This window comes from Streptomyces sp. NPDC002911, assembly GCF_053591835.1.
The window spans coordinates 56,198-97,365 of the sequence record NZ_JBSFUO010000022.1; the positions used below are offsets into that span (position 1 = coordinate 56,198).

The following is a 41,168-nucleotide window of genomic DNA, read 5'->3' on the forward strand; positions in this document are numbered from 1 at the left end:
GGGCGATGCGAGGTTACGTGGCACCGCCTCCCCTCCGTACCCTGTCGTCCCAAGGAACGGGGCGAGGACACACGTGGAACACGCGCAGGGAACGGACGCGGGAATCGTACTGGCCGGGCGTTACCGGCTGGGTGACGTCCTGGGCCGCGGCGGTATGGGCAAGGTGTGGCGCGCACATGATGAGGTGCTCCACCGGACCGTCGCGGTCAAGGAGCTGACGGCCGGGCTGTACGTCGCCGAGGCGGACCGGGCCGTGCTGCACGCCCGCACGCAGAAGGAGGCGCGCGCGGCGGCCCGGATCACGCACTCCGGGGTCGTCACCGTGCATGACGTCATCGAGTACGACAACCGCCCATGGATCGTCATGCAGTACGTCGACGGGCCCTCGCTCGCCGACGCGACGAAGGAGTCGGGCGAGGTGGAGCCGCGCGAGGCGGCCAGGATCGGGCTCCAGGTGCTGAGCGCCCTGCGGGCGGCGCACGGCGCCGGTGTCCTGCACCGGGACGTGAAGCCGGGTAACGTCCTGCTCGCCAGGGACGGCCGGGTCCTGCTGACCGACTTCGGGATCGCCGCGATCGAGGGCGACTCCACCATCACCAGGACAGGTGAACTGGTGGGTTCCATCGATTATCTGGCACCCGAGCGGGTGCGCGGCGGCGACCCGGGCCCCGCGTCCGACCTCTGGTCGCTGGGGGCCACGCTCTACACGGCCGTCGAGGGGACTTCGCCCTTCCGCCGTACGTCCCCGATCTCCACCATGCAGGCCGTCGTCGCGGAGGAACCGCCGCCGTCGCTGCGCGGCGGCGCGCTGGCGCCCGTGATCACCGCGCTGCTGCGCAAGGACCCCGCGGACCGTCCGACGGCCGAGGAGGCCGAGCGCATGCTGCTGGACGCGATGGAGGGGCGTAAGCCCCGTGCCGCGCAGGCGCACGTGCCGACGCAGCGGGTGTCCGAGGACGACCTGCGCACCTTCTCCACCCCGGACGGTTCCACCGCCCACCTGCCCCTGCCGCCCGTGCCCCCGCACACCTCGGCGCCCATCACCCGGCGCAGCCGGGGCCGGTGGCGCACCGCCCTGCTGGTCGTCGCGGCGGCCGCCCTCATCGGCGGCGCGGCGGGCCTGGTCGTGATGAAGGCGGGGGGCGGCAGCGGAGGCGCGGCGGACCGGAGTACCACCGGCCCGGCGCAGGTGCCTACCGCCTCCGCCTCCGCCGCCGATGCCCCGGCCGGGGAAGGGGGCGAGAAGGGGGACGAGCCCGTCCTGAACGAGATACCCGACGGCTGGAACCGGGTCGACGACCCCGAGGGCTTCAGCCTCGCCGTCCCCGACGGCTGGGAGCGGCAGGTGAACAGCGGCCAGATCGACTACACCCCCGACAACGGCGCGCACCGCATCCGGATCAGCCTCGATCCGCTGCCCGACTTCGCCCACTCGTACGCGCACATGCAGAGCATCGAGAAGGACCTGGCCGCGCGTCTGCCGGACTACCGGCGTCTGACGCTGGAGGAGAACGTCTTCCGCGACCGCCCCGGATCCCGCTGGGAGTTCACCTGGGTCGAGTCCAAGGACCACCCGGGCCCGCGCCACGGCATCGACCAGATGTACTTCGCCGAGACGGGCGGCCCGGAGTACGCGCTCTACCTGACGGGGCCGGACGGGGACCGCGACGAGACCCGGCAGCTGTTCGAGACGATGCTGCGCAGCTGGGAACCGCCGGAGCAGACGGGCTGAGGTGTGATCCCGGGGAGGGCGAAGGAAATCCGCGCCGAGGTGGCCGAGCGGCTGAAGATTCACTATTCCTGACGCCCGATCCAACAGGGGCGGTGCATCGCCCCTGATCAGCGCTTATACAGCCAGTGATCACTGGCTGTATGACCGGGCGCGGCAGGAGTCTCTGGCGGGGTCTGTGAAAACCTGTTACCCACGGGTACCCAAAGTGGGCGGGTGGACATACTCTCGCCCTCATGACGGACTCGCAGGCCTCCACGACCACCTCCGCCGCCTCCGGCACCCGCGTCGGCACCAATCCGGTGGCCGCCTCCCCGGCGGGCGCGCGTACCGCCGCCGACGTGGTCACCCCAGAGGTGATCGCCCAGCTGACCCGTGACGTCGTCGGCTCCGGCCGCACGGCCAACCACAGCCCCTTCACCGGGGAGAAGCTGGCCGACCTGCCCGAGTCCACCCCCGAGGACGTGGAAGCGGCCTTCGAGCGCGCCCGCGCCGCCCAGCCGTCCTGGGCCGCGACCCCCGTCCGGGCCAGGGCCGCCGTGCTGCTTCGCTTCCACGACCTGGTCCTGCAGCGCCAGTCCGAGGTCCTCGATCTCATCCAGCTGGAGACGGGCAAGGCCCGGCTGCACGCCCACGAGGAGGTGCAGGCCGTCGCCGTCGCGGCCCGGCACTACGGGCGCAAGGCCGCCTCCTACCTCAGGCCGAAGCGGCACACCGGGGCGATCCCGACCCTCACCAAGGTCACCGAACTGCGCCAGCCACGCGGGGTCATCGGTCAGATCGCCCCCTGGAACTACCCGCTCGAACTGTCCGTCGGCGACGCGTTGCCCGCGTTCGTGTCCGGCAACGCCGTCGTGATGAAGCCTGACACGGAGACCGCGCTGACTGCCCTGTGGGCCCGCGACCTCCTCGTCGAGGCGGGTCTGCCCGCCGAGGTGTTCCGAGTGGTCCTGGGCGAGGGCCCCGTCGTCGGCCCCGAGATCGTCAGCCGCGCCGACTACGTCTCCTTCACCGGCTCCACCCGCACCGGCCGTGAGGTCGCCCAGGGCGCAGCTGCCCGGCTCGTCGGCGTATCCCTCGAGCTCGGCGGCAAGAACGCCATGCTCGTCCTGGAGGACGCGGATGTGGAGAAGGCCGCCGCGGGCGCCGTCCGCGCCTGCTTCTCCTCGGCGGGGCAGCTCTGCATCTCCATCGAGCGGCTGTACGTCCACGAGTCGGTCGCCGACGACTTCGTGGAACGCTTCGCCGCCCGTACGAAGGCCATGCGGCTCGGTAATGCCCTCGCGTACGGCGCCGACATGGGCTCCCTCGTCGGCGAGCGGCAGCTGGAGACCGTCAGCCGGCATGTGGCCGAAGCGGTGGAGAAGGGCGCCACGCTCGTCGCGGGCGGTGTCGCCCGCCCCGACATCGGCCCGCTCTTCTACGAGCCGACCATCCTCGACGGCGTCGAGGCGCCCATGGCCGTCTGCGGCGAGGAGACCTTCGGCCCGGTCGTCTCGATCTACCGCTTCAGCGACGACGACGAGGCCGTCTCCCTCGCCAACGCCACCCCGTACGGCCTCAACTCCAGCGTATGGACGAAGAACTCCGGGCGCGGCCACCGCGTGGCCGCGCGGCTGCGGACCGGCACCGTCAACATCAACGAGGGGTACGCACCCGCGTACGGCAGCGTCCAGTCGCCCATGGGAGGCATGAAGGACTCCGGCCTCGGCCGGCGGCACGGCTCCGAGGGCATCCTGAAGTACACCGAAGCGCAGACGGTCGCCCAGCAGCGGCTGATCCCCCTCGCCCCGGCCTTCGGGATGGACGACGAGAAGTACGCCGCCTTCATGAGCCGCAGCCTCAAGGCGATGAAGGCCTTCCGGCTGCGCTGAGCTGCCCCCTCAGCGACCACCTATCTGTCCTTTTCGTACCGAGGAGAGCCATGTCCCAGGACAGCCCTGCCCAGAATCAGGCCGGCCCGTCCGCTCCGGCGGCGGACGACGACGCGTACGACTACGACGTCCTCGTCGTCGGCTCGGGCTTCGGCGGCGCGGTCTCGGCCCTGCGGCTGAGTGAGAAGGGGTACCGGGTCGGCGTCCTGGAAGCGGGCCGCCGCTTCACGCGCGCGACCCTGCCCAAGAACTCCTGGGACATCAAGAACTATCTGTGGGCCCCGGCGCTCGGCCTGTTCGGAATCCAGCGGGTGCATCTGCTGGGCAAGGTGATGGTGCTGGCAGGCGCGGGTGTCGGCGGAGGTTCCCTCAACTACGCCAACACGCTGTACGTGCCGCCCACGTCGTTCTTCGAGGACCGCCAATGGGCCGGCATCACCGACTGGAAGGACGAGCTCGCGCCGTACTACGACCAGGCGAAGCGGATGCTCGGAGTACGACTCAACCCGACCGTGACCCCGGCGGATGTCCACCTCAAGGCCGTGGCCGAGACCATGGGCGTCGGCGACTCCTTCCATCTCGCACCGGTCGGCGTCTTCTTCGGCGACGGCCAGGACGCCGACGGCGCGGCGCGCACGAAGCCCGGCGGGGAGGCGGCCGACCCCTACTTCGGCGGCGCGGGCCCCGCCCGCAAGGCCTGCTCCCAGTGCGGCGAATGCATGACGGGCTGCCGTCACGGCGCGAAGAACACCCTCAACGAGAACTACCTCTACCTGGCCGAGAAGGCCGGTGCCGTCATCCACCCGATGACGTCCGTCGTCGCGGTCACGGACGGCCCGGACGGCGGCTACCACGTGTCGACCGTGCCCACGCACCGGCGTCGCAAGGCGGCACCGTCCGTGCTGCGCGCCCGGAAGGTGGTCATCGCCGCAGGTACCTACGGCACGCAGACCCTGCTGCACACGATGAAGGACGAAGGGCTGCTGCCCCGGCTGTCGTCCCGGCTCGGTGAGCTGACCCGCACCAACTCCGAAGGTCTCGTGGGGGCGCAGACCAGCGACCGCCGCTACCGCAGGAAGCACGGCACCGCCAAGGCCGACTTCACCCAGGGTGTCGCCATCACCTCGTCGATCCACCCCGACGAGAACACCCATATCGAGCCGGTGCGTTACGGCAAGGGCTCCAACGCGATGGGGGCACTGACCATCCTCCAGGTGCCCTACAGCACCCACCGGGTGCTGAGCTGGTTCGGCAACGTGGCCAGGCACCCGTGGCTCCTGATGCGCTCGCTGTCCAACCGGCGGTGGTCGGAACGGACCATCATCGGTCTCGTCATGCAGTCGCTGGACAACTCCCTGGTCGCGTACCGCAAGCCAAGCGGCGTCGGCAAGGGCCTGCTCACCGCCCGACAGGGCCACGGGGCGCCCAACCCGACGCAGATCGCGGAGGCGACCCGAGGTGCGACGCTGCTCGCCCAGGAGATCAACGGCTTCGCCGGATCGAACGTCGGTGAGCTGATGGGCACCCCGCTCACCGCGCACTTCCTCGGTGGCTGCCCGATCGGAGCGAGCGCGGAGGAGGGCGTCGTCGATCCGTACCACCGGCTGTACGGGCACCCGGGCATCTCCGTCGTCGACGGATCCGCGGTCTCCGCCAACCTCGGTGTCAACCCGTCGTTGACCATCACGGCGCAGGCGGAGCGCGCGATGTCCTTCTGGCCCAACAAGGGTGAGACGGACCCGCGACCGGCGCAGGACACGGCGTACGAGCGGCTGGCCGCGGTCGAGCCGAAGACGCCCGCCGTGCCGGAGGAGGCGTTCGGCGCCCTGAAGCTGCCGTTTCTGGGCATACCGGTGGTGCCACCGAAGACGGTCGCGTCCGAGTCCTGAGCCGGGCGACGCGGAGGGGCTGCACCCCCCTCCGAGTGCAGCCCCTCCACGTACTGCTGACGACGCCTTACGCGGCGGCGCCGGCGTTCTTGCGGCGTCGCACGAGGAACATCGCGCCGGCACCCAGCACCACGGCCGCGCCGCCCGCGAGGGCGATCACCGATGTGCTGGAGGACGAACCGGTCTCGGCGAGGCTGCCGGTGACCTCGGTGGTGTCGACGGCCGGCTTCGTGTCGGGCACGGGTACCTTGCCGCCCTCCTGGGGCTTCGTGCCGTCCTCGTCACCGGCCTTGACGATCTGGAACTTGTACGCGACGTCCGTGAAGCACGGGCCGGCCTCGATGTCCTCGCCGAAGACGAGCCCGCCGCCGAGACTGAAGCCCGCGCCTACCGGGGCGCTCGCCCGCACCTTGATGCGCAGGTCGATGTCGACCTCGTAACCGGGCTTGATCTCGTCGGTCCGGCCGACGTAACCGGACGACGTGTCCCCGTCCTCCAGGTCTTCCCAGGTGCCCTCCGCCTCGTCGAGAGCCTGGAGCCGGACCTGCTTGGTGGTGAAGAGCTGCGCGCCCGCCTTGTCGGCGGCGGCACCCGCGAAGAACGCGACGTTCTTCACAGTGGTCTTCGAGTCGTTGTAGACGTTGAAGGTGAACCGGTCCCAGCCGCCGCCCCGGACGATCTTGCCGGAGAGGCCGTTGATGGAGAGCTCCAGCGGACGGGGCTCGCACTCGCCGAGCTCCACGTCCCCCTCGTCCTCCTCGTCCTCGGACTCCGGAGCGCTGGGCGTGGGCGTGGCGGACGCCGTCTCGGACTCCCCGGCGGTCGGGGTCGGGGAGGTCGTTCCGAGCGTGGTGCCCTCGGACGACTCCGTGGCCTCCGGAGCGACCGTCGCGGACGGTGAGGCGGACTCGGTGTTCTCAGGGTCGGCCGTCGGGGACGGCGTCTGGCTCTGCGTCTCGCTCGGCGTCCCGCTCGGCGTGGGCGAGGCACTCTCGGTCGTCGTGGTCGCGGGGTCCGCGAACGCGGACGGCGCCGAGAGCAGGACGACCGGGCTTATGACGGCGGTGGCGGCAGCAAGTGCCAGGGTGCGGCGGAGCTTCATCTGGGGCCTCAGCGGGTCCGTGGCACCGCGTGGGCCGCGGTACCTGAAAGGAATGAACGGGCCTGCCGCTGTGGGGACGGTACGAGCCGTTGTATTCGCCATGCATGACCCGTGAAGACACGTGACGGTTGTCCCCGACTTCACAGAATCTTTATGTGGCGCCCGCCACACCCCTGGGCCGGCCGCGCCGGGTGAGCGTGTCTGTCGGGCGCCGCGCCCCTCAGCTCCGGGGGCCTCGTGCACGAAGGTCCGAAGGCGGCCGGTCCCGGGCGTCCCCGGGACCGGCCGCACATGGGGTGACCGTTCCGCTGTCCCCTGCGGACCGGTCACACACGCCGGGTCGTGGTCCCACGACGCACCTGCGGTACGTCACACGTCCCGGCGTGGCCACGCGTGGATTCCTGCCGCTGCCGCCCCTGGCTGGCGCGGACACCAGGACCAACGAAGCCGTCCGTGGGCCGGTCATCCGCCGTACGGGTGAGGCCGGGCCCGAACGCGGGTACGGCCGTACAGCCTTCCCGTACGTCACACCCGGCCGCGGCAGAGTTCCAGCAGCGTCATGGCCAGGGCCGTGCCCGGCTTGCCCAGCGCATCGCCGTAGTGGCTGAGGACGTCCATCTCCCGGGAGAGGTTCACCCGGCGCCCCCCGGACGTGATCCTCGCCTCCTGGATGACCGCCGAGACGGCCATCCGTTCCTGGACAAGGCCGATGATCCGGTCGTCCAGCGCGTCGATGCGCGTCCGGGCGTCGCCGATCAGGGAGGCGGCCTCGTCGGTGTGCGCGCCGGTCCGCTCGGCGGCGGTCTTCGTGGGAGCGGTGCTGTTCATCAGTGACTCCTGAGGAGGTGCGGCCCCCGGAGCGACAGGCCCGGAACGCCAGAGCGCCCCGGGCCTGTCGGCCCGGGGCGCCTGGAACGTTGCTTGTCAGTTGCTCAAGCAGCACGACCATGGCAGCCGGCGGGCCGGGTGCCATAGGTAAAGACGAAGGTCGTGTGCTGACGCATGGGGGCAAGTATGGACCCCGTCCCGGGCCCGGGTCCACGCCGGGCCCGGATGGTGAGACGGGAGCCCGGCGGGGCGATGCTCCACGGCCGGTAGAATTGGGAGGACCGACCCCCTCTCCACCGCCGGAAGGCCGCCCCGTGCCCGCAGCACCCCCCGCCGCCCCCGACACCACGACCGACGTCGTCCTGGTTGTCGACTTCGGCGCCCAGTACGCCCAGCTCATCGCCCGACGCGTCCGTGAGGCCCGGGTCTACAGCGAGATCGTCCCGTCCACGATGCCGGTGGCCGAGATGCTGGCCAAGAACCCCCGGGCGATCATCCTGTCCGGCGGTCCGTCCTCGGTGTACGCGGAGGGTGCGCCCAGCCTCGACCGTTCGCTGTTCGAGGCCGGGGTCCCGGTCTTCGGCATGTGTTACGGCTTCCAGCTGATGGCCACCACGCTCGGTGGCACGGTCGACGACAACGGCGCCCGCGAGTACGGCCGCACCTCGCTCGCCGTCTCCAAGGCCGGCTCCACCCTCTTCGAGGGCACGCCCACCGAACAGCAGGTCTGGATGTCGCACGGCGACGCCTGCTCCGCCGCCCCCGAGGGTTTCACCGTCACCGCGTCCACGGACGTCGTACCGGTCGCCGCCTTCGAGAACGACGAGAAGAAGCTCTACGGCGTCCAGTACCACCCGGAGGTCCTGCACTCCACGCACGGCCAGCAGGTCCTGGAGCACTTCCTCTACCGCGGCGCGGGCATCGAGCCGACCTGGACGACCACCAACGTCGTCGAGGAGCAGATCGCCCTGATCCGCGAGCAGGTCGGCACCAAGCGCGCCATCTGCGGTCTCTCCGGCGGCGTGGACTCCGCGGTCGCCGCGGCCCTCGTGCAGAAGGCCATCGGCTCCCAGCTCACCTGCGTGTACGTCGACCACGGTCTGATGCGCAAGGGCGAGACCGAGCAGGTCGAGAAGGACTTCGTGGCCGCGACCGGCGCGAAGCTGAAGGTCGTCGACGCGGAGAAGCGCTTCCTCGACGCCCTGGCCGGCGTGTCCGACCCGGAGCAGAAGCGGAAGATCATCGGCCGCGAGTTCATCCGCGTCTTCGAGCAGGCCCAGCTGGAGATCCTCCAGGAGGACGGCCCGGAGGTCGCCTTCCTCGTCCAGGGCACGCTCTACCCGGACGTCGTCGAGTCCGGCGGCGGCACCGGCACCGCCAACATCAAGTCCCACCACAACGTGGGCGGCCTCCCCGACGACATCGAGTTCCAGCTCGTCGAGCCGCTGCGCCAGCTGTTCAAGGACGAGGTCCGGATGGTCGGCCAGGAGCTCGGCCTGCCGGAGGAGATCGTCCAGCGCCAGCCGTTCCCCGGCCCCGGCCTCGGCATCCGGATCGTCGGAGAGGTCACCAAGGAGCGGCTCGACCTGCTGCGCGACGCCGACGCCATCGCCCGCGAGGAGCTGACCGCGGCCGGCCTGGACCGCGACATCTGGCAGTGCCCGGTGGTCCTGCTGGCGGACGTCCGCAGCGTCGGCGTCCAGGGCGACGGCCGGACCTACGGCCACCCGATCGTGCTGCGCCCGGTGTCCTCCGAGGACGCCATGACGGCTGACTGGTCGCGCCTGCCGTACGAGACGCTGGCGAAGATCTCCACCCGCATCACCAACGAGGTCGCCGACGTCAACCGCGTCGTCCTCGACGTGACGAGCAAGCCGCCGGGGACGATCGAGTGGGAGTAACTCTCCCCGCAGGGTCAACGCTGCTGCCGTCGCTCATTCGTCCGGGCGGCGGCATCGGCGTACCCGCCGGATATCGCGGGACAGTTCCCCGGCGGGCTGGAGAGGCGAGACTTCCCATGGGGGCAATCATGAGTGCCGCACCCGAGCCCCGACTCGACGCGTAGAAAATTCATGGTCGGTGGTGGCCTGTCGTGCCAGACTTCGGGGCATGTCTGCCGAAGAAGTCCGCGCCCTCCTGTCCGCCCCTGGCAACGACGCGCTCACCTGGAACACCCCGCTGTCCGAGGAGCACGCCGCCCAGCTGATCGCCGCCTGCGCACCCGCCCCCGGGGCACGGATCGCCGACTTCGGCAGCGGCTGGGGCGAGCTGCTGACGCGCCTGGTCGAAGCGGCGCCCGGGTCCACCGGGGACGGCATCGAGACCGACCCGGAAGCCGTCGCGCGAGGGCTTCGGCTGGCAGGGGAGCGCGGGCTCACCGACCGGGTGCGGTTCCACGAGGTGCCGGCCGCCGAGTACCCGGGGGACGGCTACGACCTGGCCGTCTGCATCGGCGCCTCGCACGCCTGGCCCGGAGGCGCTCCGGAGGCGCTGACATCCCTGCGTGCCGCCGTACGGCCCGGGGGCCGGGTGCTGTTCGGGGAGGGCTTCTGGGAGCGCGAGCCCTCGCCCGCCGCGCTGGAAGGCCTCGGCGCGGAACCGGACGACTTCGGCCCGCTCCTGGGTCTGATCCGGCAGGCGGAGGCGGCAGGGCTCCGGCCGCTCCAGGTGACCGTGGCCGACCAGCGCGAGTGGGACCTCTTCGAGTCCGCCGCCAACATCGGCCGGGGCGAGCGCTGGGCACTGGCCCACCCCGGGCACCGGCTGCACGCCCCGGTGACCGAGGCCGTCGACGCCCGCCGCACCGGTTACTACGGCGGATACCGCGGAACGCTGGGCCTCGCCTACCTCGTGCTCAGCGCCTGACAATCGCACATCTGTACAGCAGTCGCCCCCGAGCCGCCCCGATGCGGGACGGACGTGCCCCGTACGGCACAATTCGCAGAAATCAGAGGCGAGTTGGTTCTACCGGGGTGGGAAAGGGCGGCGTTCTCCGTGGCGTTGGACGAGGCTAGGGCGAAAAGTGCGCACGGCGGTGGCTGTACGTGCGGCGACTGCCCGCACGGAGCACGCGAAGGACACCGGCGCGCGGTGGAGGCATTCCTCACCAAGCGGGACGAACTCGCCTCCGGGCAGGGGCTGCCCACCGGCGTCGCCCAGTCCGTGTCCGCCTCCCGGCAGTGGGTGTCGGACGAGCTGACCGAATCGGCCCGCACCGTCGCCGAACGCAGCCGTGAGGCCGGTGACGCCTGGCTCCACACGCTCTGGGTGCGCACCCTCGTGGTCGTCTGGGGCGGCGTCGCCCTGCTCGTCATCGGCGAGGCCGTCACCGCCATCGGTGCCGGCTGGTCCACGGCCCGCACCGCGGGCCTGATCGCCGCACTCGTCACGGCGGGCCTGCTGACCGGCGCCGCCCGTGTCCACCGGGCCCGCGGCGGCCTCCTCGCCCCGCTGATCGGGGAGGACAACCGGCTCTCCACCTCGCGCACCGTCGCCGCCTCCTGGGTGCTGCTCGCCGTCTTCGCGGTGCTCGTCCTCGCGCTGCAACTGGCCGGGGCGTCCGACCACGCCGACCGCGACGCCCTGATCGAGGGCCTGGACCTGGTCCGCTCGGCCGGCGTGCTGACCGTGCTCGCGCTGGTGTGCGCCGTCGCCGTCGTCGTACGCCGGGTGGTGACCGTGCGCGTGCTGGGCCAGCGACTGCAGAAGCTGCGCGCCGACCGCCCGCGGGCCGCGGATCTGCTGACCGACGACTCCGGGCGCGGCAGCTTCACCGATGTGCAGTACGTGCTGGTCAGCGCCGTCGCCGTGCTGTTCGCCGCGGTCCGCCTGGCCCGCCGCCCCGAGCAACTGCCGGATCTGCCGTGGGGCCTGGCGGTCCTGGTGGCCGTCTCGACGGCGACGTACTTCGCCGGGAAGTACGCGGAGGGGGGCCGGCCGGTCATCCTCTCGGTCGTCCGCGCCCGGGAGGCCGGGGATCTGGACGCCCCGATCCGTACCGGCGACGACATCGAGATCCGCGGCGCCGGCTTCGTCCCGCCCGGCGCGGGCAGCCCCGACCGGCTGGCACGGGTGGTCGTGAGAATCGGTCCGGTGCATGTGCACGTACCCCTGATCCCGGTCACCGGAGGCTTCGCCAATCCGGCGGACACGGTGCTCACCGTGCCTGTACCCGTCGAGGTCGAACCCGGATCCGTGGAGGTACAGGTCGTCACGGCGGCGGGCGTGGAGACGAGTTCCTGCCTCATCGATGTCACGGACTGACCCGCATCCCTGGTGAGCGGCACCGAACCGGCGTACGTATGGTCTGTTGACGGGCCGACGGAAGGCGGGCAGTGATGCATGGGTACAGGGGCGGTTCCTACGGGCTGGACGAGCCGAGAAGTCTCCGGGACCGCGCACGGCAGTACGCGCTCCTTCCCCTACGGATCTTCCTCGGCGTCACGTTCGTCTACGCGGGGCTCGACAAGCTGACCGACAGCGCGTTCCTGTCGGCGAGTGGCACCGGCTCCATCGGCGAGATGATGAACGCCGTACGCGACGGTGCGGCGATCCCGGGCCTCGTCGACCTGGCCCTGAAGAGCCCCGAAGGCTTCGGCTACGCCATCGCGATCGGCGAGCTCCTCGTCGGCCTCGGCACCCTGGTCGGCCTGTGGGCGCGGCTCGCGGCCCTCGGCGGGGCGCTGATCTCGCTGAGCCTGTGGCTGACCGTGAGCTGGCAGACCGAGCCGTACTACTACGGCAACGATCTCCCGTACATGTTTTGCTGGGTACCGCTTGTGCTGGCCGGTGCGCCCTGCTGGTCGCTGGACGCCTTGCGGGGAAGCCGGCGGGGCGGTCGGATCTAGGCGCGGCACGGTCGCCACCGGACAGGGGGCTGAGAAGGGCGTTCTCGAGGTCGCCGGAGTGGGCATCGAAGCCGCACGTGGGAGTGCTCCTGCTCCGAAGGTGAATGCCCCGCCCGGGAGGCGCGGTTGGGTGCCCGCTGCCCTCAAGGGGCAGTGCCCTGAGGCAACTTCCCGGACGCCGCTGGAGGGATCCCAGGCATCATGCACCCGCCGCCTGCCGTCCGAAGGCCCTGCGGCCCCCTCGCTCGCGCAACCGTTCGGCACCGACAGGTGTCTTGGATGTTGAAGGACCGTTCCTCCAGAGGAAGCCATCCATTCACTCGCGCTCCGCAGAGGTCTCCATGCTGATTTCCCCCCACATCCGCCGCACCTCCTGTACCGCTGTCGCCGCGCTGAGCGCTGTCGGCCTGATCGCGCTGGGTGCGACGCCTGCCGTCGCCGAGGAAGCCGCAGCCGATCTGGCCGTAGGAAACATCGCTCCGATCGAGGGCGTGAAGCCGGGCAGCAGCTTCGACCAGCCGGTCACCGTCGTCAACAAGGGTGCCAAGGCCGCCGACGAGGCGTGGGTCTTCTACTCCGTCACCCGGGGACTCGACTACGCGGAGATACCGTCCAACTGCCAAGCACATCAGGTCCCCTCCTACGACGAGATGACCGCCAAGTCGAACGTGGTGTGCGGGTTCGACCAGGCGCTGGAGCCCGGTGTCGCCTACACGCCCGAGAAGCCCCTCTCGATCAGGGCGCTGGACCGCGCGCTCGACGACGACCTGCGCGTGAGCGTCTGGGACACCGAACCAGGGCTGGACGATGCCGCCACGCCGCCGGTGGCCGGGACCGCGCCGGCGGTGGAGCTGGTGGAGCATCCGACCGGGGGCGAGGCCACCGAGGACGCCGTCGACGTGCCGGTCTCCTCCGTCAACACGGCCGACTACCAGGTGACGGGCGCCGACCTGAAGGGCCGCGTCGGCGACACGGTGACGCTGAAGGCGAACTTCACCAACGCCGGGCCCGCCTGGACATTGACCAGGGAGGGGGACCCGCTCCTCAAGGTCCTGATCACGCCCCCCGCCGGAACGTCGGTCGTCAAGCCCCACGGGTACTGCGAGGCCGAGGGCGAGGCGTATGTCTGCGGCACCAGTCAGAGGTGGGTCAACGAGGGCGAGGGTGAGACCTACACCTTCCAGCTGAAGATCGACAAGAAGGTGGACGGCGCCAAGGGTTCGGTGGCACTCAGCACCGAGGCGCGGCCGTTCGACCCCGACAAGGCCAACGACGGGGCCGACATCACGCTGGATGTGACGGACGGCGGATCGACCGGCTCGACAGGAACGACGGGAACGACGGGAACGACGGGCTCGACGGGAACGACCGGCTCGACGGACAGCACGGGCGGCAGCTCGGCCGGTGGGACCGACGGCGGATCCTCCTCGACGGGTGCCAACTCCTCCACGACCGGAGGTAACGGCTCCTCCACGACCGGAGGTGACGGCTCGACGACGACAGGCGGCAACCTGGCAGCCACCGGCTCCTCCTCGACGACGCTGTCGCTCGCGGGCGCGGCTGCCGCAGCGGTGGTCCTGGGCGCGGGCTCCGTCCTCGTCGTGCGCCGCCGCCGGGCCCAGGGCCTGGGCTGACGTTCACCCGTCGATGCTCCACGCCGCCCGCATCCGCCCGCCCGGCGGGCGGGCGGCGTGGTCCTCTCCGAGTTGAACCGGATGATCTCGCTGCCCGCACCGGTGGGCTCGAGGTGGGTGGTCGTGATGTGCTCCCTCCGCCGACGACCTGCCGCGTACGGACAGCCGACGGCGGTCACAGAGCCTTGGTGGAACCGCCGCGCGACGGCTCCGGCGCAGCCGGGTTCTCCGCCGCCGCCCCTCGGGCGTCACGGTGCCGCCGCAGCCGGTAGCTCACCCAGGTCACCGTCGCCGCCAGCCACAGGCCGCCGAGGAGCACGGGGGCGACGAACGTCCACGGCACGATCCAGGCTCCCGCCGCGTCCGCTGCGTAGCCGCCCGCCAGGGTCAGCATGACGAGGCCCGCCAGCGCGCGGCCCGGCCGGAACTCATGACGCGCCACGGGTGACCTCCAGCTGTCCGATGCCGATTCGCATGCCCAGCTCGACGGTGCCGGCGGGCTTGCTGTTCTCAGCGGGCCGGATGGTCTGTCGTGTCCGCCGGTCGGGGGCGATGTCCACGTCCTCGCGTTGGTCGGACGGGAACTGGATGTCGCCGAGGCCCGCTTCGGCGTCCACCTTCACCGTCACGCCCTCCGGTACGACGACGAGCGCGCGGCCCGCCCCGACCTCGATACGTGTACGCAGGGTGCCGCCCTTCGGGACGATGACCCGGGACAGGTCGAGCTTCGCGTCCCCGGCGCCCAGCTTGTACTGCGGCTGGACCGATGTGACCGAGGCGGGGCGCCATTCCTTACGGACCCAGTCGGTGCCGATGTTCCCCGGGACGGCGGAAGCTCCCGCCAGCAGCCCCGCCGTGATCACGGCCAGCAGGATCGTGCCGAAGCCGGTCCTGCCGAGGACGGAGGCGACCAGCAGGCCGAGGCCGAACACCCCGAGTGCCGCGGTGAGGCCGATCTGCAGGCTCGTCCCCAGCGGATGGGTGTCCCAGCTCAGCCCCGTGCCCAGGCCGCCCGCGATCAGGGCGAGCAGGAAGACGAGGCCGCCGATCGGCCGCGGGCCCCGGGGGCCCGGTGCGCGGTAGGGCGGGCGGTACGGGGCGTCCGCCGTCGGCTTGCGACTGCCGGCCTCCGCCGCCTCGGGCGCCGCGTCCGCGGGGCCCCACAGGTAGCCCGTTCCCGGCGGGCCGGTCGTGCCGTCCTTGACGATCGGGTCCCGCCACCAGGACGGGCTGCCCGGCGTGGGCGGCGCCTTCACCTCGGGTGGCGCCCCGTGGCCGGCGGTGTGCGCCGTGCTTCCCGGGGTGTGCGCCGTCGTGCCCGGCGCGCGGTGGGGCGGGTGGTACGGGGCCGTCCTGCGGTGCTGCGTCCAGACCGACAAGCCGATGACGGTCAACGACAGCATCGCGGCGAAGGCGAGCATCCCGCCGTTGTGCAGCATCGACAGCAGCAGCCCGCAGCCCACCAGGGACAGCAGCAGGGCGATCAGAGAGGCGCCCTCGACCCGGCCGGACAGCAGTCGGCGCGCCTCGTTCTCGTCCTCGCCCTCCACAGGGAGCAACAGCCATGCGAAGCCGTAGAAGATCAGGCCGATGCCGCCCGTCACCGCGAGGACGCCGAGCACGATCCGGAAGATCACCGGGTCCACGTCGCAGTACCGGCCGAGCCCGCCGCACACACCGGCCACGACTTTCTGCCGCGGGCTGCGCCGCAGCCGCGGCGCCGGCTCGGGGGGCGGCGTGACGCGGGGGGAGGCGTCCTGGGGAACGGTCATGGCTCCATGGTGACGGTCCGTACGCCCTCGCGGGACCCGCGACGACCCTGGCCGATCCCTGATATCGCGCCCCGGAGACCCTGGGGGCCGTCGGCAGATCCGAGCCCCGTAGGACCGCGCCCGTGCGTCCTCGTCCTCAGGGTCGTGTCCGGGCAGACCCTGATGCCACGGCCGACCGGAACGTGTGACGATCGGTGCATGCCAGGAGCCACGACCAGAGCCACGAGCTCGCACGCCCCGGACCCGGAGGAGCCGACGCCGCGCAAGCTGTACCGCAGCGCCGACGGACGGATGCTCGGCGGCGTCGCGCGCGGGCTCGCGGGGCATCTGGGGCTGCCCGTCGCCTGGGTCCGGTTCGTCTTCCTCGGCCTGTTCTTCGCGGACGGTCTCGGCGCCCTTCTCTACGCCGTGTTCTGGATCGTCGTACCGCTCGGCGTCGGCGGAGTCGGAGGGGTGGAGACACCGCGGTCCTTCTTCGAGACCGCCCCGGACGGCCGGCGCAGGCTCCGCAAGCCGGACCAGGGGCAGGTGTTCGCCCTGGTCGCACTGCTCATCGGCGCCGTGATCTTCGTCGGCAGTGTCGACATGGGCAGTGAGGCCGACCGTTACGTCTGGCCGGCGCTGCTGATCGGCGCCGGCTCGGTCCTGGTGTGGCGCCAGGCAGACAACGCGCGCCGCGCCCGCTGGATGGAGGCCGGCCGCCACCGCCGGGTGCTGCACCTGGCCCGCGGGCTGGCCGGTGTCGCGCTCGTCGGCCTCGGCCTCGCCGCCTTCATGGTGGTGCGGGGCTCGGCGGCCCAGCTCGGCACGGCGCTGACCGCCGCCATCGCCGTACTCACCGGCATCGCGCTGCTCGCGGGCCCCTATCTCGTACGGATGACGCAGGACCTCTCCGAGGAACGCCTGATGCGCATCCGGGCGCAGGAGCGTGCCGAGGTCGCCGCCCATGTCCACGACTCCGTCCTGCACACGCTCACGCTGATCCAGCGCAACGCGGACGACGGCGGTGAGGTCCGCAGGCTCGCCCGTGCCCAGGAGCGCGAGCTGCGCAACTGGCTGTACAACCCGGAGGGCACCGGCAAGGAGGAGGCCGAGGAACCGACGGCCCTCGCCGAGGCCGTCAAGCGCGCCGCCGCCGAGGTCGAGGACAAACACGGCGTCCCGCTGGAGGTCGTCGTCGTCGGCGACTGCCCGCTCGACGAGAAACTGGCGGCGCAGATGCAGGCCGCACGCGAGGCGATGGTCAACGCCGCCAAGTACGGTGGCGAGGGCGGCGCCGTCCAGGTGTACGCGGAGGTCGAGGGCCGCACGGTCTTCGTCTCCGTACGGGACCGGGGGCCGGGCTTCGACCTGGACGCCGTCCCGGACGACAGGATGGGCGTACGGGAATCGATCATCGGCCGGATGCAGCGCAACGGCGGTACGGCGCGGCTGCGTTCGGTGCCCGGCGGGGGCACGGAAGTCGAGCTGGAGATGGAGAGGGCGAGCTCATGACCGAGAACACCGAAGTGACCGGGGGGCCGGAGCGCCGCGTACGGGTCGTGCTCGTCGACGACCACCGGATGTTCCGTACCGGGGTCCAGGCGGAGATCGGCCGGACCGAGGAGACCGGGGTCGAGGTCGTCGGCGAGGCCGCCGACGTCGACCAGGCGGTCACGGTGATCACCGCGACCCGCCCCGAGGTCGTTCTCCTCGACGTCCACCTCCCGGGAGGCGGCGGTGTCGAGGTGCTGCGGCGCTGCGCCCCGATGATGGGCGCGGTCGAGAACCCGGTGCGCTTCCTGGCGCTGTCCGTCTCGGACGCCGCCGAGGACGTCATCGGGGTCATCCGCGGCGGCGCCCGCGGCTACGTCACCAAGACCATCACCGGTGCCGATCTGGTCGACTCCGTCTTCCGGGTCCAGGACGGCGACGCGGTGTTCTCGCCGCGGCTGGCCGGTTTCGTCCTGGACGCCTTCGCCTCGACGGACGCCCCGCCGGCCGACGAGGACATGGACCGGCTGACGCAGCGCGAGCGCGAGGTTCTGCGGCTGATCGCCCGGGGTTACGCGTACAAGGAGATCGCCAAGCAGCTGTTCATCTCGGTGAAGACGGTCGAGTCCCATGTCTCGGCCGTGCTGCGCAAGCTTCAGCTCTCCAACCGCCACGAGCTGACCCGGTGGGCGACGGCGCGGCGGCTGGTCTGAGCCGTGGGTAGGCGCGTACACGATCACACCGTTAATCTGTGCGCGACGAGAGGAGGACGGCATGCTGCTGGGTTTTCGCACGGCGAACGTCCGGTCGCTGCGTGACGAGCAGGAGCTGTCCTTCGTCGTACCGTCCGGTGAGAATTCCGACGTTGCGCGGGCTGTCGAGTTGTCCGACGGGAAACAACTCCAGGTCTATCCGTTGCTGGGCATCTTCGGCGCGAACGCGTCCGGCAAATCCAATGTGATCTTCGCCCTGAAGAAGATGCGCGAAGCCGTGCTCAGTTCGTACGGCGAGTGGACGTCCTACCAGGGGATCCCGCGCGATGTGTTCGCACTGGACCCCAAGGCCGAGGCCGAAAGCTCCTTCTACGAGGCCGACTTCGTGCTCGATGACGGGGTCCGCTGGACCTACGGTTTCGAACTGGGCTCGCAGCGCGTGGAGTCCGAGTGGCTGCACGCCTACCCCAAGGGCCGACGCCAGGTGTGGTTCGACCGTGACGCGAGCCGGGAGAAGGTCTTCGACTTCCCCGGCGACCGGCTTTATGACCGCGCCCTGCTCGCCCGGATGACCCGGCCCGACGCGCTCCTGCTGTCCCGGGCGGCCAACGACAACCACCAGCAGCTCACCCGGATCTTCGACTGGTTCAAGCGGAACCTCTGGGACATCACCCCGGAGACCGAGATCGCACAGCGCGAGGCCTTCACCGCCCGCAGACTGCTGGACGAGCGGTCCAGGGAGCGGATCGAGGAGCTGTTGCGCGTCGCGGATCTCGGCATCAGTGGAGCCGAGGTCGAGCAGCGGCCCGGCCAGGCGCCGCTGGTCAGGCTCCTGCACGGTGGTGGAAGCGAAGAGCCCGTACCGTTCGACTGGAAGCGCGAGTCGTTCGGTACCCGCTCCTGGTTCGCTCTCATCGGCCCGCTCCTGCTCGCCCTGGACGAGGGTGCGGTGTTGTTGATCGACGAACTCGACGCCAGCCTGCATCCCCGTTTCGCGGCGGAGGTCGTACGGCTCTTCCAGGCACCGTGGGCCAACACCAAGGGCGCCCAGCTCGTCTTCACCTCCCATGACCCGTCGCTTCTGAGCGCGCCCAGGGGAGGCCGACAGCTTGAACCCGGCCAGATCTGGCTCACGCAGAAGGACCGGGACGGTGCCACGGAGATCTACCCGCTGAGCGATGTGGAACCGGGCGAGGACGAGGACCTCACGGACTCCTACCTCGCGGGAGCGTTCGGCGGCGTACCGAAACTCTCGGCGGGGCAGATCGGGCGGAAACTGCAGCCGCAAGCGCTCGGCGGCGGAACGCCGCCAGGCGTACGCCCACAAGGTGGTCGCCGCGATCGCACCGGACTTCCTGGAGGAGCTGGCGGCTGCGGACCGGGTGAAGGCGGACCTGGACGCCCAGGTGAAGGCGGCCCTCGATGCGGAGGCCGCACTGGCGGAGGCGAGGGCGGCGGCCGAGGCGGGCGACGATGACACGGAGATCGACCCGGAGCTGGCAAAGGCGGTGCTCGCTCCGAAGGTCCTGGCGAAGCTGAAGCGGGACCGGACAGCGGCCGGCAAGGCGGTTACAGAGCTGGAGGACGACTTCTGGCCGATTGCGGCGGGGACTGACGGCAGACGCGGAGCGGGACGTGTCAATCCCCTCGGGCTGTGGAGATCTTTCAAGCGGCCAGCTCCACGGTGGGGTCGGCCTGGTGGTCTCGTTCGTAGTCGATCGGGCTGTGGTACCCGCATACGCTGTGTAGCCGTCGGTTGTTGCAGAAGCCGGTGATCCAGGTCGCGATTCTCAGCCGGGCCTCGGTGCGGGTGGCGAAGGTGTGCCGGTGGACGTACTCGACCTTGAGCACGCTGTTGAACGCCTCGCTGACGGCGTTGTCGAAACACGACCCGACGCGGCCCATGGACTGGGTCACGCCCAGGCGGCGACAGGACCTGCGAAAGCGCCGGGAGACGTATTCGCTGCCGCGGTCGCTGTGAAAGATCACGCCCCTGACGTCGCCGCCGCGGGTGGCCGTGGCCATGTTCAGGGAGGCGACGACGAGATCGGCGTCGTGACGGGCGCCCATCGCATAGCCGGGCAATCGACGCGAGAACAGGTCGATGACGGTGGCCAGGTAGAGCTTGCCCTCACCGGTGGTGATCTCGGTCATGTCGCCGCACCACACCTGGTCCGGAGCGTCCGCGGTGAAGTCACGGCGCACGAAGTCCGGGGCCGCCGGCCGTTTGCCGGGCCGGGTCAGCCCACGCCGGTGGCGGACCTCCCGCCCGACCAGGCCGAGTTCGGCCATGAGGCGGGCCACGGTGTTCACCGAGACCCGCCATCCCGCGCGGACCAGGAGGAGCCAGACCATCGGGGAACCGTAGGTGCCGCCGGAGCCCTCGAAGATCCCCGTGATCGCGTCGGCCAGCTGTCCCCGCCGGACCTCACGCGCGGTGGTGGGCTTGTGGCGCCACTCGTAGAACCAGGACTCCGACACTTCCAGGATCTGGCAGGCCAGACGGTGCGGGACGCGGTGCTCGGTCCTCTGGTTACCGATGAACGCGGCCAGGGCGGCCGGGTCCGTCTCGGTCACTTAACCCAGAGGACCATGCATCGCTTGAGGACATCACGCTCCATCTCCAGCTCGCGTATCCGCTTGTTCTTCTCCGACATCTCCCGCCGTAGCCGCTCCAGCTCGGCGCGCTCGGCCTCGCGCATCCGGCCGCCCGGCGCGGGCTCCGCCGGCCGGTCGGACGACGCCGACCCGTTGCGCCGCCACCGCGACACCCAGCTGTGCAGCGTGCCGGAGTGGACGCCGAGCTCCTCGGCGACCTCCGGGATCGGCCTGCCCGTCTCGATCACGATGCGTACAGACCCTCACGAAACTCAGGCGTGTACGTCCGCTGCTCGGAACGCATGAACCCCAACGTCCCCTGCAATCACAGACTCCACGCTACGAGGGGAGGGACACAGCCCGGATTGTGGCGCACCGTGAACGGCCCCACCCGATAATGGTCCGGGGAGCGGAGGGTGTTCGTACGCGCGTCATGCTGAATGGCTGTGTCCATGAGCCCGGGAGCCTATGCGACGCGGGTCGCTCCGGCGAAAGGCATTTCGGAGATCGGCGCGATACGTACGGGGGCTCCCGGGCGCGGTGCGTGGATCATCCGGCCGCCGCCGATGTAGAGCCCGACGTGGGTGACCCCGGGGTAGAAGAACACCAGGTCGCCCGGGGCGAGTTCGGACCGGGAGACGCGTCGGCCCGTGTTGATCTGCGTGTACGTCGTGCGGGGCAGGGACACACCCGCGTCCCGCCAGGCGGCCTGGGTGAGGCCGGAGCAGTCGAAGGAGGCGGGCCCGGTGGCGCCCCAGACGTACGGCTTGCCGAGTGCCCCGTACGCGAAGGCGACGGCCTGCGCCGCACGGGCGTTGGGGGCGGCCACGCCGCCGCGCGGGACGGCGCTGCCGCCGTGCGTGGCGTCGGCCGAGCGCGCGTACGCGGCGCGTTGGCCGGCGGTGAGGGTGGCCAGGAGTTTCCGGGCGTCGGCGAGCTTGGTGCGGACCGCGTCCTTGTGCTTCTTCAGCTCGGCCCGGCGGGAGGTGAGGACCGCGAGCTCGTCCTGGGCCCGGGCGCGCAGCTGGGCGATGTCGCTGATCTGGCGGCGCACGCCGTTGAGCGCGCCGGCCTGGCGGTCGCTCGCCCGGTCCTCGTAGGAGGCGCGCTCCAGGTACTCGTCCGGGTCGGAGGAGAGGGCCAGCCGGACGGCGGGATCGATGCCCGCGCTCCGGTACTGCGCGGTGGCGTACGAACCGAGAGCGTCGCGGGCGGTGTTGAGGCGCTCGGTCCTGCGTGCCGCCTCGTCGCGCAGGGTGTCGAGGGACCTCTCGGAGGCGGCCGTCCTCTCCTTCACGCCGTTGTACTTCTCGGTGGCCACCTCGGCGTCGTGGTACAGCCGGTCGACCTCGGCCTCGACCTGGGCCGTGGTGAGCTGGGGATCGGCCTGAGCGGCGCCCTCGAGGGCCGTCGCGGTCGCCGCCCCCGCCAGGGCGAGGGAGGCCGCGGTGCGGGCAGCAGGCCCGTTGAACAGGCGCTGCCTGGGCTTGCGGTGAGCGGCTTTCCGATCGGCGGCCACGGGGTGGTGCGTCCTTCCGTTCGACTGCCCACCGGGGGGTACCGGCGGGCCCGCAGGGGGCCGGCGGCGGACCGTCACAGAGGAGCGGCCCGCCGCCGGATTCCTGGCGGGGCGACCGGGGGCGCCGCCCGGTACGGGGGCGGAGGTGCAGAGCCGGTCCTTTGGGAGGGAGGCTAAACCCGACGCATGAGGAAGAGGTGTAATGACAATTATTGCCCGCATGTACCGTTTCGTTTCCCTCGATTGACCGGAAAAATCAACTGGAGTCCGGCAATTCGCGCAGAGTCGCGGTGCACTCATCGGTAAGTCGCACCTGGCCGGAGAATGGTGATAGGGCCGCGGTTAGGCTGCGGTCATGGACGTACTCATCAATGTCTTCGTGGCCCTGCACATCATCGGAATCGCCTCCCTGCTGGGCGGCTTCCTGACCCAGATGAAGGCCATGGGGGCGGGCACGGCGCGGTTCGTCCCGGCCATGCTGCACGGCGCGCTGACCATGCTCGTCACGGGTGTCGCGCTGGTCGGGCTCAACCAGGCCGACGACCAGAGCGTGAACAACATCAAGATCGGCATCAAGCTGCTGGTCCTGATCGTGATTCTGGCGCTCGTCTATGTGAAGCGGGACGAGGAGAAGGCGGGCAAGGGCGCGTTCGCCGCGGTCGGCGGGCTGACGGTCGCCAACATCTTCATCGCCACGCTCTGGACCTGAGCGGACGAGTGCGACGGGCAAGGGGGCGGCCCGTCGGCCGCCCCCTTCTTCGCGTAGCGTCCTGGGTCAGGCCGGGCGCACGCTGCCGTAGATCGGCATGAAGTAGATCGACTCCTCGCGGACGTCGGCCCCCGGCTTCGGTGCGTGGATCATCATGCCGTCGCCCTTGTAGATGCCGACGTGGCTGATGTCGTCGTAGAAGAAGACCAGGTCCCCCGGCTGCAGATCCGCGGTGGCCACCCGGGTGCCGATCTCGACCTGGTCCCAGGTGGTACGCGGCAGGTCGACGCCCGCATCCTTCCAGGCGGCCTGGGTCAGGCCGGAGCAGTCGTACGAGGACGGACCCGTCGCCCCCCAGACGTACGGCTTGCCGATCTGGGCGGCGGCGAAGGCCAGGACCTTCTCGGCCTTCGAGGCGTAGCCGCTGTCGGAGCCCGTGCCGCCGGTCCCGGTGCCCGTGCCGGGCTCCTCCCGCGTGGCTTCCTCCTCGGCGGCCTGCTCGGCCTCCTCCTTCGCGGCGGCCTGCTGCCGGGCCAGCTCCTCGGCCTTGCGCTCGGCCTCGGCTTCCTTCCTGCGCTCCAGCTCCGCGAGCCGCGCCTTCTCCTCGGCGGTCAGCTTCGACAACAGCGAGCGTGCCTCGGAGAGCTTCGTCTGCACCTGCTGCTTGCTGGTGCGCAGAGTGGCCTGCGACTCGGTGAGCGTCTCCAGGCTCTTCGTCGCCTCGACGCGCTTCGCCGCCGCCTCCTTCTGCTGCGTACGGAAGTCGGCGACCGCCTTCTGCTGTCGGCTGGTCATCCGGGACATCAGCTGGTCCTGGTCGAAATACGACTGCGGGTCGTCCGCGAGGAAGAACGTCGCGGTCGGGGCGATCGAGCCGCTGCGGTACTGCGCGGCCGCGTAGTTGCCCAGCTCCCGGCGCGTCTCGTTGAGCTTGTCGGCCCGCTTCGCCGCGGCTTCCAGCAGCCCGTCGACCTCGGAGCGCTGCTCGGCCGACGCGGTCTTCGCCTTGTTGTACTGCTGCGTCGCGGTGCCGGCCTGCCGGTAGAGGGCGTCGACCTTCTTCTGCACTTCCTCGATGCTGGGCTTGGGCTCGGCGGGGGCGGCCGTCGCGCTCTGCGTGGAGAGCAGGGTGGCGGAGGCGAGCGCCGCCGTCGTGAGACCGACGGCGGGGGTGGTGCGCACACGGGTGCGGGGCTTGCGATGCGACGCCAAGGCCGGCATCTCCTTCCGTGGACCGCCTACCGGGTTAGTGATGGGGGTCCCCCCAGGCCGTTCAGGCACTGGGGGAGGGTTCGGGCGGAACGGAAGGCTGCCCTACGGTCCGGTGGAGACGGGCCGATTCACCCCGGTGCTGCGTGTGGGTCCCCGGTTCCGCCACCCTTCGGGGGAGTACGGATTCGGCGGGGGTGCCCGTGCGGCGCGGTTCGCCTCAAGGGGGTACGGGGCACCCGTCGCAGCACGCTAGCCAACCCGCGGTGTCCCTGTGAAGGTTGATGTTCGATATGCCCGATACATTTTCGTGACCTTTTCCGGGCGGTGGTCCATATGGCCGGAACGGCGCCCGAATTCTCACGCACCGTGGGTGATCCGTTTCGGTACGCGCACGAGCCCTGGGCCCTTGTCGCCGATCCGGCCCGGGCTGTCGGTGCGGCCGCCTAGACTCGTGAAGCGATGAGCAGCCTCTTTGACGACAGTTTCCTGACCGGCCTCCAGCAAGCGGAGGAAGGCCCCCCGCCGCCCCCTGAGGAGCACGCGCCCGACGCGGTGCCTGAGGGCCTCTTCGAGGACGTCTTCGACGCGCCTCCGCCGCCGCGTGACGCCTATTACCGCGACGGCGCCCCGCGCCCCGTCATCGACCCCGCCGCGCTGCTCGACGGGCTGAACACCGAGCAGCGCGCCGCCGTCGTGCACGCCGGGTCCCCGCTGCTCATCGTCGCAGGGGCCGGCTCGGGCAAGACCAGGGTCCTCACCTACCGGATCGCCCATCTCCTGGCCGAGCGCGGGGTGCACCCGGGGCAGATTCTCGCGATCACGTTCACCAACAAGGCCGCCGGCGAGATGAAGGAGCGTGTCGAGGACCTCGTCGGCCCGCGCGCCAACGCCATGTGGGTCATGACGTTCCACAGCGCCTGCGTGCGGATTCTGCGCCGCGAGTCCAAGCGCCTGGGCCTCACCTCGTCGTTCTCGATCTACGACGCCGCCGACTCCAAGCGGCTGATGGCTCTGGTCTGCCGCGATCTGGATCTCGACCCGAAGCGCTACCCGCCCAAGTCGTTCACGGCGAAGGTCTCGAACCTGAAGAACGAGCTGATCGACGAGGAGACCTTCGCGGGGCAGGCGGCCGACGGATTCGAGAAGACGCTGGCGCAGGCCTACGCGCTGTACCAGGCACGGCTCCGCGAGGCCAACGCCCTGGACTTCGACGACATCATCATGACGACGGTCCACCTGCTCCAGGCGTTCCCCGACGTCGCCGAGCACTACCGCCGCCGCTTCCGGCACGTCATGGTCGACGAGTACCAGGACACCAACCACGCGCAGTACACCCTCGTGCGCGAGCTGGTGGGTCCGTCAGGCGAGGCCGACGCCCCGGGCGAGCTGTGCGTCGTCGGTGACGCGGACCAGTCGATCTACGCCTTCCGCGGCGCGACCATCCGTAACATCCTCCAGTTCGAGGAGGACTATCCGGACGCGACGACGATCATGCTGGAGCAGAACTACCGCTCCACGCAGACGATCCTCTCCGCGGCCAACGCCGTCATCGAGCGCAACGAGAGCCGTCGCCCCAAGAACCTCTGGACGAACGCGGGCGCCGGCACCCGGATCGCGGGCTATGTCGCGGACACCGAGCACGACGAGGCGCAGTTCGTCGCCGACGAGATCGACCGGCTGACGGACGCCGGGGACGCTAAAGCCGGCGATGTCGCCGTCTTCTACCGCACGAACGCCCAGTCCCGTGTCTTCGAAGAGATCTTCATCCGCGTCGGACTGCCCTACAAGGTTGTCGGCGGAGTGCGCTTCTACGAGCGTAAGGAGGTAAGGGACGTCCTGGCCTACCTCCGGGTCCTCTCCAACCCCGAGGACACCGTCCCGCTGCGCCGCATCCTCAACGTGCCCAAGCGGGGCATCGGCGACCGGGCCGAGGCGATGATCGACGCCCTGTCGATGCGCGAGAAGATCTCCTTCCCGCAGGCGCTGCGCCGCGTCGACGAGGCGTACGGCATGGCGGCCCGCTCGGCCAATGCCGTGAAGCGGTTCAACACGCTCATGGAGGAGCTCCGCACGATCGTGGAGTCCGGTGCGGGACCGGCCGTCGTGCTGGAAGCGGTCATGGAGCGGACCGGCTACCTCGCCGAGCTCCAGGCCTCCACCGACCCGCAGGACGAGACCCGTATCGAGAACCTGCAGGAGCTCGCCGCCGTGGCGCTCGAATTCGAGCAGGAGCGTGCGGAGCAGGAGGGCTCGGGAACGCTCGCCGAGTTCCTGGAGAAGGTCGCGCTCGTCGCCGACGCCGACCAGATCCCCGACGAGGACGAGGACGGCTCCGGTGTCGTCACGCTGATGACGCTGCACACAGCCAAGGGTCTGGAATTCCCGGTGGTGTTCCTGACGGGCATGGAGGACGGCGTCTTCCCGCACATGCGCGCGCTGGGACAGGTCAAGGAGCTGGAGGAGGAGCGCCGACTCGCCTATGTGGGCATCACGCGGGCCCGCGAGCGTCTGTATCTGACCCGGGCGGCGATGCGGAGTGCGTGGGGCCAGCCCTCGTACAACCCGCCGTCGCGGTTCCTGGAGGAGATCCCGGACCAGCACCTGGACTGGAAGCGCAAGGGACCGATGGCCGCTTCGGCGGGACCGACGTCCGGCATCACGTCGTCGCTGTCCTCGTCGCGCTCGAAGTCCGGGCCCTCGGGATTCGCGACCCGGCGCACCTCCGACAAGCCGGTGGTCACCCTGGTGGCAGGCGACCGGGTCACGCACGACCAGTTCGGCCTGGGCACGGTGACGGCGGTAGAGGGGTTCGGCGACCAGGCGAAGGCGACGGTCGACTTCGGCGACGAGCGGCCCAAGAAGCTGCTGCTGCGCTACGCGCCGGTCGAGAAGCTCTGACCCGGGCGGCCGGCACACGGGGGGCAGCGACCCCGCCTCCCGTGCGCCGGCCGGTGCCGGTCGGCCTCAGTTCGGGCTGACGCCGTGGCTGTTGAACCACGGCGTCGGATCGATCGCCGAGCCGCCACCGGGCCGTACTTCGAAGTGCAGGTGCGGGCCGGTGGAGTTGCCGGAGTTCCCCGAGTAGGCGATCACATCTCCGGCCTTGACCGAGCCGGAGCGGATCTTGGTGGTGCTGAGGTGGCAGTACCACGTCTCGGTGCCGTCGGCAGCGGTGACGATGGCCATGTTCCCGTAGGCGCTGTTCCACTGGGTGCGGACGGTGCCGTCGGTCGCCGCCATCACGGGAGTGCCGTAGGACACGGGGAAGTCGATGCCCGTGTGCATGGACATCCAGTTCACACCGGCCTGGCCGTAGGAAGCGCTGAGGCCGTGCTGCGCCACGGGCAGGACGAACTTGGGGCGAGCGGCCTCGCGGCGCGCGGCCTCCTCTTCACGCTTCTTCTTCTCGATGGCCTGACGTTCCTTCAGGTCGATGCGCTCCTGAGTGCGGCTGGCACGGTCTGCGAAGTTCGCGGCGTCGGCGCTGAGGTTGGCGAGCTGGGTGTCCAGCTTGCTGTTGGCCACCGCCGGCTTGACCGTCTCGGCGGCCGCCATGGACGCGGTGTCGTCCTTCGTCTCCTCGGCTCCGCCGACGCCGCTCACCGAGGCGGCGGCGATGCCCGCGACACTCATGACACAGGCGGAGGGGACGGCGACGGTGAGGAGAGCGGAACGCTTCGCGGGGGTGCGGCGCCGGCCCCGGCTACCGCCGCGCGGGGCGGCGGAACGGCTCACCGGGCGCGCCGCGGAGGCGGATTCCGCAGTGGCGTCGGCGACGTCCGGCACGGGCTCCGGGCCGTCGGCCCCGGGAACCTCGTCGTACACGGCTGTGTACATGTCCGTCTGCGCGTGCTCTGTCCCGGCGTTTCCGGCGTGGTCGTGGGAGCCGGGGGAGTCGTGGAGGTCGTGGGAGCCGATGCCGTCGTGGGAGGCGAACTCGGCTGTTGTGTAGGGGTCGTAGGACGCCGGCTGGTGTTCGTACGAGGCATGCGACGTCTGTTCGGGTGCGTACGCCGCGTTCTCGGGCGTGGCGCCGATGTTCCAGGCGGTGGCGTCGTACGTGCCGGTGTCGGCGGCCGCGTAACTTTCGTGCCCCATCGTCCCGAAGGCGGGAGCGGCGTAGGTGCCGGTCGTATAGGCCGTAGTGTCGAACGTGGTGGTGGGGAACGCGCCGGTGTCGCCCGTCGCCCACTGGTCGGCCTGGCCGGTGTGGTCCCAGCCTGAGGTGTCCCACTGGCCCGTCGCGTCCGGGGCGGCGGCCTGGGCCGGGATTCCGGCCTCCGGCATCCAGGTGGCGGCCGTGTCGTAGCCCTGGGGAACCTGCGGATGGGCCTGGCCGGCGCCATAGGCGTCGTACGGGGCCTGCTGATGCGCTCCGGTGTCCCACTGACCACTGTCGTAACCGCTGTAACCGCTGTAGCCGCCGTCGTACCCCGGGGCGTAACCGCCGCCGTACGTCGTCTCGGGGCTGCCGTGCTCCTGGCCGGACAGGGTGCCGAAGAGCGGGTCGGTGTCGAAGCTGCCGGTGGGGCTGTCGTGTCCGGCATACCCGGCGTGGGGGTGCTGGTCGTTCACCAACTTCTCTCTCGCCTCGGCAGCAGGACCTGTTCCGGGGTCCGGTGGGGGGATCCCAGGGTGAGTAGTGGCCGCGACTGTACCCGGCGGTAGACGGGGACGACAATCTTCGGCGGCCTTCAGCCCTTCAGGAAACGGGCAATCGGCCGCCTTTCGGTGGAGCGAGAAGACAGGCTTGGCTTTATGTTCGAAATTAGTTCTATTCTGCAGGGGTGTGCGGGGGGTGCAGAGGCAAGTCCGAGACCAAAAATCGGGCCGCAAACGAGACCGGAAATCAGGCGACGGAGGCGGATCCCTGAGTGCCGATGGCCGCACCGTCGGACTCGAGCGCCTGCCGGATCGCGGAAGCGACCGCGGGGTGCACCGGAAGAGCGAGATGGCCGATACCGGTGACGCGCACATTCACCGCGTCGAGGTCGGGGTGGTCGACGCAGGCCGTCTCGACCGGGATCATCACCCGGTCCAGCTCGCTCCAGAAGCTGACGAACCGTGTCCGGCAGCCCGGCGCGGGGCGGCGCAGCTCCTCGATCAGATCGGAGCCGCTGCGCATCTGGCGGACGATGGGGTGTGCGCGCGCCAGAGGGGCGGCGGCGGTGCCGCCGTGCGGCGTGCCGAGGGTGACGAGCGTGCGTACCCGGCGGTCCCCGCCGAGCCGCTGCACGTAGTACCGCGCGATCAGGCCGCCGAGGCTGTGGCCGACGATGTCGATCTCGCGGTGCCTCGTGCGGGCGCAGATCTCCTCGACATGGCGGTCGAGCAGCTCGGCCGCGGTGCGGATGTCGCACGTCAGGGGCGAGTAGTTGAGCGACTCCAGGTGGTCCCAGCCGTGCCGGGCCAGGGAGCGGCGGAGCAGGACGAAGACGGAGCGGTTGTCGGCGAAGCCGTGCAGAAGGACGACCGGCGGGCGGTCGTCCGCCGTGGTCGGCAGTGCGGTGGTCGTGTACGCCGGGCGGGTGATCCCACCGGGGTCGGCGTCAGGCCCGGCGCCGGTGCCGTGCGGGGGCGTGGGGGCCCGGCGCTCCGGCGTGAGCCCGGACGGGTAGATGAGCACATGCCCGGCGAGGATGAGCAGCTCCAGCGCGGTGGCTCTGATCAGCGTCGACGACAGCCAGGCGGGGCGCGGGCACGGCCTGCGCAGCAGTAGGGGTAGGAACAGCAGGATTTTCATGGCCGACCTCCTGCGCCGACATGCGGGGGAGGCGGCTCCCTGCCCCGTACGCCCTCACGGGGTGCCGCTGCGGAGGCGACCGGCGGCCTGATGCGACCGGGGGCCGAGTCACCGTGCCGTGCGGCTGACGGCGCGGTGATACGGCGACCTCGTTACGGCTCCCCTGGCGGCACTCCCCGCGCGGCCGGTGGCCGCCCGGTGCTGGGAACGACGCCGGCGAACACGTCCCATGTGTGATTTCCCCCTCCCGGTCCGCCGTGAAACAACACGGTGCGGGATGCTATGGATAACGTTCGTTCACATCACCGGCCCTCCGGGCACGGGAGACGCATGTGGAGGCATTGATGGGTGTGACCGGTCCGATCCGTGTGGTGGTGGCCAAGCCGGGCCTAGACGGCCATGACCGCGGGGCCAAGGTGATCGCGCGGGCGCTGCGCGACGCGGGCATGGAGGTCATCTACACGGGGCTCCATCAGACTCCCGAGCAGATCGTGGACACGGCGATCCAGGAGGACGCCGACGCCATCGGTCTCTCGATCCTCTCCGGTGCGCACAACACGCTCTTCGCCAAGGTCATCGAACTGTTGAAGGAGCGCGACGCGGAGGACATCAAGGTGTTCGGCGGCGGCATCATCCCCGAGGCGGACATCGCTCCGCTGAAGGAGCGGGGCGTAGCGGAGATCTTCACCCCGGGTGCGACGACGTCCTCGATCGTCGACTGGGTGAACGCGCACGTGCGCCAGGCCGCGGAGGCCTGAGCCCGCCCGGGCCCCGCTCCCTGCCTCTGCCGGCCGATCTGTGGTCAGGCCGGCTTCCGTCCGGGTCGGCCAGTGCCGTCCGTGTCGTCCGTGTCGTCCGTGCCGTCCTGGGCCAGCAGCTCCGCGTCCATGGCGGCGCGCAGACGCAGGGTGGAGACCAGCCGTTGGAACGCCTCCGACCAGTAGCCACCCGCACCCGGTGAAGCGCCTTCCGGCTCGTCCGGTGTGGTGGTGAGCACGGCGAGCCGGTCCGCCTCGGCGGGGTTCAGGCAGCGCTCGGCGAGGCCCATCACCCCGCTGAAGCTCCAGGGGTAGCTCCCCGCGTCCCGGGCGATGTCCAGTGCGTCGACCACCGACCGGCCGAGCGGCCTGTCCCATGGCACGGAGCAGACGCCGAGCAGCTGGAAGGCATCGGACAGGCCGTGCGCGGCTATGAAGCCGGCGACCCAGAGCGCCCGTTCGGGAGGAGGCAGGGTGGCGAGGAGCTGTGACCGCTCCGCCAGTGACGCCGTCCCGTGGCTGTTCGCCGGGGGTGTGGAGGGGGCGCTGAGCAGGGCCCGCGCCCAGTCGGGATCCCGCTGCCGCACTGCGGCCCGGCACCAGGCGGCGTGCAGCTCACCGGCCCAGCCGTCGGCGACCGGCAGTGTCACGAGCTCCTGGGCCGTCCGGCCGCCGAACCTCTCCTGCCAGGCACCGAGCGGGGTCGCCTCCACCAACTGGCTCAGCCACCACGACCGTTCGCCGCGCCCCGAGGGTGGTACCGGCACCACGCCGTCGCGCTGCATCGAGGCGTCGCACTCGTGAGGCGCCTCCACGGCGATGGATACGGCGCCCCCCGTACGGTCGGGGTTCACGCAGGACGTGGCGCGGGCCGCCATCCGCCGGGCGAGCGCCGAACCGGGCAGTGCCGACAGCAGCTCGGCCGCCGTGGAGCGGACATTGGGGCTGCGGTCCGCCAGAGCCTTTTCCAAGAACGCCTCGTCGGCCTCGGAGAGGCCGGACCGCAGGGAGTCGAGGAACATCAGCCGGTCCTCGGCCCGCTCCGTGGACCACGTGGTGGCGAGCAGGACCCGGGCCGCGTCGGGATCCTGTCCCCGCACGGCTCCGAGCAGCGCGACCCGCTCGGCGAAAAGACCCTCCTCCCAGAGCCGGCGCACGGCCTCCGGGTCCGCTGTTTCCGGCTGCCGCGCACCGCGCGAAGAGGTGCGCAGTGCGAACTTCCACTCCGGATTCAGCGCGGCCAGCCAGAGCCCGCGCGGCCCGGCGAAGGCGAGTACGTGCGGACGCAGATCCGTACGCGCTCTCGCCGCGTCCAGCAGTGCGGGCAGCAGCTCCCCCGGCGCCCGGTATCCGTGGGCACCCGCGGAGACCAGCCACTGGGGGATGAGCTCGGTGAGATCGGGAGCCGCTCCCCGGCGTCCGCCGCTGGGGGGCGCCGAGCGGCCGGCGAGCAACTGGGCGAGCCGGCGGCGGGCCGCGGCAGGCAGCGGTGGGCGGGGATCGGCGGGTGCGGGCTCGGGCAGGGCGGCCCCGGTGGCCGGCCGCAGAGCTGCCCGGCGCCGCACGGTGTGCACCGCCGCAGTGTCGAGCAGTGCCGCAGGGCCGACCACGGAGCCGCCGTCCGCCCGGAGCGGGCGCCGGTCGGTGCCGAGCAGCGCCGAGGTGACGAGGTCTTCCCACGGCGCGCTCACGGGTGCGTCGGTCGTGGTGACGTCGGTGGGCATCGGGTCCCTTCCATCGGTCCGGGAAGCGCGGGTCGAAAGAGCGGCGGGTCGAGAAGCGGCGGGTCCGGAAAACGGCGGGCCGAGAGGGCGCGGCGGGGCGACGACGTGGTGCTTCAGGCGAGCGCCACGGCCGCGCTCGCCCCGACGTCGTCGGGGGCCTCGGTGCACCAGGCCGCGAGCGGATCGAAACCCCGGTGCCCGCACTCGCCGAACACCGTCAGGGGCCCGCCGCCGGAGAGCGCCACGAGCTTCCACAGGCCCGGCCGGGACAGCGCCGAGGGTGCGACCGGCAGGGCGGAACCGTCCGCCGCGCCGACCAACTGCCAGCCGTCCCCGGACGGCGCGGGTATGACATCGCGCAGCGTGACCGGCCAGGAGTCGAGCCAGGGGTCGTCCCGCAGCGCGCGGCCGTACGCGGCGAGGGCATCGGCCGTCGTGCCGCCGGGCGGGGGTGCGGCCGTGACCTCAGGCTCGCCGAACTGCGCCCCCAGCTCGGCCCGTAGTCTCCCGCCGCCCGGGTACGTCGTCACTTCGGCGTCGATCACCGTGCCCACCGGTAGTGCCTGGGCGGGGGCGCGCCCCGGCGCCCCGTAGGACAGCAGCAGGGCAGGGCGCCCCGACTCCCTGCCGTACAGCCAGATGCGGCGGGTGACGATCCGGCCGTCCGGTGTGTCGTACTGGGCGAGGACCAGCCAGTGGTCGCGGACGGCCGGCCCTTCGGCGGAAGCCGTCAGCCCCACCCTCGACCGGACGGTCGCCGCCAGCGGACCGGGCAGCCGGTCGAGTCCGAACCAGGCCGAGTCCAGCAGACGCAGCAGCGCGCACTCCTCGAGCATCCGGGCCGGCCAGCCGGGCCCCGATGCCGGGAACGACCCCAACTCCCGTATCCGATGAGCGAGTCCGGGAGCCTGCGCGTCGACCATGCGGGCCGCTGTCTCCTCCCACAGTCCGTAATCCGGCCGGTCCGTCGCCGCGAGCCCGCCCCGCAGCAGATCCGTGAGCCTTTGGTCCAGCTCCTGGGCGCCGCCCGTGATGCGAGCGGCCCTGCGGTCGGCGCGACGGGCCGCCGCCCGGCCAGCCTCGCATGACGTGTCGTCAGGAACAGTGTCCAGCACCTGCTCCCTCGTCCGGCGCTCCACCGGGCCGGTGGAGCGCCGGGGTTCTTCCCCGTGAGATAGCACCATGGAACCGACGGTAGAGCGTGCCACTGACAATCGGTTCCGACCTGCGATACCGCCCGTTCCGCGAGGTCTTGACCACTTTGCTTCCGTGCGCTTTTCTGCGAGGAGGGAGTTGGAGAACGAAACCGGGGGAGTTCGGATGAACCGCACCATGCGCACCACGCGTGTCGGACGCACCACCCGTGCCGCTGTGTCGGCATCGGCCGTCTGCGGCCTCGCGCTCGGCCTCACCGCCTGCTCCGACGCCGTCGACAAGGTCGTGGACGAGACCTACGAGGTGACGTACGAAGTCACCGGCACGAGCGCGGACGAGATCCAGTACCACGGCGGTAAGGGCAAGGCGATGAAGCCGGAGGTCGAGTCGGTCGAGTCGCCCGCGCTGCCGTGGAAGAAGACCGTCACCCTGCGCGGGATCATGCCGGCGGCGGTCATGCCGACCGCGCTGGACGAGGGCGCGGCGGATCTCGCCTGCACCATCACCTACAAGGGCGAGGTCATCGAGGAGATGAAGGGCGAGGCGCTCCTCACGAGCGGCGGATGCGTCGCGGTCTCGCCCGTCGCGGGCTGATCCCTCGTCGGCCCCGTCCTTTCCCCGATCGGTCCCGGCCGTGTGCCGGGACCGATTGTCAGTGCCGTGGTGCACGGTGGAAACCGCATCGGATCGAACGATCCGGAGGGGGATCCATGACCGTGTCCGTACAGACCGACGCAGCCGGCGGCGAAGCTCTGAGGCCTCACGCCGAGCATGCTTTCGCCGACGAGCTCACGGCGCTGGCCGCCGCCGACGACCGCCCCAGGCCCGCCCGTTGGAAGCTTTCGCCGTGGGCCGTCTCCACCTATCTGCTCGGCGGGACACTTCCGGACGGCACGCTGATCACGCCGAAGTACGTCGGCCCGCGCCGCCTCGTCGAAGTCGCCGTGGCCACGCTCGCCACCGACCGGGCCCTGCTGCTCCTCGGAGTTCCGGGGACCGCCAAGACCTGGGTGTCCGAGCACCTCGCAGCGGCCGTCAGCGGGGACTCGACCCTGCTCGTCCAGGGCACCGCGGGCACCCCCGAGGAAGCCGTCCGCTACGGGTGGAACTACGCGCAGCTGCTGGCCCGTGGACCGAGCCGCGAGGCGTTGGTGCCGAGCCCCGTCATGCGGGCCATGGCCGAGGGCATGACGGCCCGCGTCGAGGAGCTCACCCGCATCCCCGCCGATGTGCAGGACGCGCTCATCACGATCCTGTCGGAGAAGACGCTCCCCGTCCCCGAGCTGGGGCAAGAGGTCCAGGCCGTCCGGGGATTCAACCTCGTCGCCACGGCGAACGACCGCGACCGCGGAGTCAACGAGCTCTCCAGCGCGCTGCGCCGCCGGTTCAACACCGTCGTGCTGCCGCTGCCCGCGACACCCGAGGCCGAGGTGGACATCGTGTCCCGGCGCGTGGCCCAGATCGGACGCTCGCTCGACCTGCCCCCGGCGCCCGACGGCATGGCCGAGATCCGACGTGTCGTCACGGTTTTCCGTGAACTGCGCGAGGGCATCACCACGGACGGCCGCACCACACTCAAGTCACCGTCCGGGACGCTCTCCACGGCGGAGGCCATCTCCGTCGTCACCGGAGGACTCGCGCTCGCCGCCCACTTCGGCGACGGCATCCTGCGTCCGGGGGACGTGGCGGTCGGCATTCTCGGGGCAGTCGTCCGCGACCCCACGGCCGACCGTGTGGTCTGGCAGGAATACGTGGAGACCGTCGTCCGGGAGCGGGACGGCTGGAAGGACTTCTACCGCGCCTGCCGCGAGGCCGCCGAATGACTCCCCGAGGCGGGGGGCCCGCAGCCGCTCCCGGGGGGCCGCTGCTGCTGGGGGTGCGGCACCACGGGCCGGGCTCCGCCCGCGCGGTCCTGGCCGCCCTGGGAGCCGCCCGGCCGAGCGCCGTGCTTGTCGAAGGACCACCCGAGGGCGACGCGCTGCTGCCGCTCGCCGCGCACCGCCGTATGCGTCCGCCGGTCGCGCTCCTCGCCCACGCCGTGGACGATCCGGGGCGTGCCGCGTTCTGGCCGCTGGCCGACTTCTCGCCCGAGTGGGTGGCGATCCGCTGGGCATCGGCGCACGGAATCCCCGTGCGCTTCGTGGACCTGCCCGCCGCGCATTCCCTGGCCCTGGCGGAACAGCGGGAGGGCGGCCCGGAGGAGGAAAGCACCGGCATCGACCCGATCGGCGTTCTCGCCGGGGCCGCGGGCTACGAAGACCCCGAGCGCTGGTGGGAGGACGTCGTCGAGCTCCGTGCCTCGGACGGACGGCCCGCGGACCCGCGGGCCCCGTTCGCCGCGCTCGCCGAGGCGATGACGGCGCTCCGTGAGGCTCACGGGGACGGAGGGCATCCGCTGGACGCCGTCCGGGAGGCGTGCATGCGCCTCCAGCTGCGCGCCGCCCGCAAGGAGTTCGGCGACGGCGTCGCCGTGGTCTGCGGCGCGTGGCACGTGCCCGCGCTCACCGCGAGGACGACCGTGGCCGCCGACCGTGCGCTTCTCAAAGGAATGCCCAAGGTCAAGGCGGAGCTGACCTGGGTCCCCTGGACGCATCGCAGGCTCGCCCGGTACAGCGGATACGGCGCGGGGATCGAGTCGCCCGGCTGGTACGCGCACCTCTTCGGCGCCCCGGACCGGCCCGTCGAGCGCTGGATGACGAAGATCGCCGGACTGCTGCGCGACACGGACAGGGCGGTGTCCTCGGCGGACGTCATCGAGGCCGTCCGGCTCGCCGGGACACTGGCGGCCCTGCGCGGCCGCCCGGCCGTCGGCCTGGCCGAAGCCACCGACGCGGTCAGGGCCGTCATGTGCGAGGGCTCCGATGTGCCGCTCGCCCTCGTGCGGGACCTGCTCGTCGTCGGTGACGTTCTCGGCGAGGTCCCTGACACCGCCCCCGCCGTCCCCCTCCAGCGCGACCTGGACAGGCAGCAGCGCACGCTGAGGCTCAGGCCCGAGGCGGAGAAGCGCGATCTGGAGCTCGATCTGCGCAGGGACACCGACGCGGCCCGCAGCAGGCTGCTGCACCGGCTGCGGCTCCTTGGAGTGGACTGGGGCCGGCCTGCCGCGGGCCGGGGCAGTACGGGGACGTTCCGGGAGAGCTGGCGGCTGCGGTGGGAGCCCGAGCTGTTCCTCCGGATCGCCGAGGCCGGTGTGTGGGGCACCACGGTGCTCGGCGCCGCGACAGCCAGGGCCGAGTCGGACGCCGTGTCGGCGCCGTCGCTCGCCGGGGTCACCGCGCTCGCCGAGCAGTGTCTCCTGGCCGGACTGCCCGAGGCGCTGCCCGTCGTGATGAGGGCCCTCGCCGACCGGGCCGCCCTCGACGCGGACGTCGGCCACCTCGCCGACGCACTGCCCGCCCTGGCCCGCTCCCTGCGGTACGGGGACGTACGGTCCACCGGTACCGCGGCCCTGCGGGAGGTGGCCGGGGGGCTCGCCGAGCGCGTCTGTGTGGGCCTGCCGCCCGCCTGTACCGGCCTCGACGCGGCCGCGGCCGCCGAGGCGCACCGCCGGGTGGACGACGTGCACAGCGCGATCGGGCTGCTCGCCGGCGCCGTAGGAGGGGACGGCCTGCCCGAGCGGTGGGCCGGCGCCCTGCGCAAGCTGTCCGGCAGGGACGCGGTCGCCGGTGTGATCCGGGGCCGCGCCACGCGCCTGCTCCTGGACGACGGGCGGCTGGCCGGGAGCGAGGCCGCGCGCCTGATGGAACTGGCCCTCTCGCCCGGCACCGCACCGGCCGAAGCGGCGGCCTGGATCGAGGGCTTCGTCGGCGGAGCGGCGGGCGGAGGGCTGATGCTCGTCCACGACGAGCGGCTCCTCGGACTCGTCGACACCTGGCTGACGGGCATACCGGCCGGCACGTTCACCGACGTACTGCCGTTGTTGCGCCGCACGTTCTCGGCCTATGAGCCGGGTGTACGGCGCACCCTGGGTGAGCTAGTCCGCCGCGGACCGGACCTCGGCGCGGAGGGCGGCAGGGCCGTGCCCGTCGCGCCGGGCTTCGGTGAAGGACTCGACGAGGAGCGGGCGGACGCGGTGGTGCCGGTGCTGCGGCTGTTGCTCGGCTTCGACACCCCGGCGAAGGCGAGCGGATGAGCACGGGCCGGGCGGACACGAAGAAGGAAGAAGGGGGAGGAAGGCCGATGGACGCGACTCCTTCCGAGGACGAGCGGCTGCGGCGTTGGCGCATGGTGCTCGGTGCGGACAGCGACGAGAGCACGGGGCACACGCCCACCGGACGCGACGCGGCGGTGGACGGAGCGCTGACCGCGCTGTACGGCGGCGCCAAGAAGCCGGGCGGTCGGCGCGGAGCCGGGCGCTCCGCGGGGCTCGGGGCGTCCGCCCCGACCGTGGCCCGTTGGCTCGGCGACATCCGTACGTACTTCCCGGCCTCCGTCGTGCAGGTCATGCAGCGGGACGCGATCGACCGTCTCGGGCTCTCCGCCCTGCTGCTGGAGCCGGAGATGCTGGAGGCCGTCGAACCCGACGTCCACCTGGTCGGCACCCTGCTCTCGCTCCGCAAGGCCATGCCGGAGACGACCAAGGAGACGGCCCGCGCCGTCGTACGCAAGGTCGTGGAGGACCTGGAGCGCCGGCTGGCCACCCGTACCAGAGCCGCGCTCACCGGAGCCCTGGACCGCTCGGCCGGTAACCGCCGGCCGCGCCACCGGGACATCGACTGGGACCGCACGATCCGGGCCAACCTCAGGAACTACGTGTCCCTGCCCGGCGGTGAAGGGGCCGGCACGGTGATACCCGAACGTCTCATCGGGTACGGGCGCACCGACCGGTCCGTGAAGAAGGACGTCATCCTCTGCGTCGACCAGTCGGGGTCCATGGCCGCATCGGTCGTCCACGCCTCGGTCTTCGGCGCGGTACTCGCCTCGATGCGGACCCTGGCGACCCGGCTCGTGGTGTTCGACACAGCCGTCGTCGATCTCACCGATCAGCTCGACGACCCGGTCGACGTCCTGTTCGGTACGCAGCTCGGCGGAGGTACGGACATCAACCGCGCGCTCGCCTACTGCCAGTCGAAGATCACCCGTCCGGCGGACACCGTCGTCGTCCTCATCAGCGATCTCCACGAAGGAGGGATCCGTGACGAGATGGTCGAGCGGGCGGCCGCGATGAAGGCGTCCGGCGTGCAGTTCGTGACCCTGCTCGCTCTCTCCGACGAAGGCACGCCCTCCTACGACCGGGAGCACGCGGCCGCGCTGGGGGCACTCGGCTCCCCGGCCTTCGCCTGCACTCCGGACCTGTTTCCCGAGATCATGGCGGCCGCGATCGAGAAGCGGCCCCTGCCGGTACCGGACGCCGGCCGGTGACCGGAAGGTCTCTCCCCGAGCCCGGCCGGAGGCCGGCCGGCCTCCCCGGCCCGCCCCCTCGGAGGGGGCGTTTTGTCCTTCCTACCCCGGCTACCAGCGCGATCTGTGACCGGTATCACCGCTCAGGTGTGATCTGCAATTTAGGGTCCGGTGCGGTGCGGGGATAACCTGCCGGATGGACATGCCGCGTACTCGGTCACCGTGTGCGCCTCCCTAGTGACTGTGCAGTCACGTTGCCCTCGCGGCACGCCCACGCAGAAAACGAACCGCGAGACCACTAAAAGGGACGGACGCGCGTGGACCTGTTCGAGTATCAGGCGAGGGACCTCTTCGCCAAGCACGGTGTACCGGTGCTGGCCGGTGAAGTCATCGACACGCCTGAAGCAGCCCGCGAGGCGACCGAGCGGCTGGGCGGCAAGTCCGTCGTCAAGGCGCAGGTGAAGGTCGGTGGCCGCGGCAAGGCCGGCGGCGTCAAGCTGGCAGCCACCCCCGACGAGGCGGTCGCCCGTGCGACCGACATTCTCGGCATGGACATCAAGGGCCACACGGTCCACAAGGTGATGATCGCCGAGACCGCGCCGGAGATCCTGGAGGAGTACTACGTCTCGTACCTCCTCGACCGCACCAACCGCACCTTCCTGGCCATGGCCTCGGTGCAGGGCGGTATGGACATCGAGGAGGTCGCGGAGAAGACCCCCGAGGCGCTCGCGAAGGTCCCGGTCAACGCCGTTGACGGCGTCACGATCGAGAAGGCCCGCGAGATCGTCGCGCAGGCGAAGTTCCCGGCCGAGGTGGCCGAGAAGGTCGCCGAGGTCCTGGTGACGCTGTGGGACACCTTCGTCGCCGAGGACGCGCTCCTCGTCGAGGTCAACCCGCTCGCCAAGGTCGCCAACGGCGACATCCTGGCGCTGGACGGCAAGGTGTCTCTCGACGAGAACGCCGACTTCCGGCAGCCGGAGCACGAAGCCCTCGAGGACAAGGCCGCGGCCAACCCGCTCGAGGCCGCCGCCAAGGCCAAGAACCTCAACTACGTCAAGCTCGAGGGCGAGGTCGGCATCATCGGTAACGGTGCCGGTCTGGTCATGTCGACCCTGGACGTCGTCGCGTACGCCGGTGAGAGCCACGGCGACGTGAAGCCCGCCAACTTCCTCGACATCGGTGGCGGCGCCTCCGCAGAGGTCATGGCGAACGGTCTCGAGATCATCCTCGGCGACCCGGACGTCAAGTCCGTCTTCGTCAACGTCTTCGGTGGTATCACCGCCTGCGACGAGGTCGCCAACGGCATCGTCCAGGCCCTGGAGCTGCTCAAGTCCAAGGGCGAGGACGTCACCAAGCCGCTGGTCGTGCGCCTCGACGGCAACAACGCGGAGCTGGGTCGCAAGATCCTCTCCGACGCCAACCACCCGCTCGTTCAGCGTGTGGACACCATGGACGGCGCGGCCGACAAGGCTGCCGAGCTCGCCGCGGCTGCGAAGTAAAGGACGAGGGACTCCAACACCATGGCTATCTTCCTCACCAAGGACAGCAAGGTCATCGTCCAGGGGATGACCGGCGCCACGGGCATGAAGCACACCAAGCTCATGCTGGCCGACGGCACCGACATCGTCGGTGGCGTGAACCCGCGTAAGGCGGGCACGTCCGTCGACTTCGACGGCACCGAGGTACCGGTATTCGGCTCCGTCAAGGAAGCGATGGAGAAGACGGGCGCCGACGTATCGGTCCTCTTCGTGCCGCCGGCCTTCGCGAAGGCCGCCGTCGTCGAGGCGATCGACGCCGAGATCCCGCTGGCCGTCGTGATCACCGAGGGCATCGCCGTCCACGACTCGGCCGCCTTCTGGGCTTACGCCGGCTCGAAGGGCAACAAGACCCGCATCATCGGCCCGAACTGCCCGGGTCTGATCACCCCCGGCCAGTCCAACGCCGGCATCATCCCGGGCGACATCACCAAGCCCGGCCGCATCGGTCTCGTGTCCAAGTCCGGCACGCTGACTTACCAGATGATGTACGAGCTCCGTGACATCGGCTTCTCGTCCGCCGTCGGTATCGGTGGCGACCCGGTCATCGGTACGACGCACATCGACGCCCTCGCGGCGTTCGAGGCGGACCCGGAGACGGACCTCATCGTGATGATCGGCGAGATCGGTGGCGACGCCGAGGAGCGTGCCGCCGACTACATCGCGAAGAACGTCACGAAGCCGGTCGTCGGCTACGTCGCGGGCTTCACGGCCCCGGAGGGCAAGACCATGGGCCACGCCGGCGCCATCGTCTCCGGCTCCTCCGGCACCGCCGCGGCCAAGAAGGAGGCCCTCGAGGCCGCAGGCGTGAAGGTCGGCAAGACGCCGACCGAGACCGCCAGGCTGGCGCGCGAGATCCTCGGCGGCTGACGTTCGCAGCGTCACCGCTTCACGGCTGAACGGCGCGGGCCCCCCCCCCCTGGGCGAAGGGGGTGGGGGCCGCGCCGGGTAAGTACCGGTCGGGGGAAGTGTAAGGGAAGGGGGGGGACCAGGCGCTAACGGCCGGTGGGGAGG

At 71.2% G+C, this 41,168-nt stretch carries 32 protein-coding genes and 1 pseudogene; 20 read left to right on the plus strand and 13 right to left on the minus strand.

Going from position 1 to position 41,168, the window contains the following annotated elements; all coding sequences use genetic code 11:
* Positions 1-73 precede the first annotated feature (73 nt).
* From ACWD04_RS26320 to ACWD04_RS26330, 3 genes are all read left to right on the plus strand, one after another.
* On the plus strand, positions 74-1,732 hold the full coding sequence (locus ACWD04_RS26320) for a protein kinase domain-containing protein (RefSeq protein WP_451135908.1): 1,659 nt from the start codon (positions 74-76) through the stop codon (positions 1,730-1,732).
* A gap of 233 nt (positions 1,733-1,965) precedes the next feature.
* Positions 1,966-3,603 carry a succinic semialdehyde dehydrogenase gene (locus ACWD04_RS26325; protein WP_451135910.1) on the plus strand — a complete coding sequence of 546 codons (1,638 nt, stop codon included), beginning with the start codon at positions 1,966-1,968 and terminating at the stop codon, positions 3,601-3,603.
* A gap of 50 nt (positions 3,604-3,653) precedes the next feature.
* The gene (locus ACWD04_RS26330; RefSeq protein ID WP_451135912.1) at positions 3,654-5,492 is read left to right on the plus strand and encodes a GMC oxidoreductase; all 1,839 of its coding nucleotides are present in this window, start codon (positions 3,654-3,656) and stop codon (positions 5,490-5,492) included.
* 67 nt (positions 5,493-5,559) lie between these two features.
* Here the strand turns inward: ACWD04_RS26330 and ACWD04_RS26335 are convergent, their stop codons facing one another.
* Both ACWD04_RS26335 and ACWD04_RS26340 read right to left on the minus strand, forming a co-directional pair.
* On the minus strand, positions 5,560-6,594 hold the full coding sequence (locus ACWD04_RS26335) for an LAETG motif-containing sortase-dependent surface protein (RefSeq protein ID WP_451135914.1): 1,035 nt from the start codon (positions 6,592-6,594) through the stop codon (positions 5,560-5,562).
* A gap of 525 nt (positions 6,595-7,119) precedes the next feature.
* Positions 7,120-7,422 carry a chorismate mutase gene (locus ACWD04_RS26340; protein ID WP_451135916.1) on the minus strand — a complete coding sequence of 101 codons (303 nt, stop codon included), beginning with the start codon at positions 7,420-7,422 and terminating at the stop codon, positions 7,120-7,122.
* 314 nt (positions 7,423-7,736) lie between these two features.
* On the opposite strand from ACWD04_RS26340, the gene guaA reads away from it, so the two are divergent.
* The 5 genes from guaA (at position 7,737) to ACWD04_RS26365 (ending at position 13,903) form a co-directional block, all read left to right on the plus strand.
* Entirely contained in the window at positions 7,737-9,323 is a 1,587-nt protein-coding gene (gene guaA, locus ACWD04_RS26345; protein ID WP_451135918.1) for a glutamine-hydrolyzing GMP synthase, read from the plus strand.
* A gap of 208 nt (positions 9,324-9,531) precedes the next feature.
* The gene (locus ACWD04_RS26350; protein ID WP_451135920.1) at positions 9,532-10,287 is read left to right on the plus strand and encodes an SAM-dependent methyltransferase; all 756 of its coding nucleotides are present in this window, start codon (positions 9,532-9,534) and stop codon (positions 10,285-10,287) included.
* A gap of 129 nt (positions 10,288-10,416) precedes the next feature.
* A complete protein-coding gene (locus tag ACWD04_RS26355; RefSeq protein ID WP_451135922.1) occupies positions 10,417-11,685 on the plus strand; it encodes a hypothetical protein in 1,269 nt (422 codons plus the stop codon).
* A 74-nt stretch (positions 11,686-11,759) separates the two neighbouring features.
* Complete coding sequence (locus ACWD04_RS26360) at positions 11,760-12,269, plus strand: DoxX family protein (RefSeq protein ID WP_451135924.1); 510 nt, start codon at positions 11,760-11,762, stop codon at positions 12,267-12,269.
* Between the two features lie 341 nt (positions 12,270-12,610).
* Positions 12,611-13,903, plus strand: a complete 1,293-nt coding sequence (locus tag ACWD04_RS26365; RefSeq protein ID WP_451135926.1) for an LAETG motif-containing sortase-dependent surface protein — start codon at positions 12,611-12,613, stop codon at positions 13,901-13,903.
* 175 nt (positions 13,904-14,078) lie between these two features.
* Here the strand turns inward: ACWD04_RS26365 and ACWD04_RS26370 are convergent, their stop codons facing one another.
* Together ACWD04_RS26370 and ACWD04_RS26375 are read right to left on the minus strand one after the other, a co-directional pair.
* On the minus strand, positions 14,079-14,345 hold the full coding sequence (locus ACWD04_RS26370) for a hypothetical protein (RefSeq protein WP_451135928.1): 267 nt from the start codon (positions 14,343-14,345) through the stop codon (positions 14,079-14,081).
* Complete coding sequence (locus tag ACWD04_RS26375; protein ID WP_451135930.1) at positions 14,332-15,675, minus strand: PspC domain-containing protein; 1,344 nt, start codon at positions 15,673-15,675, stop codon at positions 14,332-14,334. The genes ACWD04_RS26370 and ACWD04_RS26375 overlap by 14 nt, the downstream gene beginning before the upstream one ends.
* Positions 15,676-15,873: 198 nt before the next feature.
* Here ACWD04_RS26375 and ACWD04_RS26380 point away from each other — a divergent pair, with 198 nt between their 5' ends.
* The 3 genes from ACWD04_RS26380 (at position 15,874) to ACWD04_RS26390 (ending at position 19,338) form a co-directional block, all read left to right on the plus strand.
* On the plus strand, positions 15,874-17,169 hold the full coding sequence (locus tag ACWD04_RS26380) for a PspC domain-containing protein (RefSeq protein WP_451135932.1): 1,296 nt from the start codon (positions 15,874-15,876) through the stop codon (positions 17,167-17,169).
* The gene (locus ACWD04_RS26385) at positions 17,166-17,861 is read left to right on the plus strand and encodes a LuxR C-terminal-related transcriptional regulator (protein WP_451135934.1); all 696 of its coding nucleotides are present in this window, start codon (positions 17,166-17,168) and stop codon (positions 17,859-17,861) included. The genes ACWD04_RS26380 and ACWD04_RS26385 overlap by 4 nt, the downstream gene beginning before the upstream one ends.
* A gap of 61 nt (positions 17,862-17,922) precedes the next feature.
* Positions 17,923-19,338 (plus strand): AAA family ATPase, encoded by a 1,416-nt coding sequence (locus ACWD04_RS26390; RefSeq protein WP_451135936.1) that lies wholly within the window; start codon positions 17,923-17,925, stop codon positions 19,336-19,338.
* A 188-nt stretch (positions 19,339-19,526) separates the two neighbouring features.
* On the opposite strand, the gene ACWD04_RS26395 is transcribed toward ACWD04_RS26390, so the two are convergent.
* The 4 genes and pseudogenes from ACWD04_RS26395 to ACWD04_RS26410 all read right to left on the minus strand — a co-directional run bounded on the left by ACWD04_RS26395 (position 19,527) and on the right by ACWD04_RS26410 (position 21,978).
* Positions 19,527-20,438 carry an IS3 family transposase gene (locus tag ACWD04_RS26395; RefSeq protein ID WP_451135938.1) on the minus strand — a complete coding sequence of 304 codons (912 nt, stop codon included), beginning with the start codon at positions 20,436-20,438 and terminating at the stop codon, positions 19,527-19,529.
* Positions 20,435-20,707, minus strand: a complete 273-nt coding sequence (locus ACWD04_RS26400) for a transposase (RefSeq protein ID WP_234363978.1) — start codon at positions 20,705-20,707, stop codon at positions 20,435-20,437. The genes ACWD04_RS26395 and ACWD04_RS26400 overlap by 4 nt, the downstream gene beginning before the upstream one ends.
* 110 nt (positions 20,708-20,817) lie before the next feature.
* Positions 20,818-20,913 (minus strand): annotated as a pseudogene (locus tag ACWD04_RS26405) (GNAT family N-acetyltransferase); the annotation flags it as partial.
* A 12-nt stretch (positions 20,914-20,925) separates the two neighbouring features.
* The gene (locus tag ACWD04_RS26410; protein ID WP_451135940.1) at positions 20,926-21,978 is read right to left on the minus strand and encodes an NlpC/P60 family protein; all 1,053 of its coding nucleotides are present in this window, start codon (positions 21,976-21,978) and stop codon (positions 20,926-20,928) included.
* 355 nt (positions 21,979-22,333) lie between these two features.
* On the opposite strand from ACWD04_RS26410, the gene ACWD04_RS26415 reads away from it, so the two are divergent.
* The gene (locus ACWD04_RS26415; protein WP_451135942.1) at positions 22,334-22,687 is read left to right on the plus strand and encodes a hypothetical protein; all 354 of its coding nucleotides are present in this window, start codon (positions 22,334-22,336) and stop codon (positions 22,685-22,687) included.
* A gap of 66 nt (positions 22,688-22,753) precedes the next feature.
* Here the strand turns inward: ACWD04_RS26415 and ACWD04_RS26420 are convergent, their stop codons facing one another.
* Positions 22,754-23,908, minus strand: coding sequence for an NlpC/P60 family protein (locus tag ACWD04_RS26420; protein WP_451135944.1), 1,155 nt, complete (start codon positions 23,906-23,908; stop codon positions 22,754-22,756).
* 450 nt (positions 23,909-24,358) lie between these two features.
* Between ACWD04_RS26420 and pcrA the strand changes: the two genes are divergently transcribed.
* The gene (gene pcrA, locus ACWD04_RS26425; protein ID WP_451135946.1) at positions 24,359-26,797 is read left to right on the plus strand and encodes a DNA helicase PcrA; all 2,439 of its coding nucleotides are present in this window, start codon (positions 24,359-24,361) and stop codon (positions 26,795-26,797) included.
* A gap of 66 nt (positions 26,798-26,863) precedes the next feature.
* Here pcrA and ACWD04_RS26430 read toward each other — a convergent pair whose 3' ends face one another.
* Positions 26,864-28,474 (minus strand): M23 family metallopeptidase, encoded by a 1,611-nt coding sequence (locus ACWD04_RS26430; RefSeq protein WP_451135948.1) that lies wholly within the window; start codon positions 28,472-28,474, stop codon positions 26,864-26,866.
* 274 nt (positions 28,475-28,748) lie between these two features.
* On the minus strand, positions 28,749-29,642 hold the full coding sequence (locus tag ACWD04_RS26435) for an esterase/lipase family protein (protein WP_451135950.1): 894 nt from the start codon (positions 29,640-29,642) through the stop codon (positions 28,749-28,751).
* A gap of 344 nt (positions 29,643-29,986) precedes the next feature.
* On the opposite strand from ACWD04_RS26435, the gene ACWD04_RS26440 reads away from it, so the two are divergent.
* Positions 29,987-30,400 (plus strand): cobalamin B12-binding domain-containing protein, encoded by a 414-nt coding sequence (locus tag ACWD04_RS26440; protein WP_451135952.1) that lies wholly within the window; start codon positions 29,987-29,989, stop codon positions 30,398-30,400.
* Between the two features lie 44 nt (positions 30,401-30,444).
* Here the strand turns inward: ACWD04_RS26440 and ACWD04_RS26445 are convergent, their stop codons facing one another.
* The gene (locus tag ACWD04_RS26445) at positions 30,445-32,124 is read right to left on the minus strand and encodes a DUF5691 domain-containing protein (RefSeq protein ID WP_451135954.1); all 1,680 of its coding nucleotides are present in this window, start codon (positions 32,122-32,124) and stop codon (positions 30,445-30,447) included.
* 113 nt (positions 32,125-32,237) lie between these two features.
* On the minus strand, positions 32,238-33,332 hold the full coding sequence (locus tag ACWD04_RS26450; protein ID WP_451135956.1) for a hypothetical protein: 1,095 nt from the start codon (positions 33,330-33,332) through the stop codon (positions 32,238-32,240).
* A 112-nt stretch (positions 33,333-33,444) separates the two neighbouring features.
* Between ACWD04_RS26450 and ACWD04_RS26455 the strand changes: the two genes are divergently transcribed.
* The 6 genes from ACWD04_RS26455 to sucD all read left to right on the plus strand — a co-directional run bounded on the left by ACWD04_RS26455 (position 33,445) and on the right by sucD (position 41,024).
* Positions 33,445-33,873: an MmpS family transport accessory protein gene (locus tag ACWD04_RS26455; protein WP_451135958.1), complete on the plus strand. Its 429-nt coding sequence runs from the start codon at positions 33,445-33,447 to the stop codon at positions 33,871-33,873.
* 116 nt (positions 33,874-33,989) lie between these two features.
* Positions 33,990-35,102, plus strand: coding sequence for an ATP-binding protein (locus tag ACWD04_RS26460; protein ID WP_451135960.1), 1,113 nt, complete (start codon positions 33,990-33,992; stop codon positions 35,100-35,102).
* Positions 35,099-37,411, plus strand: a complete 2,313-nt coding sequence (locus ACWD04_RS26465; RefSeq protein WP_451135962.1) for a DUF5682 family protein — start codon at positions 35,099-35,101, stop codon at positions 37,409-37,411. The genes ACWD04_RS26460 and ACWD04_RS26465 overlap by 4 nt, the downstream gene beginning before the upstream one ends.
* Before the next feature lie 47 nt (positions 37,412-37,458).
* Positions 37,459-38,640 carry a VWA domain-containing protein gene (locus tag ACWD04_RS26470; RefSeq protein ID WP_451135964.1) on the plus strand — a complete coding sequence of 394 codons (1,182 nt, stop codon included), beginning with the start codon at positions 37,459-37,461 and terminating at the stop codon, positions 38,638-38,640.
* A gap of 296 nt (positions 38,641-38,936) precedes the next feature.
* Positions 38,937-40,118, plus strand: coding sequence for an ADP-forming succinate--CoA ligase subunit beta (sucC, locus tag ACWD04_RS26475; RefSeq protein ID WP_451135966.1), 1,182 nt, complete (start codon positions 38,937-38,939; stop codon positions 40,116-40,118).
* 21 nt (positions 40,119-40,139) lie between these two features.
* Entirely contained in the window at positions 40,140-41,024 is an 885-nt protein-coding gene (sucD, locus tag ACWD04_RS26480; RefSeq protein ID WP_451135968.1) for a succinate--CoA ligase subunit alpha, read from the plus strand.
* Positions 41,025-41,168: the final 144 nt, after the last annotated feature.

What these genes read in the sequence shown, in the direction of transcription:
- ACWD04_RS26325 (WP_451135910.1), top strand. Translation starts at nt 1,966, where the DNA reads ATGACGGACTCGCAGGCCTCCACGACCACCTCCGCCGCCTCCGGCACC.
- ACWD04_RS26330 (WP_451135912.1), top strand. Translation starts at nt 3,654, where the DNA reads ATGTCCCAGGACAGCCCTGCCCAGAATCAGGCCGGCCCGTCCGCTCCG.
- ACWD04_RS26335 (WP_451135914.1), bottom strand. Translation starts at nt 6,594, where the DNA reads ATGAAGCTCCGCCGCACCCTGGCACTTGCTGCCGCCACCGCCGTCATA.
- ACWD04_RS26340 (WP_451135916.1), bottom strand. Translation starts at nt 7,422, where the DNA reads ATGAACAGCACCGCTCCCACGAAGACCGCCGCCGAGCGGACCGGCGCG.
- ACWD04_RS26350 (WP_451135920.1), top strand. Translation starts at nt 9,532, where the DNA reads ATGTCTGCCGAAGAAGTCCGCGCCCTCCTGTCCGCCCCTGGCAACGAC.
- ACWD04_RS26360 (WP_451135924.1), top strand. Translation starts at nt 11,760, where the DNA reads ATGCATGGGTACAGGGGCGGTTCCTACGGGCTGGACGAGCCGAGAAGT.
- ACWD04_RS26365 (WP_451135926.1), top strand. Translation starts at nt 12,611, where the DNA reads ATGCTGATTTCCCCCCACATCCGCCGCACCTCCTGTACCGCTGTCGCC.
- ACWD04_RS26375 (WP_451135930.1), bottom strand. Translation starts at nt 15,675, where the DNA reads ATGACCGTTCCCCAGGACGCCTCCCCCCGCGTCACGCCGCCCCCCGAG.
- ACWD04_RS26380 (WP_451135932.1), top strand. Translation starts at nt 15,874, where the DNA reads ATGCCAGGAGCCACGACCAGAGCCACGAGCTCGCACGCCCCGGACCCG.
- ACWD04_RS26385 (WP_451135934.1), top strand. Translation starts at nt 17,166, where the DNA reads ATGACCGAGAACACCGAAGTGACCGGGGGGCCGGAGCGCCGCGTACGG.
- ACWD04_RS26390 (WP_451135936.1), top strand. Translation starts at nt 17,923, where the DNA reads ATGCTGCTGGGTTTTCGCACGGCGAACGTCCGGTCGCTGCGTGACGAG.
- ACWD04_RS26415 (WP_451135942.1), top strand. Translation starts at nt 22,334, where the DNA reads ATGGACGTACTCATCAATGTCTTCGTGGCCCTGCACATCATCGGAATC.
- ACWD04_RS26420 (WP_451135944.1), bottom strand. Translation starts at nt 23,908, where the DNA reads ATGCCGGCCTTGGCGTCGCATCGCAAGCCCCGCACCCGTGTGCGCACC.
- pcrA (WP_451135946.1), top strand. Translation starts at nt 24,359, where the DNA reads ATGAGCAGCCTCTTTGACGACAGTTTCCTGACCGGCCTCCAGCAAGCG.
- ACWD04_RS26435 (WP_451135950.1), bottom strand. Translation starts at nt 29,642, where the DNA reads ATGAAAATCCTGCTGTTCCTACCCCTACTGCTGCGCAGGCCGTGCCCG.
- ACWD04_RS26440 (WP_451135952.1), top strand. Translation starts at nt 29,987, where the DNA reads ATGGGTGTGACCGGTCCGATCCGTGTGGTGGTGGCCAAGCCGGGCCTA.
- ACWD04_RS26445 (WP_451135954.1), bottom strand. Translation starts at nt 32,124, where the DNA reads ATGCCCACCGACGTCACCACGACCGACGCACCCGTGAGCGCGCCGTGG.
- ACWD04_RS26455 (WP_451135958.1), top strand. Translation starts at nt 33,445, where the DNA reads ATGAACCGCACCATGCGCACCACGCGTGTCGGACGCACCACCCGTGCC.
- ACWD04_RS26460 (WP_451135960.1), top strand. Translation starts at nt 33,990, where the DNA reads ATGACCGTGTCCGTACAGACCGACGCAGCCGGCGGCGAAGCTCTGAGG.
- ACWD04_RS26465 (WP_451135962.1), top strand. Translation starts at nt 35,099, where the DNA reads ATGACTCCCCGAGGCGGGGGGCCCGCAGCCGCTCCCGGGGGGCCGCTG.
- ACWD04_RS26470 (WP_451135964.1), top strand. Translation starts at nt 37,459, where the DNA reads ATGGACGCGACTCCTTCCGAGGACGAGCGGCTGCGGCGTTGGCGCATG.
- sucD (WP_451135968.1), top strand. Translation starts at nt 40,140, where the DNA reads ATGGCTATCTTCCTCACCAAGGACAGCAAGGTCATCGTCCAGGGGATG.